Origin of the sequence: Mesorhizobium huakuii, assembly GCF_014189455.1 — a bacterium.
In the GTDB taxonomy this organism is placed as follows: domain Bacteria; phylum Pseudomonadota; class Alphaproteobacteria; order Rhizobiales; family Rhizobiaceae; genus Mesorhizobium; species Mesorhizobium huakuii_A.
In genome coordinates, this window is the sequence record NZ_CP050299.1 from 115,343 (window position 1) to 173,013 (window position 57,671).

General features: G+C 60.4%; 34 protein-coding genes and 24 pseudogenes (2 of these 58 running past the window's edge). 30 read left to right on the forward strand and 28 right to left on the reverse strand.

The window, feature by feature from the left end; genetic code table 11:
* Positions 1-1,559, reverse strand: partial view of a bifunctional diguanylate cyclase/phosphodiesterase gene (locus HB778_RS38355; protein WP_183465759.1) — the 5' portion only. Its footprint begins 862 nt before the window's first position; only the first 1,559 of its 2,421 coding nucleotides appear in the window; the start codon lies at positions 1,557-1,559; the stop codon falls past the left edge of the window.
* A 532-nt stretch (positions 1,560-2,091) separates the two neighbouring features.
* Between HB778_RS38355 and HB778_RS38360 the strand changes: the two are divergent.
* The 3 genes and pseudogenes from HB778_RS38360 (at position 2,092) to HB778_RS38370 (ending at position 4,461) form a co-directional block, all read left to right on the forward strand.
* Positions 2,092-3,742 (forward strand): annotated as a pseudogene (locus tag HB778_RS38360) (MFS transporter).
* Positions 3,743-3,781: 39 nt separating this feature from the next.
* The gene (locus tag HB778_RS38365; protein ID WP_183465760.1) at positions 3,782-4,030 is read left to right on the forward strand and encodes a DUF982 domain-containing protein; all 249 of its coding nucleotides are present in this window, start codon (positions 3,782-3,784) and stop codon (positions 4,028-4,030) included.
* Positions 4,027-4,461, forward strand: coding sequence for a bifunctional hydroxymethylpyrimidine kinase/phosphomethylpyrimidine kinase (locus HB778_RS38370; protein ID WP_244662176.1), 435 nt, complete (start codon positions 4,027-4,029; stop codon positions 4,459-4,461). Before HB778_RS38365 ends, HB778_RS38370 begins: the two co-directional genes overlap by 4 nt.
* Before the next feature lie 674 nt (positions 4,462-5,135).
* Here the strand turns inward: HB778_RS38370 and pmtA (HB778_RS38375) are convergent.
* The 6 genes and pseudogenes from pmtA (HB778_RS38375) to HB778_RS38400 all read right to left on the reverse strand — a co-directional run bounded on the left by pmtA (HB778_RS38375) (position 5,136) and on the right by HB778_RS38400 (position 9,883).
* Positions 5,136-5,732: pseudogene (pmtA, locus tag HB778_RS38375) on the reverse strand (phospholipid N-methyltransferase PmtA).
* A gap of 75 nt (positions 5,733-5,807) precedes the next feature.
* Positions 5,808-6,698: a pantoate--beta-alanine ligase gene (gene panC, locus HB778_RS38380; protein WP_183455316.1), complete on the reverse strand. Its 891-nt coding sequence runs from the start codon at positions 6,696-6,698 to the stop codon at positions 5,808-5,810.
* Positions 6,695-6,955, reverse strand: a pseudogene (locus HB778_RS38385) (3-methyl-2-oxobutanoate hydroxymethyltransferase); the annotation flags it as partial. The pseudogene HB778_RS38385 and the gene panC, both read right to left, overlap by 4 nt.
* A pseudogene (locus tag HB778_RS38390) lies at positions 6,956-7,193 on the reverse strand (transposase); the annotation flags it as partial. It abuts the pseudogene before it with no gap.
* Between the two features lie 132 nt (positions 7,194-7,325).
* Entirely contained in the window at positions 7,326-8,036 is a 711-nt protein-coding gene (locus HB778_RS38395) for a hypothetical protein (protein ID WP_183455317.1), read from the reverse strand.
* A 506-nt stretch (positions 8,037-8,542) separates the two neighbouring features.
* Complete coding sequence (locus HB778_RS38400) at positions 8,543-9,883, reverse strand: IS1380 family transposase (RefSeq protein WP_183465761.1); 1,341 nt, start codon at positions 9,881-9,883, stop codon at positions 8,543-8,545.
* A 298-nt stretch (positions 9,884-10,181) separates the two neighbouring features.
* Here HB778_RS38400 and HB778_RS38405 point away from each other — a divergent pair, with 298 nt between their 5' ends.
* From HB778_RS38405 to HB778_RS38425, 5 genes are all read left to right on the forward strand, one after another.
* Positions 10,182-10,427, forward strand: coding sequence for a CopG family ribbon-helix-helix protein (locus HB778_RS38405; protein WP_111545633.1), 246 nt, complete (start codon positions 10,182-10,184; stop codon positions 10,425-10,427).
* Positions 10,424-10,717, forward strand: coding sequence for a type II toxin-antitoxin system RelE/ParE family toxin (locus tag HB778_RS38410; RefSeq protein WP_183455318.1), 294 nt, complete (start codon positions 10,424-10,426; stop codon positions 10,715-10,717). The genes HB778_RS38405 and HB778_RS38410 overlap by 4 nt, the downstream gene beginning before the upstream one ends.
* A gap of 1,013 nt (positions 10,718-11,730) precedes the next feature.
* Positions 11,731-13,359, forward strand: coding sequence for an IS1634 family transposase (locus HB778_RS38415; protein WP_183455081.1), 1,629 nt, complete (start codon positions 11,731-11,733; stop codon positions 13,357-13,359).
* Positions 13,360-13,775: 416 nt separating this feature from the next.
* Positions 13,776-14,678, forward strand: coding sequence for a UvrD-helicase domain-containing protein (locus HB778_RS38420; RefSeq protein ID WP_348524820.1), 903 nt, complete (start codon positions 13,776-13,778; stop codon positions 14,676-14,678).
* Positions 14,679-14,823: 145 nt separating this feature from the next.
* Entirely contained in the window at positions 14,824-15,528 is a 705-nt protein-coding gene (locus HB778_RS38425) for an IS6 family transposase (RefSeq protein WP_183455304.1), read from the forward strand.
* Positions 15,529-15,618: 90 nt separating this feature from the next.
* On the opposite strand, the pseudogene HB778_RS43275 reads toward HB778_RS38425, so the two are convergent.
* The 4 genes and pseudogenes from HB778_RS43275 to HB778_RS38440 all read right to left on the reverse strand — a co-directional run.
* A pseudogene (locus tag HB778_RS43275) lies at positions 15,619-15,915 on the reverse strand (hypothetical protein); the annotation flags it as partial.
* A 250-nt stretch (positions 15,916-16,165) separates the two neighbouring features.
* Positions 16,166-16,507 carry a phasin family protein gene (locus HB778_RS38435; RefSeq protein ID WP_348524821.1) on the reverse strand — a complete coding sequence of 114 codons (342 nt, stop codon included), beginning with the start codon at positions 16,505-16,507 and terminating at the stop codon, positions 16,166-16,168.
* Positions 16,497-16,829, reverse strand: a pseudogene (locus HB778_RS42415) (group II intron reverse transcriptase/maturase); the annotation flags it as partial. The gene HB778_RS38435 and the pseudogene HB778_RS42415, both read right to left, overlap by 11 nt.
* 380 nt (positions 16,830-17,209) lie before the next feature.
* Positions 17,210-17,904: pseudogene (locus HB778_RS38440) on the reverse strand (IS6 family transposase).
* A 482-nt stretch (positions 17,905-18,386) separates the two neighbouring features.
* Here HB778_RS38440 and HB778_RS43735 point away from each other — a divergent pair.
* The 5 genes and pseudogenes from HB778_RS43735 to HB778_RS38460 form a co-directional block, all read left to right on the forward strand.
* Entirely contained in the window at positions 18,387-18,554 is a 168-nt protein-coding gene (locus HB778_RS43735; RefSeq protein WP_432421304.1) for a hypothetical protein, read from the forward strand.
* Between the two features lie 197 nt (positions 18,555-18,751).
* On the forward strand, positions 18,752-19,054 hold the full coding sequence (locus HB778_RS42420) for a DUF2285 domain-containing protein (RefSeq protein WP_244662196.1): 303 nt from the start codon (positions 18,752-18,754) through the stop codon (positions 19,052-19,054).
* A gap of 627 nt (positions 19,055-19,681) precedes the next feature.
* On the forward strand, positions 19,682-20,326 hold the full coding sequence (locus HB778_RS38450) for a hypothetical protein (RefSeq protein WP_183455348.1): 645 nt from the start codon (positions 19,682-19,684) through the stop codon (positions 20,324-20,326).
* Positions 20,327-20,880: 554 nt separating this feature from the next.
* A pseudogene (locus tag HB778_RS38455) lies at positions 20,881-21,360 on the forward strand (transposase); the annotation flags it as partial.
* Between the two features lie 48 nt (positions 21,361-21,408).
* Positions 21,409-21,522 (forward strand): annotated as a pseudogene (locus tag HB778_RS38460) (IS6 family transposase); the annotation flags it as partial.
* A 53-nt stretch (positions 21,523-21,575) separates the two neighbouring features.
* On the opposite strand, the gene HB778_RS38465 reads toward HB778_RS38460, so the two are convergent.
* Complete coding sequence (locus HB778_RS38465; RefSeq protein WP_183455349.1) at positions 21,576-22,292, reverse strand: IS6 family transposase; 717 nt, start codon at positions 22,290-22,292, stop codon at positions 21,576-21,578.
* Positions 22,293-22,334: 42 nt separating this feature from the next.
* On the opposite strand from HB778_RS38465, the pseudogene HB778_RS38470 reads away from it, so the two are divergent.
* The 3 genes and pseudogenes from HB778_RS38470 to HB778_RS38480 form a co-directional block, all read left to right on the forward strand.
* Positions 22,335-23,456 (forward strand): annotated as a pseudogene (locus HB778_RS38470) (ISKra4 family transposase); the annotation flags it as partial.
* A 55-nt stretch (positions 23,457-23,511) separates the two neighbouring features.
* A complete protein-coding gene (locus HB778_RS38475) occupies positions 23,512-24,981 on the forward strand; it encodes a hypothetical protein (protein ID WP_183455350.1) in 1,470 nt (489 codons plus the stop codon).
* Between the two features lie 200 nt (positions 24,982-25,181).
* On the forward strand, positions 25,182-25,898 hold the full coding sequence (locus HB778_RS38480; protein WP_183455351.1) for an IS6 family transposase: 717 nt from the start codon (positions 25,182-25,184) through the stop codon (positions 25,896-25,898).
* A 53-nt stretch (positions 25,899-25,951) separates the two neighbouring features.
* On the opposite strand, the pseudogene HB778_RS42425 reads toward HB778_RS38480, so the two are convergent.
* The 3 genes and pseudogenes from HB778_RS42425 to HB778_RS38490 form a co-directional block, all read right to left on the reverse strand.
* Positions 25,952-26,129, reverse strand: a pseudogene (locus tag HB778_RS42425) (transposase); the annotation flags it as partial.
* A 353-nt stretch (positions 26,130-26,482) separates the two neighbouring features.
* A complete protein-coding gene (locus HB778_RS38485) occupies positions 26,483-27,541 on the reverse strand; it encodes a class I SAM-dependent methyltransferase (protein ID WP_183455352.1) in 1,059 nt (352 codons plus the stop codon).
* 52 nt (positions 27,542-27,593) lie between these two features.
* A pseudogene (locus HB778_RS38490) lies at positions 27,594-27,813 on the reverse strand (insulinase family protein); the annotation flags it as partial.
* A gap of 483 nt (positions 27,814-28,296) precedes the next feature.
* Between HB778_RS38490 and HB778_RS38495 the strand changes: the two are divergent.
* Together HB778_RS38495 and tnpB are read left to right on the forward strand one after the other, a co-directional pair.
* Positions 28,297-28,683, forward strand: a complete 387-nt coding sequence (locus HB778_RS38495) for a transposase (RefSeq protein WP_183445375.1) — start codon at positions 28,297-28,299, stop codon at positions 28,681-28,683.
* Between the two features lie 68 nt (positions 28,684-28,751).
* A pseudogene (tnpB, locus tag HB778_RS42430) lies at positions 28,752-28,877 on the forward strand (IS66 family insertion sequence element accessory protein TnpB); the annotation flags it as partial.
* 63 nt (positions 28,878-28,940) lie between these two features.
* Here tnpB and HB778_RS38500 read toward each other — a convergent pair.
* The 5 genes and pseudogenes from HB778_RS38500 to HB778_RS38520 all read right to left on the reverse strand — a co-directional run.
* Positions 28,941-29,453, reverse strand: a pseudogene (locus tag HB778_RS38500) (IS6 family transposase); the annotation flags it as partial.
* 133 nt (positions 29,454-29,586) lie between these two features.
* A complete protein-coding gene (locus HB778_RS38505) occupies positions 29,587-30,288 on the reverse strand; it encodes an IS6 family transposase (RefSeq protein ID WP_183455353.1) in 702 nt (233 codons plus the stop codon).
* Between the two features lie 185 nt (positions 30,289-30,473).
* Positions 30,474-32,785, reverse strand: a pseudogene (locus tag HB778_RS43740) (autotransporter outer membrane beta-barrel domain-containing protein).
* Positions 32,768-33,931: pseudogene (locus HB778_RS43745) on the reverse strand (S8 family peptidase); the annotation flags it as partial. The pseudogenes HB778_RS43740 and HB778_RS43745, both read right to left, overlap by 18 nt.
* Before the next feature lie 489 nt (positions 33,932-34,420).
* On the reverse strand, positions 34,421-35,335 hold the full coding sequence (locus HB778_RS38520) for a phage integrase N-terminal SAM-like domain-containing protein (RefSeq protein WP_244662177.1): 915 nt from the start codon (positions 35,333-35,335) through the stop codon (positions 34,421-34,423).
* Between the two features lie 496 nt (positions 35,336-35,831).
* On the opposite strand from HB778_RS38520, the pseudogene HB778_RS42435 reads away from it, so the two are divergent.
* The 3 genes and pseudogenes from HB778_RS42435 to HB778_RS38535 all read left to right on the forward strand — a co-directional run.
* Positions 35,832-36,167, forward strand: a pseudogene (locus HB778_RS42435) (XopAG/AvrGf1 family type III secretion system effector); the annotation flags it as partial.
* A 41-nt stretch (positions 36,168-36,208) separates the two neighbouring features.
* The gene (locus tag HB778_RS38530; RefSeq protein ID WP_183465765.1) at positions 36,209-36,796 is read left to right on the forward strand and encodes a hypothetical protein; all 588 of its coding nucleotides are present in this window, start codon (positions 36,209-36,211) and stop codon (positions 36,794-36,796) included.
* Positions 36,769-36,951 (forward strand): annotated as a pseudogene (locus HB778_RS38535) (ATP-binding protein); the annotation flags it as partial. The gene HB778_RS38530 and the pseudogene HB778_RS38535, both read left to right, overlap by 28 nt.
* A gap of 31 nt (positions 36,952-36,982) precedes the next feature.
* On the opposite strand, the gene HB778_RS38540 reads toward HB778_RS38535, so the two are convergent.
* On the reverse strand, positions 36,983-39,055 hold the full coding sequence (locus HB778_RS38540) for a recombinase family protein (RefSeq protein ID WP_183465485.1): 2,073 nt from the start codon (positions 39,053-39,055) through the stop codon (positions 36,983-36,985).
* Positions 39,056-39,545: 490 nt separating this feature from the next.
* Here HB778_RS38540 and HB778_RS41105 point away from each other — a divergent pair.
* From HB778_RS41105 to HB778_RS38565, 5 genes and pseudogenes are all read left to right on the forward strand, one after another.
* A pseudogene (locus tag HB778_RS41105) lies at positions 39,546-39,683 on the forward strand (ATP-binding protein); the annotation flags it as partial.
* 728 nt (positions 39,684-40,411) lie between these two features.
* Positions 40,412-42,121, forward strand: a complete 1,710-nt coding sequence (locus HB778_RS38550; RefSeq protein WP_183455357.1) for a hypothetical protein — start codon at positions 40,412-40,414, stop codon at positions 42,119-42,121.
* 539 nt (positions 42,122-42,660) lie between these two features.
* Positions 42,661-44,019, forward strand: a complete 1,359-nt coding sequence (locus tag HB778_RS38555) for an ISKra4 family transposase (RefSeq protein WP_183455359.1) — start codon at positions 42,661-42,663, stop codon at positions 44,017-44,019.
* Positions 44,020-44,055: 36 nt separating this feature from the next.
* A pseudogene (locus tag HB778_RS38560) lies at positions 44,056-44,526 on the forward strand (Tn3 family transposase); the annotation flags it as partial.
* A gap of 115 nt (positions 44,527-44,641) precedes the next feature.
* A pseudogene (locus HB778_RS38565) lies at positions 44,642-45,735 on the forward strand (IS1595 family transposase).
* 153 nt (positions 45,736-45,888) lie between these two features.
* On the opposite strand, the gene HB778_RS38570 reads toward HB778_RS38565, so the two are convergent.
* From HB778_RS38570 to HB778_RS38580, 3 genes are all read right to left on the reverse strand, one after another.
* Positions 45,889-48,978, reverse strand: a complete 3,090-nt coding sequence (locus tag HB778_RS38570) for a hypothetical protein (protein ID WP_183465767.1) — start codon at positions 48,976-48,978, stop codon at positions 45,889-45,891.
* Positions 48,979-49,498: 520 nt separating this feature from the next.
* Positions 49,499-49,948 (reverse strand): hypothetical protein, encoded by a 450-nt coding sequence (locus HB778_RS38575; RefSeq protein WP_183455361.1) that lies wholly within the window; start codon positions 49,946-49,948, stop codon positions 49,499-49,501.
* Between the two features lie 732 nt (positions 49,949-50,680).
* Entirely contained in the window at positions 50,681-51,349 is a 669-nt protein-coding gene (locus tag HB778_RS38580) for a DUF2285 domain-containing protein (protein ID WP_244662178.1), read from the reverse strand.
* Positions 51,350-51,793: 444 nt separating this feature from the next.
* On the opposite strand from HB778_RS38580, the gene HB778_RS38585 reads away from it, so the two are divergent.
* Positions 51,794-52,495 carry an IS6 family transposase gene (locus tag HB778_RS38585; protein ID WP_183455459.1) on the forward strand — a complete coding sequence of 234 codons (702 nt, stop codon included), beginning with the start codon at positions 51,794-51,796 and terminating at the stop codon, positions 52,493-52,495.
* A gap of 16 nt (positions 52,496-52,511) precedes the next feature.
* On the opposite strand, the gene HB778_RS38590 is transcribed toward HB778_RS38585, so the two are convergent.
* The 3 genes and pseudogenes from HB778_RS38590 to HB778_RS38600 all read right to left on the reverse strand — a co-directional run bounded on the left by HB778_RS38590 (position 52,512) and on the right by HB778_RS38600 (position 55,534).
* Entirely contained in the window at positions 52,512-53,240 is a 729-nt protein-coding gene (locus HB778_RS38590) for an integrase (protein ID WP_183465768.1), read from the reverse strand.
* 107 nt (positions 53,241-53,347) lie between these two features.
* Positions 53,348-54,705, reverse strand: a pseudogene (locus HB778_RS38595) (ISKra4 family transposase).
* 113 nt (positions 54,706-54,818) lie between these two features.
* A pseudogene (locus HB778_RS38600) lies at positions 54,819-55,534 on the reverse strand (IS6 family transposase).
* On the opposite strand from HB778_RS38600, the gene HB778_RS38605 reads away from it, so the two are divergent.
* Genes HB778_RS38605 through HB778_RS43285 form a run of 3 tightly spaced genes read left to right on the forward strand, consistent with a single transcriptional unit; the run spans position 55,469 to position 56,842 of the window.
* Positions 55,469-56,089, forward strand: coding sequence for a thiamine phosphate synthase (locus HB778_RS38605; protein WP_183465769.1), 621 nt, complete (start codon positions 55,469-55,471; stop codon positions 56,087-56,089). The pseudogene HB778_RS38600 and the gene HB778_RS38605 overlap by 66 nt on opposite strands.
* Before the next feature lie 14 nt (positions 56,090-56,103).
* Positions 56,104-56,367, forward strand: coding sequence for a bifunctional hydroxymethylpyrimidine kinase/phosphomethylpyrimidine kinase (locus HB778_RS43280; protein WP_348524816.1), 264 nt, complete (start codon positions 56,104-56,106; stop codon positions 56,365-56,367).
* A 10-nt stretch (positions 56,368-56,377) separates the two neighbouring features.
* A complete protein-coding gene (locus tag HB778_RS43285; RefSeq protein ID WP_348524822.1) occupies positions 56,378-56,842 on the forward strand; it encodes a bifunctional hydroxymethylpyrimidine kinase/phosphomethylpyrimidine kinase in 465 nt (154 codons plus the stop codon).
* Positions 56,843-57,515: 673 nt separating this feature from the next.
* Here the strand turns inward: HB778_RS43285 and pmtA (HB778_RS38615) are convergent.
* Positions 57,516-57,671 (reverse strand): annotated as a pseudogene (gene pmtA, locus HB778_RS38615) (phospholipid N-methyltransferase PmtA); it runs 441 nt beyond the window's last position.

Sequence of the window (57,671 nt, forward strand, 5' to 3'; positions counted from 1 at the left end):
AGGCCACGGCCCTGCATCTTGGCCTCATAAAGCGCAGCGTCGGCATGGCTCAGAAGGGTCTCCCGATCGGGTGCATCGTTCGGGAATACAGCGATGCCTATGCTGGTGCCGATGGTGACACCGGCGGGCAGGTTAGCGCCTGTGTCGTTGAGTGCGTCCAGGATGGCTTCAGCAGTGCGCGTCGCATAGCCCGCGCTCGGCAGACCGGGAACAATCACAGCGAACTCGTCGCCGCCCAAGCGCGCAACCATCTGCCCTGGCTTAAGGACGCCCCTGATCTTCTCGGCCACACACTGCAGCACGGCGTCTCCGACGAGATGGCCGAAGAGGTCGTTGATCTCCTTGAAGCGGTCGAGGTCGAGGAAGAGGACGGCAAGGCACCGCTCAGCGCCGCGATGCGTCGTAAACTCGGCCTCCAGCTTTTCGTTAAAGCTCGTGCGGTTTGGAAGCTTGGTCAAGGGATCGTGGTGGGCAAGGAAATGAATCTCTTCCTCCGCCCGCTTGCGCCCGCGGATATCGCGCACGGCAAGAACCTGGTGTTGCTTGCCGGCATAGAGGATGCTGTGCCGGATCAGCTCAACCGGGACCGTGCTGCCGTCCGTCGCGCATAGTCCCACCTCCAGCGGCGTTTGCGTAGTGCCCGAGAGCTCGCCTTGGGAGACCGTGGGAAAGAAGGACGCGAGCGGGCGGCCGGCCGGCTGAGAGCCGTCGACGCAGGCAAGCGCGGCGAAACTGCGATTGGCTGCCACGATCTCGGTTTCGTTGCACACGATCAGCCCCTCGACGGCCGCGTCGGCCAGCTCCTGCATGCGCGCTGCTTCGCCGGCGCGACGGAGATCGCGCACATCGAGGGCGAGGCCGATGATGGCCAAAAGGATGATGACGATCGAAACGAGGGCTACGCCAGCGGCCATCCAGTCCGCGGGCAACGCCGTTGCGGAAATGACAATGCGCGGGTCTGGCATGATTGCGGCCGCGCCCATCGCCGTGAAATGGTGGCTGCAAATCGCTACCGTCAGCACGAGGGCGCCGAGCGCCTTCCACTTGACCGTGTTGGCGTGAAGGGCAACCGGCAATGCGGCCGCGCCGAACAGCCCACCAAGAATGATTGAGGCGGCGACGAGCGGCACATCCCAGACGACGCGGCCCGCGATCTCGAATGCGGCCATGCCAGTGTAGTGCATCACCGCGATGCCGCCTCCCACGATCGCACCGCCGATCCAGCGTCCATGTGGAACGCGTGGCGAGGTACTGATCGTGAGACCCGTCCCGGTCAAAGCGATCGCGGCCAGCAACGACATGATCGTCAAAGCGATGTTGTAGCCGCTCGGTACGGCGGGCTGGAAGGCCAACATGGCTATGAAATGCGTCGCCCAGATGCCGAAGCCGGTGGCGACCGCGGCGACGGCTAGCCAGATCCGTCGCATTTCGCTTTCACTGCGCCCGACATGGTGGAGGAGGTTCACGGCCGTGAAGGAGGCCAGGGCGCAGATCAAGGCCGCTAGCGCGACCAGACGCAGATCATGCTGCGTCGCAATGCAAGTGTAGACTTTCAACATGCTCTTCCCCCACGCAGGACGATCACCCGCTTGGGGAGAAATCTACGGCCAAAACTTGAATAAAGCGCTTAAGCGGAAAATCCGCTTTGATCATCGTTACCGAAGGTCGTGAAAGAACCCTATGGCCCTGGCTCGCTGCAGAATGGGGCGGGCCGGTCGCGCCATATATGGGAACGCCTGATTGTAGGCTTAGGGCCAAGACTCACGAGTAATTCCTCGACCGCAACAACGGTCACCGGGTCGCTTTGATAACTGTGACCCAAGGGGTCGCGAACCGGATGTGGATGTTTGCCAGGCAGGTATGCGTAGTCCGGGAAATTCTTTTCGCGAGGACGTGACATAGACCCAGCAATCATGAAAGCGCGTTGGTGGCAATTCCAGATGAAGTAATCGCTTGCGCCAGAGTGCCAGCGGTAAAGAAATATCTTGCGCTGCCCCGACAAAATGCGCTCATGGTGCCATTCCTCCATGGGCACGTGCGCCGGGAGGGCACCTCTAAAACGACCGATAGACCGAGGGAGGGCTCAACCCAATGAGCAGGGTGCCGCGCGCAGATGCGAGTCCAGCTTCGTCGGCGACATTTGCGCCGCTCGAGAATGCGACCTTTCGATCGATCTGGCTTGGCACCCAGGTCGCCAGCCTTGGCTGGCTAATTCAAACTGTCGCCATCAGTTGGCTGATGGCGACCATCTCGACTTCGGACGTGATGGTCGCCTTGGTTCAGGCTTCGACGACACTCCCCATATTCGTCCTGTCGATCATCGCCGGGGCCCTGGCGGACAATTACAGCCGCCGCAATCTCATGTTCGCTGGCTGGTGCATGATAGCGTTATCCTCGGCGATGCTGACTGTTCTTGCGGCCCTCGGGATTTTCATTCCATGGATGGTTCTCGCATTCAGCTGTTTGGCCGGAGCGGGTGCCGCTTTCACCGATCCTGCTTGGCACGCGTCGGTGGGCGATATCTTACGAAAACGCGAAGTCCCAGCCGCGGTCACGCTCATCTCGGTTGGATACAACGCCATTCGAAGCGTCGGCCCGGCGCTCGGTGGCATCGTCGTTGCCTCCTTTGGACCTCTGACAGCTTTCGCTGTGGCGACACTGACCTATGTAGCGCTGCTGTGGACCCTAGGGCGCCGCAAATGGGATGTTCGCACCTCACCTCTCCCGCGCGAGCCTTTGACCACCGCCATCCATGACGGAGCGCGCTTCACGGCCCTGTCGGCGGAGATCAAGGCGGCAATCGCGCGTGGAGCGCTTTTTGGCCTGACCAGCATCTCCATACTCGCGCTGCTGCCTCTCGTTGCCCGCGATCAACTAGGGGGGAGGACCAATCGTTTATGGTATCCTGATGGCCGGCTTCGGGACGGGCGCCTTGTGCGTCGGCATTTGCAACAATGTCTTGAGGCGGTCGCTATCCCAGGAGCGGCTTACAACACTGGCATGCATTGCCTGTGCGGCGTGCTGTCTATCTCTTGCTCTCACTACTTCAGTGGCGGTGGCGGCTATTGCGCTGGCGCTCGGCGGAGGGGGCTGGGTCGTCACCTGGACGGGGCTTGACGTGAGTGTCCAATTGGCAAGCCCAAGGTGGGTCGTTGGTCGCACGCTCTCGATCTACTATGCCCTTTCGTCGGGCGGTATCGCAGCCGGCAGTTGGCTGTGGGGCACAGTGGCTGAGAACTATTCGCTTACCTTAGCCCTCGAGGTTTCCGCTGGCGCGCTCGTAGTGGTCGCGGCCACCGGCTTCCTGATGCCTATCCGTCAATGGCAAGACTCTGATCAGGATCCTTTTGGCTTCGAAACGCCACAGCTCGCTCTCGACCTGAAGCCGAGAAGCGGGCCAATCGTCGTCAAGATCGAGTACTCAATACCGGAGGCGAACGTCGAAGCTTTCCTGGACCGGATGCAGGAACGACGGCGAGTGCAAAGCCGTGTAGGTGCTCGGCACTGGAATCTCCAACGCGATCTTCAAGATCCTTCGCTTTGGACAGAAACCTTCCGCACGCCGACCTGGATGGACTATCTGCGCCTGAACCATCGCCTCACGGCGGCGGACAAAGCGTTGGACCAACATCTGCTCGAATTGAACATGGCAAATCCGCCTCGTACCAAGCTCTCGATTGAACGACCGACCGTGGCAACCCGCAGGCGGGATCAGTCGACGCGATTTTTCTTCCGGCTGTGATCGCCGGCTTTGGGTTGGTAGAGCTTGGGGGACAGCGAGATGACCGGTTTGGTGAGATTTAAGAGGCAAGTCGTGGTCCAGATTGGCCGCCACAGCCCAGAACGTGCCGTATTCGATGTCAATGATGCGGCCGCCATCTTGCTGCAGGTTTCTGGTCGTCAGACGGAGAAGCGCAGGGCAGCGATGGACGCCTGTTTGAAGGCACTACGGGGTAAGGCTCATCCACCCGCCGCCCGAAGAGCCTTCGTCGCGGCCGCGCGCGAAGCAAATATCCTACGCGGCGATTGACAGGTCAAAAATCGTTCGACGCTGACCGAAGCGGCGAGAAAATATGTAAAGAGCCGCTTTGGCTGACAAGAATGCACCGGTCTACGTCTTCAGCAACGCCCGCAAGCAGCGTAAAGTCTTCGCCCGAAATCAGGTGGTATCCGATCTCCAGGGTGAACGCGCCGCTGGCCGCCGGGCCGCAGGCCCTGCTGATCAAGGGCGGCCACGCATCGGGACATCGATCAACCGATGTTCTGTTGCGCTTCGATCAAGAACCAATCCGCTTCGACACACCGCGCCTGATCTCATCGATGCGCGGGACGGGTTGCATGCTTGCCAGCGCGATTGCGGCGCATCTGGCCAATGCGAGATCGCTTCAAGATAGCGTGCGCGAAGGCAAGCTGTTCGTGTTCGAGAAGCTCCGGAAACATGCAGCCGAAAACAGCGAGTGACCGTTTTGCGGCGGTTTGCCGACCACCACATGGGAGCGTCTGACGAGCGATCTCCCTTCTCCAAAGAAAGCGAGTTCGAGGGGCCTCTGAAGGAGCGGAAGAACTCGCGTTTCCTTTTTTCACGGTCCGCTGAGAAGTCTTCAGCCTAAACATGACTATTGTGGTTCGCCTGTCGTATTTCCGAACGCCATTGCACGGTAGAGTGACCGAACCTCACTGGCGTGGCACGGAAGGCCGTGAGGCCATCGTACAAGCTGAGGCATAGGACGGCGCAGACCGTCCGCTCTTCAAAGAAGAATATTCTCCAGGGGGATCGTCATCATTGATCCGGCTGTCAGGAGGCCTGGGCAGCTGAAAGAGGGCGATGGCTATGATATGGTCAGGGACGGGATTGCATGGTTTGCGTCAGGCACCTGCACGGATCACCTCTCAAAAATGGCAGGCCGGTCCCGGCATCGAAGCGCCGTCGCGAGATTTTCGCGGCCGCGGTGGCTTCGCTGTCAATTGTCCGCAGGGCGAAATCCGCAGCAAATGAGTGTGCGCTAAAAGGCATAGCCGGCTCCGCAAGCGGAGGCGGCTACAAAAGCGCAATCGATGCGAATTTCGTGACGATCACCGTCGTGTCCTTCAGCAGGATTTTGCAGAATGCCGCCACTTTCCGCGCGTGCTGCGGCTCAGACTGCTCGTCGGTAAGTCCAGAGCTGTGCGGGCGGGATGTTGCGGACGACGAAATCATAGTGAGACACGACGTAGCGGTCGGGCATTTTGATCACCGGCGACAAAGGTCCGTAGGTGATCTGAATGACAGGTCTCCCGCGAGGAATTCGGGCAAGCAAATCCTCAAGCAATGCAATGCGCTGTTCCATCGGAAAACTCAGCAACGGCACCGCACTTATCACACAGTCGAATTGCTCCCCGCGCCGCTCGGCCAGCACTTCCTCCAGCGCGAACGCATCGCCCAATCGAAAATCCACCCCTGGAAAGCGTCGTGTGAGACGATGATAGAAATCCTTGGATTATTCGACCGAAACCAGCTGATGCGGCTTGATGCCCCTTTCCAGGATTGCCTTGGTGATGACGCCAGTTCCTGCGCCCAGCTCAAGAACCGGCAATCCGGATGCCGGATTGATAACGCTTGCCATACGACGCGCGGCATGAACGGACGTTGGCATCAGCGCGCCCACTCGTTTCCTGTCCTTCTGCCAGCCCTTGAAGAATTGCACTTCTTCTTCGAACTTCCTGGCGAGGAGCTCCTTCAATCGAAAGACCATATCTGCTCCCTGCTCCTGCTATTTGTCTGGGTCATTTTGACGACGCACGTTTGTCCAAGCCTTGCGGCTGCTCAATCATGCGGCATTAGCTGCCGCGAGCAGCTCGCCTTTGCGCTGCCCGGGCAGAACGCCGACGTTATCGATAAGCCGCGTCCCGCCGAGCCAGGCGGCGACGATCAGGCGGGCCGGTCGGTCCGCGGCGGAAAGCGGCGACAGGTCCTGGTCTGCTCTCAGCTCGAGATACTCGACTTCGTCGTAACCGGCAGCGCGGATCGCTTGCCTGGCCTCGGCAAGCACAAGCTCCGCCGGCGCTCCCGCCGACAATCGCCCGGCCGAGGTGGAGAGGACTTCGGCGAGCCTTGGCGCTGCCAAGCGCTGTTCGGCCGAGAGCCTGACATTGCGCGACGACATCGCCAAGCCGTCGGCTTCACGTACCGTTGGACATGCTACAATCTCGATCGGAATCTCGAGATCGCGGACGAGCCGGCGAACCACGTGCAGTTGCTGGAAATCCTTCTCGCCGAAGAAGGCGAGATCAGCACGCGTCTGGAGAAAGAGCTTGGCGACGACGGTTGCCACGCCGTCGAAATGGCCGGGACGGAACGCGCCGCACAGGCCCCTGCTCACCCCACTCACCGAGATCGTAGTGGCGAAACCTTCCGGATACACGTCCGCTGCATTTGGCGCGTAGAGCAGATGAGCGCCAAGCGGCGCAAGCTTGGCGGCATCGTCATGCTCAGTGCGCGGATAGGCCGCGAGATCGGCCGCGCTGTTAAACTGTTTCGGGTTGACGAAGAGCGTCACGATAACCCGGTCGGCCTTGGCGAGCGCGGTTCGCACCAAGCTCAGATGGCCTTCATGCAAGGCACCTATAGTCGGCACGACAGCGACCTTCAGGCCCTTCTGACGCCATCCGGCCACAGCCATGCGCAACTCGGCGACGGTTCGTGCGATCGGAATGATCATCCGGCTTCTTCTCCATTCACGGACCTTGGCGCATCGCCGAAGACATGGTCGGATCCCGGAAAGCGGCGGTCGCGCACTTCCTGCGCATAGGCCGCGATCGCCTCCCCGGCGATCTCACCGAGTTCGGCACAGCGCTTGACGAATTTGGGCCGGAAGTCGCCGAAGGTGCCCAACATGTCGTCGACGACGAGAATCTGTCCGTCACAGGCTGCCGAGGCGCCGATACCGATCGTCGGGATCGCCACCTCTGCGGTGATGGCGGCGATCATCTTCATGCGAAAGCCGATCATGTCCGCCAGGCTGTGGACGACCTGGTCCGGCCAGCGCGGATCATCGATGCAACGCGCCAGACGGTCGGCCACCCGCAGTCGTTTTTCCACCTCGGCCAGAGCCAGAACACCGCTGTTCGACGACAGCATGCCGCCGTCAAAACGAGCGATGACGGATTTGCCGCCCACTGATGACAAACCGCTCAGCGGCAGGTAGATCATTCATGGCGGGTGTCGTCTCCGGGAAATGATTCGGATCGGCTTTAGCAACCAAATCCTACGTCATTTCAACGGCTTGCGCCACATCCGCCAACCACCCTGAATTTTTCGGGCTAGGTCCCTCGGTATGGACCGAGCATCAATCAACCGATACTTGAGACGCTTTCCAATGCCAGTCAGGCAGCTGCCAGCTAGGAAATCCGTGCAGCATGCCGGCGACGGCCTCCGTCAGCGCCATCCGCTTTATGTGCCGGCCTCTGCCGAATCTGACCGGTGGCAAAACATCGGGGTAAGCGTCCTTTCCCGCGAGTTCTATTGCAAATGGCACTAACTCCTCGCAATCGCATAAGACCTCGCCAGTCTCCCGGCGGTACTGGCTATTTTTGTAACTGAGGGCCTTTGTCAGACGCCACGCGACGGGCCTCTCAGACATGATCCAACAACACGTGACACCAGAGCGCCGATAGCGCTCCGTCCTGGTTAGGAAATCGTCCAAGTGCTGGCTTGAGAGTTGAACCTCGAATGCGACCCGCCTGCCGTCAGCCAGAAACACCAGCACGTCTGCTATCCATTCGGCGCCTGCTCCGTCTGTCCCCCAGGCCTCAAGCTCCGCCCGAAAGCCCATTGCCCGCGCAGCCTTGACCACATCAATCTTCAGGCGGGTGTGTGCGTAGCTCTCCGGGCCAGGAAGCTGACCTGTAAATCCAGGTGCGTGCGCGAAGAATCGTAGACCCCGGATTGACGTTTTGGGCACCGCCGGCCAGGCCGTGCGCGGCATTCGCCATGTCCCGAGCGGCGCATTGCAAATACTCAGCCAAGCGGCATCCGAGGCCGAGAACGCTTCGGTCATGTCCCCTATCGCCGCGTTGTACGCGATCTGCCCCAATTACCCGAACCCTCTCACATAATCATATCGTTGAGTCTTTATACTACCACCACCAAAGCCCCTGCGGCGCGGTAGATCAACCGACTTTGGTAGACTGGCGTGTCTCGGCTACATGAAAGTTACATGAAAGAAATTTAACGAGATTGGATTGCGTAAATTATTGAAAAATATGGTGGGCGGTACAGGATTCGAACGACCCCTACCGTGTGAAAGCGTTTCGTCCCCCGAGAATCGTCTTGTTGCGCAGGGGCGCTTTTTTGTCTCAAGGCTCAAGCAGCTTGGAAATGCTGCTCGCTAACCGCCTTAATGCACGGCGATAAGCTTTTGACGGCCTGAAGCGACGCTGTGGTCGCCGTTGCGGTGCTTTTCCACGCGCCTCGTCAGGCGCCGGAATTGCTCCGTCGTGATGGCAGGCGGGGGTTTGCAGGTTGCGGTCGACGGGTTCGTTTCGGGGCGTCTGCGCCCCATCGTTATGTCGCGAGTTGGGGGATGCGATCGAGGACGATGCGCAGGATGCGCTGGTCGGGGCACGATGTCGGCAGGTGCAGGCGGATTTGCGATTTCATCTCGACCACCCGCGCTGCGATTTTGATGAGGCGCAATCGCAGCGTGTCGAATTGGGCGACGGCAAAGCTCGAGCGCCTCGGCATCGCGGCCCGCAAGCCCCACATCAACCAGTAAGCACCGGCATGCAGGAAGAGCCGGAACTGGTTGGCCGTCGCTCTTGTGCAGGATGTGCGGTCGGCGGCAAGATGCGTCTTCCACGACTTGATGTGGTTCTCGGCCGCGCCGCGCCGGCAGTAGACATCCTCGTAGAGCGCCTTGGCCTTCCCACCGGCAAGGTTGGTGACGACGAAGCGGGTATCGGCACCTTGGGCGCCGACCTCGACCCGCGCGATGATGCGCTCGACGCGGCTCCAACTAGCGGCGCCGTCAACGAACTCCTTGAACCTGCGGACCTTGCCTGTCTTGGCCGACGCTTCGAAGCGCGCCGTCGTGCTGGCCTCCAGATCCGCGACATGCTTGCGCAGGGTCGTGGTGGGCGCGAGGCCAAAGATGAAGTCGACGTCGTTGGCGCGGCACCAGTCGATGACCTGCGGGCTGCAATAATGGCTATCGCCGCGGAGCAGGATTCGAATGTTCGGCCAGTTGATCCGGATCGCCCGCACCAGACGGCGCAGGTGGGGGCGGATCTCAGCCCCACTCGGCCGCTTGGCCGGTCGCAGGATCGCGCTGACGAACCGTCCCGCACCATCGAACACTACGATCGGCTGGAAGCCGTACTCGTCATGGTGGGCATTGAACAGGCGAAGCTGTTGGCCTCCGTGCACAGCGTCGAACGTGTCGTCGATGTCGAGCACAATCCGCTTCGGCACCTGCCGGAAGGAGGCGCAGTAAAGGTCGATCATCGCTCGCCCCATGGCGACCAGCTCCCGCACGCCGGGCAGGTTCTCCAGCCGGCAGATCGTCGATTGCGAGGCCAGATCCCGACCCGACGGCAGCGCATCCTGGGCCATCTTGAAGACCGGATCGGAGCGCAGCCGGTTGGCGTCATTGCCATCCTCATAGCCGGCGGCGATCATCTTCATGCGAAAGCCGATCATGTCCGCCAGGCTGTGGACGACCTGGTCCGGGCAGCGCGGATCATCGATGCAACGCGCCAGACGGTCGGCCACCCGCAGTCGTTTTTCCACCTCGGCCAGCACCAGAACGCCACAGTTGGAGGACAACATGCCGCCGTTGAAACGGGCGACGACGGACTTGCCGCCCACTGATGACAAACCGCTCAGCGGCAGGGTAAGATCATTCATGGCGGGTGTGGTCTCCGGGAAATGGTTCGGATCGGCTTAAGCAACCAAATCCTAAGTCATTTCAACGGCTTGCGCCACATCCACCAACCCCCATGAATTTTTCAGGCTAAGTAGTCGACAAGCCGTCCCACGCCGAGGTGGTCCGGAAATCGACATGCGGGCAGTTTTCACGTCGATACCAAGGGCTCGATGCAGGCCAACGGAATTGATTATCGTTCGAGATTCAAGCTAATCACAGACTTGACGAACCAGCGTGGTTCAACAATAATCATAGTGAACCAACGAAAGTTATACCCCCATGACCGCCTTCACCGTCCGTGTGCCGGACGAAACCGCAGACAGGCTGGACCAACTCGCCGAAAAGCTTGACCGCTCACGCTCCTATGTGGCCGCACAGGCCATTGAGGACTTCGTGGCCCGGGAAGAGTGGCAGCTGGCTGAAATAGAGGCCGGGTTGGCCGAGGCCCAGCGCGGCGAATTCGCAAGTGACCATGATGTAGCTGCCGTGGTCGGAAAATACGTCAAGTCCGCCCGCCAATCATGAGCCGTAAAAGAATCCGCTGGACCCAGCGGGCGTTGCGGCGGCTTGACGAAATCGGCGCCCACATCGAGAAAGACAGCTCCGATGCCGCCGGCCGTGTCGTAGCGCGCATTGTGTCAGCGGCCGAGCACCTGGCCGAGCAACCGGCCATGGGTCGCATCGGACGCATCAAGACGACGCGGGAGCTCGTTTTGGCTGATATACCCTATATCATCCCCTATCACGTCAATGGCGAGACTGTCGAAATCCTGACTGTCATGCACGCCGCCCAACAGTGGCCGCAGGCCCTGTAAAGTCGCTGCACCAGCAAATTTCCGGCCGTCACGCCAGAATCGTATTGATGATTTTGGGGCGCTTCCGCCATTCTTGAATTACGCAACGATAAGCCCCTGGCGTGAACCGGGGGCTTATCGTAATCAGTCGCGGACGATCTGTCCGCCGACATCCAAGCCGTCGGGCAGAGCGATAAGGCCCGTGCCACCGAAGAGGTAGAGGTCGTCCCGACCTTCGGCCCGTCCGGCATGGCGGCGAGGTCCGTGCGGCCGGAGAGGTCGAGATTATCGGGGGTAGACGATTCTCCTGTGTCGGCCCTCCGTCACGCCGGAAGGCGGGTGCCGGGGGATCGCTACGAGGAGCGGAAACGGGACATTGGAAATGTCGCCGGTTCAGTATGGGCGAGGGAATGCCGTTTGCAAAGGGGACCAAAAATAGCAGATTCAGGCAATGCCATATCCCCTCCCCCGTTACGGCCGGCAGTAATACGAACGGCCGTTGCGGCTTCGCCGCTCCGGCGGCATCCTCTCAAGGCGGCGAACCGGTCGGCCAGCCGGAGTGGTGGCGTGTTCAGGTTCTCTTCGCCACCCTCGCCGCATGGGGTTCTGCTGCTGCCAGACCTGATTCTCTTAGTCTAGCCCAATAGCTTCTGCGACCGGGTCTGCCGCACTACACGCCGGGTGGGGGGAAATGGAATGAAGCGACCCTATAGTTCGTTGAGCATCGACCAGCTTGAGGCGATACTGGATAAAGCTACGGCAAGTGGTGATACCAAGGCTGTCAAAGTCATCGCGCGTGAAGCTGCAGTGAGGACCACAGCTCGGGCCGGGAGGCTTCTGGTCCGCGCCAAATCCGCATTGAACGTCAAGCCCGACTTGAACAGTTGGAGGTGAACGGATGGCGAACGCTGTCCGTTAAGCTATTGAATTCACTGGCCTTGAGTTTTCGGCGCGAAAATGTGTGGTAACAACATTTGATCTGCTAGCCGCATGTTGTATGGATTTGATGGCATTTATTCGCTAACAACGCTGGCATGTTTGTCGTTGAGAGAGTCGCGCGCGGCCACCGCTATCTTTACCTCGTGGAAAGTGTCCGCGACGGTAAAACCGTTCGCCAGCGCACGATAAAGGCGCTGGGCCGCAAGGATGCGCTGGTTGCCAGCGGCGAACTTGACAGATTGGCGGCCTCGATTGCGCGCCATGGCGAACGCAGCCTCATCCTGTCCGACATTGACGCGGGGCGAATTGCCTCTCGCCGCATCGGCGGTCCGCTGTTGTTCGGGCGGCTGTGGGAGCGGCTCGGGATCGGCGAGGTGCTGGAAGAGGTGCTGGAAGGGCGCCAGTTCGGCTTTGCGGTGGAACGGGCGGTGTTCGTTGGCACGCTGCATCGGCTGTTCGTCTCGGGCTCGGACCGCGACTGCGCGAACTGGATGGCCGATTATGGTATCGAGGGCGCCGAGGGTCTGGCGCTCCATCACTTTTACCGGGCCATGGCGTGGCTGGGCGAGGAACTCGGCGAAAAGGCGCAAGGCGCGCTGGTGGCGCGCTGCGTGAAAGACGCGATCGAGGAAAAGCTCTTCGCGCGCCGGCAGGACCTGTTCACCGACCTCAGCCTTGTGTTCATGGACACCACCTCGTTGTCCTTCCATGGCGCGGGCGGCGAGACGCTGGGCAAGCGCGGGCATTCCAAGGACTTCCGCCCCGATCTGGCGCAAATGATCCTGGCGCTGGTCGTTGATGCCGAGGGCCGGCCGATCTGCACCGAGATGGTGCCCGGCAACACCGCTGACGTGACCGTCCTGTTGCCGGTGGTCGATCGGCTGCGAACGCGCTTCGGCGTCACACGCGCCTGCGTTGTCGCCGATCGCGGCATGATCAGCGCCGATACCATCGCCGCGCTCGAAAAGCTGGGCATGGAATACATTCTGGGGGCCCGCGAACGCTCGAGCAGCGTGATCCACAACGTCGTGCTCAATGACGCGGCACCGATGGTTCCGCTCGTTCTCGAGCGCCAGCGCGGTGAAACTCAGTTGTGGGTCAAAGAGGTCAAGGTCGGTAAAGACCGCTATATTGTCAGCCGCAATGACGCCGAGGCCGAGAAGGACAAGGCCGACCGCCAGGCGATCATCGCCGGCCTCGAGGCACAGCTCAAGAAGGGCGACAAGGCACTGGTCGGCAACTCGGCCTACCGGCGTTACCTCAAGGCCAGCGGCAAGAACTTCAAGATCGATGTCGGCAAGCTTGCCGAGGAAGCCCGGTACGACGGCATCACCGTGGTGCGGACCAACGCGAAGGTGACCCCGCTCCAGGCCGTGCTGCGGTATCGCGATTTGCTCGAGGTCGAGAGCCTGTTCCGCGCCGCCAAGGCAACCTTCAATACCCGGCCGATCTTCCACCAATCCGATGCCGCCATCCGCGGGCATGTGTTTTGCTCGTTCCTGGGGCTCGTACTCAGCAAGGAACTGTACCGCCTCTGCCGGGCCAAAGGCCTGACGCCCGAATGGCAGCCGCTTCTACGCGATCTCGACCGCCTCCAGGAAGCCACCATCGAAAAGGATGGTCGCATCGTCACCACCAGAACCCACGTTACGGGCCAAGTGGGCAACGTCTTCAAGGCAGCTGGCATCGCTCTGCCACACAACCTCGACGAACAACTCGCCTGATATCATCCCCAAAATGTAGTGGTAACACGCGCCGGCGCGCGCCTAACGTGCTGATATAATAACATATTCTTACAGGCGGTGTTTAAGTGGGGTCAAGCAAGCGGACCTCTTCGACCGAAGCGCCCAGACGTCTAGGAAGCGGCCGCCGTGGTGCACAAGAAAGCGGCGGCGAAGCCCGTGGGTCGTAAACCCACGACGGAGCAGCAACAGGCAATTGACGCTTTCCTGTCCGGTGGCTCGCTCCGCATCAATGCTTATGCGGGCACCGGCAAGACCTCGACGCTGCAGTTCCTTGCCCACGGCACTCGCAGCCGCGCCAGTACATCGCCTTTAACAAGGCGATTGTCGGAGACGCCCGTGAGAAATTTCCTCCGACGGTAAATTGCTCCACCACCCACAGCCTAGCGCTGAAATCGCTGCACTCAGACTACAAAAAAACCAAGGACAAGTTCGCCGGCAAGGTCGGCACGAAGCAACTCGCTGAGATACTTGGATTCAAGAAGGCCTGGCGAGTTGACCGTGACCATTCTCTACAGCCAGTGTCACAAGCTTATTTGATCCAGCAAACAGTTAGACGGTTCGCTCAAAGCGGCGACGAGGAAATCTCTGACGCGCACGTGCCTCGGCACGGATCGCTGCTTACGGCCAGCGAAGATACTCTCAAGGCAGTGAAAGAGTTTGCGTGCAACAATGCCAGGCACGTATGGCACCGCATGTGCGACCCAAAGGATGCGATCCCGCTGGGTTTTGACGGGTTCTTGAAGCTTTGGGGGCTATCCAAGCCGCAGATCGCAGCCGACTACATCCTTCTAGATGAAGCGCAGGACACCAATCCCGTCGTACTCGAGGTGCTGCGGCGGCAAAACGCCCAGCTTGTCTACGTTGGCGACCGCTACCAGCAGATATACGAATGGCGTGGCGCGGTGAACGCGATGGATGCGATCAAGACTGATGCCATCGTTAGCCTGACCCAGTCGTTCCGGTTCGGTCCCGAGATCGCCGGCGAAGCATCCCGCATCCTGCAGCGGCTCGGTGAGAGCGTTCCGCTGACCGGCAATCCCGCTATGCGGAGCCGGGTCGGTAGCTGCAACCCCAATGCCATCCTTGCCAGGACCAATGCGAACGTCATGACGGCGCTAATCCAGTGCCTCGATGAGGGTCGCAAGCCGCATCTCGTTGGCGACAACAGGGACCTCAAGGAGCTGCTGTGGGGAGTGCGGGACTTGAAGGAGGGGCGTCCAACCGATGTCGCCGATTTCTTCGGTTTCACCAGTTGGGAGTCGGTGGTCGACTTCTCCAAGACCACCGAGGGCTGTTGATTGCCACTGAGAACTGACCCGGCAGCACAGGATATTTCCATCGAGAATTGACCCATGTTTGAACCACCCCTGCACGTTAGCGGGGGCTTTGGAGGGTGCTGTCACATTGATTGAGGGGTAAGGAAATTGAGGTAGCAGCGCGCCCATGACCGTGAGTGCACCGACCTACAAGAACCACCGCTATCCGATCGAAATCGTGGCCCGTGCTGTCTGGCTCTACTTCCGCTTCAATCTGAGCCTGCGCGATGTCGAGGAAATGCTGCTCGATCGCGGGATCGTCGTTTCCTACGAGACCATCCGCCGATGGTGCCGAAAGCACGGCCCTGATTATGCGCGCCGCATACGCCGCAAGGCACCAACGAAAGACGATGTCTGGCATCTGGATGAAGTCGTGGTGCGCATCAACGGTCAGAAGTGCTGGTTGTGGAGAGCGGTTGATCAGGACGGATATGTGCTCGACGAGATTGTCCAGACGCGTCGCAACACCAAGGCCGCCAGGCGCCTGCTGACGCGACTTCTGAAGAAGCAGGGTCTGCCGCCAAAGCGTATGATCACCGACAAACTGCGCTCCTACGGGGCGGCCAAACGCCAGCTCATGCCGAACGTGGAACACCGCTCGCATAAAGGCTTGAACAACCGGGCGGAGAATTCTCACCTGCCGTTCCGAAAACGGGAACGAACGCGACAGGGTTTCCGGTCGGTCGGCTCATTGCAGCATTTCGTGTCGATCTTCTCCGCCGTCCGAAATCTCTTCGTCCCATCCCAGACCAACCGCTCCGCAGCACAAATTCGAACCCATCGACGCCAGGCAATGGCCGCGTGGGAAGCCGTGAGTGCACGGCCTGCCTGAAAAGCGCGGTATCGGCCTCACGCGGCCACATTTCAAACAACGTGACAACGCCAATCCCATCTCTTCTTCGAGCCGGCGGTGAGGGGCAGCCAACGCGGCCTCACCTCGTCGGGGATGACCGCAGCACGTGTTGGACCAACAACCCGGCGAGTGATAATTCACCACGGCACGACCCTGCATTCGGATTTCACCCAAGGTGTTGACCACAAAAGTCGAGAACGCTCGGTGCAGAAGCCCTCTTTCATGCGCTTCCAGTTTAGGGGCCGTACCGATTACCTGGTATTCTTCACCCAGGAGCACGACGTGCTCCTGGCACTCGTAAGAGCCTATGGTGTCCATCGCCGATACAATCGGTTGCTTGAAGCCACCAGTAGGTCCAACTCTCATTATCTGTACCGTGCGATCGACAAACACGGCAACCCGGTTGATTTCCTGCTGCGAGCTTCCTGACGGTTATTGGACCGGCCGTTGGCTCCAGCGGTGCCGCCTGGAACCAAGCATATGGGGCGGTGAAGTCGGTCAGCATGTTTGCGATGTGATGTATGTTGCGTGGGCCGGTCCTGAAGATACCAAGCGCAAACTGGATGAAGCCCTCGGGCCAATGCCAAGGGGATCACCCATTTAGTTCCCGGGACGATCAGGCCGCCTTGGCGTCTGTCAGCGCCTTCTCCAAGGCGTCCTTGATCGGCTTGGTGACGTTGGCCACCCCCTTGGTGCTGAGTGCCTGGAATTCCTTGGTCTGCTCCACACACATTTCGAGCCCTTTGCGCAACAAGTTCGACTGCAGCGCGATAACTGCCGACGGCAACTTGGCGCCAACCAACGCCTGTAGATGCGAGAGGTCTGCCTCGGCGTTCGCCCGCAATGCAGCGATCGTCTTCAGCGACAGTTCGTTGCCGACCGCTTTTGTGTTTTCGAAGATGGATTCTGAGCATTTTCCGGGCGTCTTCGGCACCCGACGCGAATTCGACAAGAGCACGTTGGACAATGCGGTCTGTCAGGGTCGGAATACCCAGTGGTCGTAGCTTGCCGTTTGATTTCGGGATATAGATGCGCTTCACCGGCTTGGGGCAATAGGTGCCCTTCAGCAGGCTCATCCGCAGGGCGGCCAGATGCTGATCCAGTCCAGCCTGCATCCGTTGCTTATCTATTCCGTCTATGCCCGGTGTTCGTGCGCCACTTGACGCCAAAACAATGCGAGCGGCCTCGGCAAGCCATTCTCTATCGGCAATGAGCCGAAGAAGTCGATCGAACCTTCGGTTCGGATCGCACTCGGCCCATGTTGCGAGCTTGTGCTGCATTTCGCTGATTATCAAAGGTCTTCACCTCATTTGGTCAGGTAGTTTGCACTTCAAGCAGTTTGAACTGTTCCCCTTCGCCATGTGACAGGCTTTCCCTGCCGCGGACTACTACGAGTCCGCCAACATGATGGACATCAGGGTCAACTCCCTTGCTATGCAGAACATCGTTGTCATTCCATCATGCCTTCCCTCGTTCATATGCTGGACGTCTTCGTATTGGTGAGGCTGCCGGTCGCAGTCTTTTCCCTTGCTTTCTGCAAGTCGATGCCGATGCCATGGTCTGGCTGCGTTCTCTCCATGGTCCCCAATAAGCGCCTTACGTATGCGCGGCGATGTCACGTTGTCTGGCTATGAACGCGCTGAGAGCTGCGGCGCTGTTGTCAGCTGACCACGGTTACGGCTTTCCATTCCGCCATGGCCTGCAGGCGGTGAATATGTGTGGCAAGAGCGGAGCGTTTTGAGCGAGGTGGAACGAAGAGGTTACGCAGAGCCGAGAAGATCGAGACGAAACGCTGCAGGCTTTCTGGCGACCGGAAGCCCTGCATCACCCGCTCTCGTTTTCGCAGCGGCACATGGGAATTCTCGGCGCGGTTGTTCAATCCTTTGTGTGACCGGTGCTCGACGTCCGGCATCACCTGACGCTTGCCGCTCCATACGAGCGCAGCTTGTCAGTGATCATGCGCTTCGGTGCGACGCCCTGTTTCTTCAACAGGCGCGTCAGCAATCGCTTGCCCGCCTTGGTGTTGCGGCGGTTCTGGACGATCTCGTCGAGGACATAGCCGTCCTGATCGACGGCGCGCCATAGCCAGTGTTTTCGGCCAGCAATGGTGATGACGACTTCGTCCAGGTGCCAGATGTCATCGCGGCTCGGCTGCTTGCGGCGCAAGCGGCGAGCATAATCGGGCCCGAACTTCTTGCCCCAGCGGCGGATCGTTTCGTAGGAGACCACGATGGCGCGCTCCAGCAGCATTTCCTCGACCAGACGCAGGCTCAAGGGGAACCGGTAGTAGAGCCAGACCGCATGGGCGATGATCTGCGGCGGGAAACGATGGCGCTTGTAGCTGATGGCAGGCATTATCATGCCGCCGTCCCTATGCCACAAATGCTGACGCACGGTTTACGTGACAACACCCGCCCGACACCACACCAACCTGCCGACAATCGTGTGCAATCCATCGCCCGTTTATACTGCGCCTTCACGCGACGTCCGGCGCGGGCCGCCGGAGCCGACAACAGCTATGAAGACGATTCTGTTGACCCGCTCACACCGTACTGTTTGTTGCTGCGCGTCGACGGCCAGTTTGCTGATTGCCTGCGTCTTCTGTCCTCGACACCGTCAATCGCGTCCGATTCGACAAAACGGCGCCACCGACGGCAGGTCGCATGATGCTTCAACGTTTTCCGGGTGGGGAGGGGAGCGGCAGTCATGCCAGTTTTTTGACTGACGCTGATCAGGCCGACTGGTGGGATGAAAGAGCATACGATTACACCGCTGGTCTGACGCCGCCCGAGTGGGCCTGAGAGTTCTTGCGCCGCAACCCAGCATTCCAGCATGACGTGACCACTGCAAGCCAGCAGACCAACACACTGTCTCCCCAACCGTTTTTCGACGTGGTCGCGTCGGCCGGCGACCTGTCGCGCTGGGGTGTCCTGTTTCGCCGAGTCTTACGGGCGCAATTCGCTCGTTTTCTACGCTCTGGTGCGTCCATGTGCTGCCGGTCATAGCAGAACAACTGTGTGCATCGTCGGCGACATCGCCGTTCAAGCTCTCGGCATTGCCATGTCGTGCGACGGTCCTGCTGGCGCCCGACAAGGACCAGCATGTTCTTCTTCGCAATGCGGAGCATACGCTCCAGCTCGCCGTCTCTGGCGCGGATATCTTGCACCCTGTCTGCCTCCGTACAGAGGCGATCTGGCCGGCAATGCTTTCGAAGCCCCGCCTGAGGGCGCTCCAGCGCCTCAATGCTCTAAGTGTGGGTCAACATCTGCCTGCCCGCTTGTTTCCGCCGGAAAGACGCGGTCCCCGTCTAACCTTCGTTCTTCGTGCGCTCGACGGCTCACTTGCCGGGGCGTCACATCGCGAGCTCGCCGAAGCGCTGATTGGTCACCGGCGCGTCCATGCCGACTGGAGGGATCCTCGCGATCATATGCGCGACCGCATTCGCCGCGCCGTCCCGCATGGCCGCGCCCTCATGAACGGAGGGTACAAAGAGTTCCTCACTTGAAAAGTAGTCCGCCCTGTGCGTCAGCCGGCGAATAGTTCGGAGCCAAAACCCGGTCAATACCAGTTCGCCCGGTCAACATGGCAGCGAACGACATTGCCGGTGCGGTCTGGTTCAAGCGTCCGTCGAGCCGCGAGGCAGGGTCGGTATTGTCAGATAGCCGACAATGTCGAGTACGCAACGTAAAGGAAGCTGACTCTCGGGTGTTTTTGAACGCTTTTTGCCTTGGCACGGAACATGCACACTATTCAGCAAAACGCACCGACTGAGTGGTCATGAGAGTCTCTGACTTACGCCACCTCCCAAGGCGTACCCGGCCCGGCAGGAGCTCAGTCTCCTGCCGGGCATACATTTCAGACGCTCGTGTTCAGAACTTCAAATGCGGGTCATGCAAAGGCGAACCACCAGTCAGACGCCATGCACGCTATCGATTCAGGGAGGTTCGAAGTGGGATCGGATGACTCACCAGCGGCTGCAGGGGGCGGACGGTTTCTAGAAAAGGCCGATCAGGACCGTATTGGAGGAGTCCGCAAAGGCGTCGTCGCATCCGCGACCTATGTGGGCTGCTGCCATGAAGAACCTGGCCCATAGTGCATCCTTTGATTCGGAGGATAAACAGGAAATAACGTCATGATCCCAAAGAACGGTAACTTCAGTCCGGCGCCCCGGGCTTTCCCGCAGGCCCTGACGGGGCTCAATCCACCGCCCGCGGATCCGGTTAGCACGATCGGACTGGCCAGCTTTCCAGACAACGTGCCAGCGACGGATGGGCCCTCGCCGCAGAAGCCCTGGGGCATCCTCGGGGAGCAGTTGCCGGAGACAAGGTGGGAGTTGGCGGAGTCTTCGCTCGCCTTGGAGGAGGACTTTTCCGGACAGGCATGGCGGATCGTCGCGCAGTTCAGGGGAGACCTGCCGCCAGCGAGCCCGGACGAACACGATGCGCCCACTCGCGCCGGCAGCCTTGTTGTGCCGGCGGATGAGGACGCGGCCAGCGCGACATATCCGCAAACCAACGCGCATCCGCGGCAAGACCTCTCGTTGGACGCTATGGACGAGGCTCTGCCACGGGAGGGGGTACAGCAGCTTCTGGAGCTCTCCCCGCAGCCCCTTGCCGGCCCAAGCCACAGCACTGCAGGGTTTCCCGCCGTCGACGGGGGAGCACGTGAAAGAGCGGAAGACTACGAGCAGGCCCTGGGCATCCTCAGGAAGCACTTGCCGGAGACGTTTTTTGGGGTGGCGAAGTCTATGCTCGCCGAGGGGGGGGGACTGTTGTGAACAGGCATGGCGGATGGTCGAGCAGTTCCGGGAAGACCCGTCCTCAGCGAAGTTTGGAGAGGCGACAGGGTGGGAATGCGAGATGGCGCAGCAGAGGAACGGATATGACTGCGGTGTATCAGTGCCGGCGGCCACACACGAACTGGTGACCAGACTGGCGAACCGCCAATCGTCCGAGAGCGCATCGCTGGATCTTCGAGACGTCATCGCCGATCATACGGCGTTGCTGGCGCGGCACGGGGCGCAACCGGCAATCGCCTTGGAGGAGAGTCATACGGAGGCGCGGTCAAGCTCGAAAGGGAAACGCGGGGCTCGCAGGGCCGGCGGCGCCTGGGAAAACGCGGATGCGCTGGCGGAACTCAAGTTCGGCGGCGACACGTTCGGCAAGGGCGACATCGGTCGTGTCCCATCAGGTGGTGTAGCTCGGCGGTTACGAAGCCGCTCGCGAGCGCGCCGTTAGTAGCGCTGTAGCGAGTGAGCGGCGTGTCGGTGGTCATCGGCGCTTTCCGGTAGGGTTGGGTTGTTGACGCCAACCCGTTTCGGAAGGACCACCGATGACCGACGACATGATGAACCTGCGCACGCTCGTGGAGAAGACCCCCGACGCCGATATCTTGCGCGAGATGATCGGCTTTGCCGCCGAGCGGCTGATGGAGCTGGAGGTGGGCGCCGCCACCGGCGCCGGCTATGGCGAGAAGAATGCGCTTCGGCTGGCTCAGCGCAACGGCTACCGCGACAGAGACTGGGAGACGCGGGCCGGCACCGTCGAACTGCGCATCCCCAAGCTCAGGAAGGGCTCTTACTTTCCGGGCTTCCTCGAACCGCGTCGCATGGCGGAGAAGGCGCTGACCGCCGTCATCCAGGAGGCCTACGTCCAGGGTATCTCGACCCGCTCGGTCGACGACCTGGTCAAGGCCATGGGCATGAGCGGAATCTCCAAGAGCCAGGTCAGCCCGCTGTGCGAAGAGATCGACGGCAAGGTCAAAGCGTTCCTTGAAAGACCCATCGAGGGCGACTGGCCATACCTGTGGATGGCACCGTAACGTTAACCGGGCATCGATCAAAATGTGGGATCTGGCGGCATGACCAGATTTTCCCGTGACCCTCTTTATCGTCGCCACCGATTTCCGGCGCAGGTGATTGCCCATGCCGTTTGGCTCTATTTCCAGTTTCCGCTCAGCCTGCGGATGGTCGAGGGGCACTGTAAACTTAACGCTGTGAAAACAAGATCTGGGAGTGAGGCTTTGGTTCATTCGGCGTGAAGGCGCGCGATTTGGCGCCATGCTTGCATGGCAGTTGCTCGCAGTTCTCGATGGTGGGTGGATGGAATATCGTGGCGGGGAACGTTAAAGAGGTTGGCGATCGGGTCGTGGACGGAAACGAAACGCTGAAGATGTCGCGCTGACTTGAAGCGCTTCATGATCCTCTCCCGCCGTCGGACGGGTTGATGAGAGTTCTCCGCCCGATTGTTCAGGCCCTTGTGCGAGCGATGCTCGACGCCTGGCATGATCTCCCGCTTCGCCGCACCGTAGGATCGAAGCTTGTCGGTGATCATCACACGCGGCGAACGGCCTTGCCCTTTCAGAAGCTTTCGCATCAAGCGCTTTGCCGCCTTGGCATTGCGACGGCTTTGCACCAACACGTCGAGAACAAACCCGTCCTGATCAACGGCGCGCCAAAGCCAGTGTTTCTTTCCACCGATGGTGATGACAACCTCATCGAGATACCATTTGTCGCCGAGCTTGCCGGCCGATCGCTTCCGGATATCATTGGCAAAGTGTCTGCCAAATTTCTCAGCCCAAAGTCGCACGGTCTGGTGAGAGACGATGACGCCACGAGCTGCCAGCATATCCTCGACCATCCGCAGGCTGAGCGGAAACCGGAAATAGAGCCAAACGGCATGGGCAATCACCTGCGCCGGAAATCGGTGGCGACGATAAAGAGGATCACGGGAAAATCTGGTCATGCCGCCAGATCCCACATTTTGATCGATGCCCGGTTAACGTTACGGTGCCTCCATGACTACCGATCTCGCACGGTCGACTCGCTCTTTGGCGTTTGCCGTATGCGCGTACCTCGCTTTCGCGGCTGCGCGTGCGACGGATCGGCGAATCCTGGCGAAGGAAGAACAGAAGCCCTGTTGAACGGCAGAGCCACGCCGGAGTTGCAGCGCATTCAGGCTGAACTCGGCTCCCGATTGTCATTTCGTGAAGCGGCGCGTGTTCTCGACCTTTTTGTGCCGGCCATGCGGCCGCACAATCATCGCACTGTAAGCAACCGGCTGGCGAAGGTCGCCGATCAGATCGAGAAATGGGACCTTGCAAGTCCCTATAGACTGAGCCGTGCCGACGGGTCGCCCATTTCCGTGTTCATTGATGGCGCCTACATTCGCGCGGTCCCCGGATACCAGAGCCGCCATTTCGAAATTGCCATGGGGCGGGTTGTGACCAAAGGCCGACCACCGCGTCAGTTCGCGGCCTCACCGCATGTTACCACCGGCAAGCACGACGTTGTTCGTGCGGCGCTGCGGGCGCAAGGGTGGGTGCCAGGCAGCGACGTCACCGTTTTCAGCGACGGAGACGTCGGGCTGCAGGGTATCGTCATCGGCGCAACACGCCAGCCCATCACCCACATTCTCGACTGGTTCCATCTGTCGATGCGGCTCCGTCACATCGAACAGGCGTGGGAAGGGCTCAAGAGCGTTGGCAATCTGAGTATCTACCTTCGAGACACTGCGCTTCATGTGCCGCGGCTTCGTCATCTCCTCTGGAGCGGCTACGTCAGGGAGGCGACGAGAGCCGTGAGGGATATGCTTTGCCAGTTGGAGCAATATGCTCGGCTGCCGGATGCCAGCAACAAGCTCAAGCGCTTCTTCGAACTGGTCAGCAATCTTCAGACCTACCTGATCCAGAACAAAACCTCCCTGGTCGACTACTGCCAACGATATTGGGCGGATCACCCGATCTCGAGTGCCCCGGCCGAATCCGCCGCCAACAGCCTCGTCAATGCCCGCATGAACAAAAAACGTCAGATGCGCTGGTCTCCCGCAGGGGCTCACAGGGTACTTCAGGTCCGCGCGGCGGTTGCCGATGGTCGATTGAAGCAAGCCAAGTTTGCCCTTGCGGCTTGACCCCAGCTTTTTCCCGCTCCCGAGAGCGCAGGACTCTTCTGGACAGGCGCGGCAGATGGTCGAGCGGTTCGGCCGAGACGGTTTCCCAACGAGTCTGGACGAACACCATGCGCTCGCTCCCGCCGACCTCCCTCAAATCTCTGCCAGCGCGGCATTGGAGGCCTATTGGAAGGTTCCGGCGCCGCCGGCCGAGCAGCCTGCCACCCTGAACGAGACCGTGGGGGCGCGCGATCGGGCGGGTGCCAAGCGCCGAAGGCCGGCCACCGAGCATAAGGAAGACGACAGGGCGGCTCAACGGTGGCGAATTGGCCCGCAACCGGCACCCGCGCGGGAGGAGAGTCATTCGGGAACGGCTTCAAGCTCGAAACTGAAAAGCCGGCGTCGAAGGGAGTTCCCTGATAATCTGAGGAAGTTGGCGACTGAAGCCAAGGGGACGAGATTTCAGCTGTCAGGCGAGGAGTGCCAACGCGTTGCCGATCACGGTGGATTGCTTGCTTTGAAAGCCTTCGTGGACAATGCGGAGGCGCTGGCGAAGCTGGAGTTCGGCGGCCATAACTTCAGCAAGGACGATATCCTCAAGATCCTGAGCCACAAAGGCGCCGCCCAGGCGGTGCAGGCCCTGCTGAAGAACGCGGAGGCGCTGGCGAAGCTGGACTTCAGCGGCCAGAAGTTGAGCAAGGACGATATCCTCAAGTTCCTGGGCAATGATGGTGCCGCTCAGGCGGTGCAGGCCCTGCTGAAGAACGCGGAGGCGCTGAAAAAGCTGGACTTCGGCGGCCATAACTTCAGCAAGGACGATATCCTCAAGATCCTGAGCCACAAAGGCGCCGCCCAGGCCGTGCAGGCCCTGCTGAAGAACGCGGAGGCGCTGAAAAAGCTGGACTTCGGCGGCCATAACTTCAGTAAGGACGATATCCTCAAGATCCTGGGCAACAACGGCGCGGCTCAGGCGGTGCAGGCCCTGCTGAAGAACGTGGAGCCGCTGACAAAGCTGGAGTTCGACGGCCAGAAGTTCAGCAAGGACGATATCCTCAAGTTCCTGGGCAATGATGGTGCCGCTCAGGCGGTGCAGGCCCTGCTGAAGAACGCGGAGGCGCTGGCGAAGCTGGACTTCAGCGGCCAGAAGTTCAGCAAGGACGATATCCTCAAGATCCTGGGCAACAACGGCGCGGCTCAGGCGGTGCAGGCCCTGCTGAAGAACGTGGAGCCGCTGACAAAGCTGGAGTTCGACGGCCAGAAGTTCAGCAAGGACGATATCGTTCAGATCCTGCGCAACTACGGCGCGGCTCAGGCGGTGCAGGCCCTGCTGAAGAACGTAGAGCCGCTGACAAAGCTGGAGTTCGACGGCCAGAAGTTCAGCAAGGACGATATCGTCAAGATCCTGGGCAAGAGCGGCGCGGCGAGGGCGGTGCAGGCGATGCTGCAAAATGCGGACGAATTGAAGAATATGCCTAAACCGCAAGTGTTGGCAGCGGCGAGCAACCAGCGGGGTGCTGCTGCCGCAATTAGAAAATTAAATAAATGACCCTTATTGCAACAGCATATCGTCAATATGCGTATTTTAGTAGATCCCGGACACCTTTTCCGGTAAGTCCCGAAGCTGTGGAGTAAACCCCTGGACTGAGACAGAGAGAATAGCGGACAGTTTGCTCTGTAAGCTTATGCGGCCATTTTCAGGCACCGTAACGTTAACCGGGCATCGATCAAAATGTGGGATCTGGCGGCATGACCAGATTTTCCCGTGATCCTCTTTATCGTCGCCACCGATTTTCGGCGCAGGTGATTGCCCATGCCGTTTGGCTCTATTTCCGGTTTCCGCTCAGCCTGCGGATGGTCGAGGATATGCTGGCAGCTCGTGGCGTCATCGTCTCTCACCAGACCGTGCGACTTTGGGCTGAGAAATTTGGCAGACACTTTGCCAATGATATCCGGAAGCGATCGGCCGGCGAGCTCGGCGACAAATGGCATCTCGATGAGGTTGTCATCACCATCGGTGGAAAGAAACACTGGCTTTGGCGCGCCGTTGATCAGGACGGGTTTGTTCTCGACGTGTTGGTGCAAAGCCGTCGCAATGCCAAGGCGGCAAAGCGCTTGATGCGAAAGCTTCTGAAAGGGCAAGGCCGTTCGCCGCGTGTGATGATCACCGACAAGCTTCGATCCTACGGTGCGGCGAAGCGGGAGATCATGCCAGGCGTCGAGCATCGCTCGCACAAGGGCCTGAACAATCGGGCGGAGAACTCTCATCAACCCGTCCGACGGCGGGAGAGGATCATGAAGCGCTTCAAGTCAGCGCGACATCTTCAGCGTTTCGTTTCCGTCCACGACCCGATCGCCAACCTCTTTAACGTTCCCCGCCACGATATTCCATCCACCCACCATCGAGAACTGCGAGCAACTGCCATGCAAGCATGGCGCCAAATCGCGCGACTTCACGCCGAATGAACCAAAGCCTCACTCCCAGATCTTGTTTTCACAGCGTTAAGTTTACGGTGCCCGAGCTTGACGTTGTGAAGGCTGCGGCGGGTCACCTTCAAACTCCGTCCAGATCCGCTCGACCTCCGAGGTGCCGATCTCCATGCCCAGACTTCGCACCGGCGGTCCGCTTTGGCGCCAGCCGCCATGATGGCGGCGACCCGAGACAATCAGCCCACCGCGGCGGACCTTCAGGTAAGTGGGTCGAGAAAGCCCTGGGCGGGACGCCGCCTACAGCGTGGCTGCTGCCTTGTGGCCGCAGCGATGGAAAGAATCTGCCCCCGGACATCGACGTCAGTGGTTTAGAGAAGGCGGCTCGGCAGGGATCTCTGCATAAAATCCCGGAAGCCCGGTGCGTGTCATTCGGATATCGGATTCTTTGAGAGCACCTTAGGCGGCGAGCTTGGCTGCGTGTGCCTTCTACTGTCGACGTCTACCAACTCCCAATCTGATATACGGGGTGAGTGACGCCTTGAAAAATTTGCCCGATAGCGTGCGTCCGAATTTGGCGGCGATCTTCGCCAAATGCGATGAGCTGCAATTTCCGGCGACGGCTAGGGGCGAGCCTCCAGCACCAAGTTGAATGGCGTCTCCGCGGCGCGACGGAATCGCTTGAAGCCGCCGCCGGTCACCACCCTGCGCAGCCTCGCCTCGCCGGCCTGGGCGCCAAGCCCGAGCCCAACTTCCTGTGACACGGACGCAGGCGTGCACAGGAACGTGGACGCGGCATAGTAGACGCGTCCGACGGGATTGAGGTTCGCCGCCAGATGATCATGCGCGAACGGCTCGACGATCATCCACGTGCCATCCGGCTTGAGCGACCTGTGGACATGGGTGGCGGCGCCGGCTGGGTCGCCCATGTCGTGAAGGCAATCGAAGAAAGCGACGAGGTCATAGGTGCCGGGATAGGTCTTGGCGGCCGCGACCTCGAAGCGCGTGTTGGCGCCGACGCCGGCCTCCTCGGCGGCCTTGCGGGCGCGCTCGATGGAAGGGGCGTGATAGTCGAAGCCGACGAAGCGCGAATTGGGGAAAGCACGCGCCATGAGCACGGTTGATGCGCCATGACCGCACCCGACATCCGCGACCGCGGCGCCGCGTTCGAGCTTCTCGACCACGCCCTCCAGAGCCGGTAACCAGGATTCGATCAGATTGGCATTGTAGCCTGGCCGGAAAAACCGTTCCGTGCCGCGAAACAGACACGCGCTATGATCGTGCCACGCGACGCCCTTGCCGGACTGGAATGCCTGCCTCACCTTTTCTTCATCGAGCCACAGCGCGGACAGGAACTCGAATGCGCCAGCCATGAAGGCCGGGCTATCTTCATCGGCGAACACCAGCTCCTGCTCGGCGTTGAGATAGAACTCGTCGCTCGCTTCATCGTAGTCGACGTAGCCCGCCGCCGCCTGCCCGGAAAGCCATTCCCTTACAAGGCGTTCCTGGGTGCCGGTGCGTGTCGAAAGTTCGGCGGCCGTCATCTTGCCGCCTTCGCGCAATGCCTTGAACAGGCCGAGTCTGTCCCCCAGCACGACTCCCGCGCCAGTAGCGATCGCACCGAGATCGCCGACCATTTTCCCTAAGAATGCGTCCAACTTTTTCTGACTCGCTTCAGACATTGGAATCTCCCTTTGGGTTCAATCTCTCCAGGCGATGGAGCCCTGCTCGTCATGAGGCGTGATTGGCCGTCGCCTTGAGCATCAGATGCTCGAAGACATGCGCGATGCCGGATTTCCCCCGCGGCTCATCCGCGCTGCCGATCCTGAACCAGACCATATGAGTGGCGACCGGCGCGGTGGTCGGAAATGACAACCACCTCCATGCCCTTGAAAAGCAGGAAATCCGTCACTTTGCCCTCGTCGGTAACGGGCGGAGCCGGAGCGTTCGTCACCGGGCAAGCGCGGTCGCAGTAGGTATCCTGGGCAGCCCGTCAGACATCGATGGCTCCGGTTGTGGTGGCGGGACGGGCGATAAGCAAGTTCGGGGCAAAGTGATTGTTCCGCGGCGGCTGTATGTTTTGGTGAGGTGATCATGCGACTTCTTGTTGGTCGGTCACGTGTTTGCGGATGACGAGCATGTACTGTGCCAAAGGAGAAACCATTCAAACGCAATCCAGTAGATCTGACTGTATCCGACATTGTCGGAAATTGGACATCGCCGAACGCGAAGCGTTCGGGGCGGCTTGTGACGATACTTGCGCATGCTGCTTCGGAGGAGGGATGCGCCTCGAACCGGCCGCGAGGCCTTCCTGCCATTTAAGGCGCCAGATCAATTGAACGCCCATACCAGTCAGCCGTCCTGTCGCTTAGGCATCCCCACGTAGCGTGCAGGCGGTTGATCGCTCATTTTCAGCATGAATCATGCGGAGAATCCTATGAGCGACAGTATGAGCCATCATCGAACATTCGAGATTTTGACGGCGGAGCCTGTGCCGTCCCGACGCAAGCCGCGCCATCGGTCGGACGAAGAGAAGGCACGGCTTGTCGCCGAAGCGTTCTCGCCAGGGGGCAATGTCTCGGCGGTTGCGCGTTCCGAGGGGCTGGACCCCTCGCAGCTCTATGCGTGGCGCCGCAAGGCGCTTTCGTCGGGCATGGTTGCGCCACTGACGGAGGGAGCGAGCAAGCCGGCGAAGTTCACGCGCTTTGAAGCGGTGGGCAGCGACACGGTGGAAATCGTCATTGGCGACGCAGTGGTGCGCGCCGGCGGCGATGTCGATCCCGATCGCCTGGCGAGGATCATCCGCGCGGTTCGTAAGGCATGATCGCTTCCGGTGTGGTGGTTTACGTGTCGTGCCAGCCGGTCGACTTCCGCAAGGGCGCGGCATCTTTGATGGCGCTGGTCAGGGATGGCGGCCTGGACCCATTCTCGGGGGCACTTCACGTATTCCGTTCGAAGCGTGCGGACCGGGTTCGCATCGTGTGGTGGGACGGCAGCGGGGTTTGTCTTTATTCGAAGACTCTGGAAGATCACAGCTTCTGCTGGCCGGGGATATCGGCCGCGCGCATGCGTCTCGACCATGTTCTCCGCCCGATTGTTCAGGCCCTTGTGCGAGCGATGCTCGACGCCTGGCATGATCTCGCGCTTCGCCGCACCGTAGGATCGAAGCTTGTCGGTGATCATCACACGCGGCGAACGGCCTTGCCCTTTCAGAAGCTTTCGCATCAAGCGCTTTGCCGCCTTGGCATTGCGACGGCTTTGCACCAACACGTCGAGAACAAACCCGTCCTGATCAACGGCGCGCCAAAGCCAGTGTTTCTTTCCACCGATGGTGATGACAACCTCATCGAGATGCCATTTGTCGCCGAGCTTGCCGGCCGATCGCTTCCGGATATCATTGGCAAAGTGTCTGCCAAATTTCTCAGCCCAAAGTCGCACGGTCTGGTGAGAGACGATGACGCCACGAGCTGCCAGCATATCCTCGACCATCCGCAGGCTGAGCGGAAACCGGAAATAGAGCCAAACGGCATGGGCAATCACCTGCGCCGGAAATCGGTGGCGACGATAAAGAGGATCACGGGAAAATCTGGTCATGCCGCCAGATCCCACATTTTGATCGATGCCCGGTTAACGTTACGGTGCCGGTCAAACTGCCGCGATGACGAAGTCCTGCCGGCGATGTCACGTTGTCTGCATATACACGCGTTGAGACCTGCGGCCGCTGATGTCAGCTGACCATGGCCACGGCTGTCCATTCCGCCATGGCCTGCAGGCGGTGAATATGTGTAGCGAGAGCGGAGCGTTTTGAGCGGGGCGGGACGAAGAGATTGCGCAGAGCCGAGAAGATCGAAACGAAGCGTTGCAGTGCTCCTGGTGATCGGAAGCCTTGCATCATCCGCTCTCGTTTTCGCAGCGGCACATGTGCATTCTCCGCCCGGTTGTTCAATCCCTTGTGCGACCGATGCTCGACGTCCGGCATCACCTGTCGCCTGGCTGCTCCATAGGAGCGCAGCTTGTCGGTGATCATGCGCTTCGGCGCGACGCCTTGCTTCTTCAGCAGCCGCGTCAGCCAGCGCTTGGCCGCCTTGGTGTTGCGGCGGTTCTGGACGATCTCGTCGAGCACATAGCCATCCTGGTCGACGGCGCGCCACAACCAGTGTTTCCTGCCGGTGATGGTGATGACGACCTCGTCCAGGTGCCAGACATCGTTTCGGCTGGGCTGCTTACGGCGCAAGCGGCGAGTGTAATGCGGACCGAACTTGATGCCCCACCGGCGGATTGTCTCATACGAAACCACGATCCCGCGCTCCAGCAGCATTTCCTCGACCAGACGCAGGCTCATGGGGAACCTGTAGTAGAGCCATACTGCATGGGCGATGATCTGCGGCGGGAAACGATGGCGCTTGTAGCTGACGATCGCGGTGTTCATGACATCGATCTATGCCGCAAATCCCTAAGTTAAGTTGATAACGCCACCTCGTTAACTGCAAAGCGACACCTCAAGCCGGCCACATCTGTCGATCCTTGACGGCAAGGTCGCTGCCGTCCGAGCGCAATGCCGCCGCTGCTGCCGATCCTTCACAAGGCTTTGGCGATGTTTCGCCTCCTCTTCTGTCAGAACCGCACGCCAAGCTTTGCGGTGACGCCATGCTCTTGCACGGAGGACGCAATCTGACCCTCATAAGAGACCGCGAGACTGGCATTGGCCGCCAGACGGAAGTCCAGCCCGACCTCGAGGATGGCAGCGTCCTTGGCGACCGGCGTGCCGCTGATCGCAAAGTTCTGGCCGCCGGCGAAGCCATGCGCGGCCCGCGGCACCACATCGCCAAAGGCATGCCGCCAGCCAAGCGTCCCATATGACTTGACGGCCATGCCGCCAACGACGAAGTCGCTACCGGCATGAAGCCCCAGCGTGGTGTACGTCACGTCGCTGCTGCTGCTGCTGCTCGTTAACCCGGCGCCGTTCGTGTCCTTCTCGCGGTAGCCGTCCGTCTTGAGATGCACATGCGCCAGATTGGCGAAGGGCTCGAAGCGGGCAAACTCGTAGCTCAGCTCATAGCCTGCCTCGCCGAAGGCCTGCGCCGAACGGGCATCGTAGGAGGCTGTCGCCTTATCGGCAAAGCTTTGAAACACGACCCCCGGCCGGTGTCGATCGAATGCCAGCTATGCGCCGCCCCAAAATTCAAAGATAACGCCTCGATTCGGGTACCGGCATAAAGGGCAAGCGTGTAATTGTCCGCTTCGGCCGATGCGGCGCGCGCATCGACCTCGTAGGAGGAATGACCATAACCGCCCGCAAGGCCTAGCCGCCAATCGCCAAGTAAGACATCCCCGCCCGCCAAGAAGCCGCGCGCCGAGCGGTGATAACCGGCCGCATTGCCATCGCCGTCGGCAGTTCCCCAGGCGCCGTAGGCCTGGCTCCAAACAGCAAACCGTTGCGTATCGGCGCAAACCGGCTCCACCCCGTCCGGCCCATAGGCCATCACAGGCACGGATGAGGCCCCCACCCCGTCAAACGCCGCACGCAAACGCTCCATCACGGCATCGCGCGCATAAGAACTCTCCCCTATCAGCGCACCCTTAACCGTCGCATGAATCTCACCGGACAGCGGCGCCCAGGCGTGGCCGGCCGAGGCCTTGCTCAAATTGAGAACAGCAAGCAGCAGCGGATCGAGCGGGGTCGCCGGCAGAGCCTGTACAGTGGGCGATGGCGGCGCCAGCGCCAGTTCTGGCGTGGCGTCCGCCCGAGGCTCTCCCGCCGGCGTCGCTTGGCCGGGTGATGTCGGCGACGGCGTCAGGGGAAAGGCATTTTCCAGCGCCGCCGCAACCGCCATCTCGTTCGCCGTTGCCGCCGTCGAGGCCAGCGCCACCTGGTTGCGCGACAATGTCAGCCCGACATCATGGGTCCGGTGATCAAGCGACGGATCCAGAAACGCAAGGTCCGAGGTCGTTTTGTCGAATTGACCATTCATCCCCCCGGCCGCAGTCAGGATCTGATAGCGGGTCTCCGGCTTATAAAGCCATCCCGCCGGCACCTTGACCGTGCCGCCATTGACCGTGACCGTGCCGGTGGTCTCGATCCGGTCGCTTGCGCCGAGGGAATTGACCTCAACCGCATAGGTCGAGCCTTTCTCAAAGCGAACACCCACATCGCCAACCTTAAGCGTGCCGATCGGCTGCGTCACACTGCCCGGCTCAACCGTCCCGCCCGCTTTTGCAATCAATCCACCGATCGTGCCGGTGCCGCCAATCGTCCCGCCGGTCGTGCCCTGTTCGGTCTGCTTGTCGCCGTTCGGCGTATAGTATTCAACCTCTTTGCCAATGCCGCTGCCATCCACCGTCACCGTCGAGGTGATCGAACCATCCACCGACAGCTTGCCGCCGCGTACCCAAGTGCTGCCCGCATAGGTGTTCTTCCCAGTCAAAATGAGATGCCCGTCGCCAAGCTTCTCCAGACTGTCAACATAGGTCTTGCCCGTCACCGGATCCTTGCCGCGTGTCTGCATCGCTTTCTCGCGAGTGACGATGAGATTCATCAGGTTTTTTTTGTCATCCTCGGTGAATGCTTTACCATTCTCCCCCTGGCCGCTTTGTAGAAGTTGGCGCAGAGTTGCTTGTTCTTTTAGATCGTCATCCTTGCGCGCTCTGATCGCTTCATCGGAAATGTCGTTCGCCCAGGTGTCGGACATTCCCTTCGGCAAGCCCGCCGCAAAATGCCCGAATAACTGGCCGGGACCGGCCATTGCCTTCTTCAGGTCGGGAAGCCCCCAGCCGCCAAGTTCATTCGGAATCCGACTGTCGCCATTCTTCACCGCGGTAAGAAAATCAAAGGTCTTATCACCACGTTTGGGTACTTCGCGATCCGGATCGGCAATCTTGTTTTGAGCTGTCGTGAGCAGTGTTGTGACAGCCTCTTCGTTGCTCATATAGCGATATCGGCTCATGACAAGGGCAAGAGCCCCTGAAATGTGGGGGGAAGCTGCCGATGTGCCGTTGGCATTGTCCATGTAGTTGCCATCTGTCTTGGTCGAGCTCATGCCAGAGGGGCCCATGATACACCACCACTTTGCCACGCCGCATTTATTATAGACTTGGCTCCCTGTTTCGTCGTAGCCGGTAACAGCCAACCACTTCCTTTCTACATCCGGATTTAAAAACGGCTGACTGGCAAACAAGTCAGGATTAGCAGACTTGCTATTGTTGCCGTTGGAGACCACCTGAACAAAACCATGCTGCCTGGACCCATCGACCGCTGCATCAAGCCAGGTTTTGGTTCCTCCCGTCCGGAGCTTCCAGAAATTCCTGGAGGCAAAAACCAAGTCGGAAATGCTACCTGTACGTCTCTCCGAAAGAATAGCTGAATCGCTTCCCCAACTCTCATTGACCACTCTTACATTTTTTTTGCCGAGCGCATCGAACGTCGATTTGAAGAAGTTGAAGTCGAGGGCCGGATTGTTGGAGCCCTGCTGTAGATCGTCACGCCCGCCCGTATTGGCAACATAGAAGGGCGAACCGAAAGCGACGCCGTGCATTTTTTTGTTGTCGCGGCTCGCGACGATCAGCCCTGTCATTCCAGTTCCGTGATCATCATTGATTTCCGGATTGTACTCGCCGCTCATCCCAAATGGTTTGCCCTCCGTGGAAAACCCCTCGACGTAAATGAGATTAAGCCGACCACCCACGAACTCCTGGTGACTAGACAGAATACCGGAATCGAACACTCCAATTCTGACCCCATTTCCGGTAATGCCCAAAGCATAGGCACCGTCGGCGTTCATTGCCTTCAGTCCCCAATTGCCCTGGAATTCTGGGTCATCGCGCCAGCTTTGCATGGCGGCCTGTAGATCGTAGGTGCCGGTTCCGTCAGCATTGACATACGGCGGCGTTTCCTGCGCCAACGCCCCGGACGAAGCGGTCGCGACCAACAGCACCGCGGCGCTGCGCAAGGAGCGAAGCCTGGCCAGACGAGCACGGCATGGCGCGGCTCTGACCTGCATAGCTCCGGCGGACGCCAGCCTAGATTGCCGTGATCCTTTGCTTCCCCATACAACTCGACCCGTCTGCATCGTCATTCCCTATGTCCTCTGTTGTTCTTGACCGGCGGCACCAAACCCTCAAAGCCGAGCGCGGCGGCGGGCGGTGAGGAGGCCGCCGCCTTTCGGACGTCGTCACGTGCGCTCAAGAGATCGGACAGGCGATTTGGGAGGTTGAACGTGGGTTTTGCGCCGTTCACATCAAACCCGGCCAATTCTGTCTCTCTCATCAACTTTAGGGTCGGCCGCCAAACAGTAACCACGTGCTGAATCGGCCATCGTGCAGTCACCCTCACTCAGTGTTGCCGCACTTGTATGTGCAAAGCCTGTGCCAACGCGCTCAGCGCGCAGTAAGCGCCTGTTCGCTTTGAAAAACCTCCACAGTGCACAGATTGCCGGTGGTAATGAACCTGACACCAATGTTTGTTTTGAACCTGAGATTTTGTCTGCCGCTGTCGGATTGTGGACATGCATCGGTTCTGTCGCAAAACGGAATGACAAACGTAACCGGGGCAGATTACCGGGCAGTCAGGCTTGAGCGGCTTGCCTAACGAGATCCGGGAGCGGCGGAATCGACTCTTGTGTTGGTATGCCGAGGCGGTCGCCGAGATAGCGGAAGAATGAGACGTCGAGCTTGATGCAGGTCTTCATCAGGCCGAGCAGGACGTCGCGGGCGTTCTTGCCTGCCTCGCTGACGGTTCCGCCGGAGATCTTGCGCTTGGTGACGAAGGTGCGGATGTCGTTTTCCGAACCATTGGTGTGGAGTGGGATCTCGGGACGATCGAGAACGCGCAGGAGTTCATGCTTGCGGCGATGCAGCCTGGCAAGAAGCCGGTCGAGCATGACGTAGCCGGTTCGTCGTTTGAACAGGCGCTCGAAGCGGGCGCGCAGGGCCGCCGCGTGGCGCGGACAAGGAGCACGCTGGTAGCTCTTGAGGTCGCGATAGAACCACCAGATCAACTGGCGCATGATGTCGACGGCCTGACGTTGATCCGGGGTCACGGGTATCAATTTGTGGACGAGCCGCTCGGCGTGGACCCAGCACAGAGCATGGTCGCCGATGCGGAACTGGCCGGCATCATCGGACACGACCACGGTATCGCCAAGAAAGCCGTGGTGGCGGATCGCTCCCCACATCGCCCCTTCGGTGGCGATCCTGACTGGGTTGGGCCCCGCCCGGTCCAGCGTCACGCCGTAGAAGAAACGCAACGCACAGACCGTCTGGTTCAGCGCCGGCCAGGAAATGCCCTGCGACACCAGATAAACCTGGAACGCACGGACGTCCTCCAGCCCCAGCCGATCCGGCGACCGGCCGAAATAACGGCTGAACTTCGCCACCGCATGCAGATAGGATCGTTGCGTCGCGGGCGACAGGTTGCGCAAGCTCATGTCGTCGATCATGCGACGGCGCAGCGGGCTTACCGCTGTCGTGGCTTCAGCCATGGGATGGTCTCCTGGTCAGGGGTTGGTCTCAGCAACCAAACCTTCCCATCAGGAGACCATTCCAGCCAATGCACACGCCAATCCCGCGTCAGCGGGTTCGTTCAATCCTAAGAGTCCACACCGCCTAAGCCTCAAGCGTCAAGCGTTTCCTCCTCTCGCCGCATGCGGCACACCAGTGTCCTTGATTTGCAGCAGGAGCTATTCGGTCGGATTGCTGAGCGGCTCAGCCCGACCGATCTTCTGAGCATGTCGCAGACACATCCACAGATGAGCGAGGCCATTACGGGAATCGCGACGCTTCGAGAAAGGCGTAAAAGGGCTAGCCGGGTTCAGGCTATCTGGAACAGGTTGACGCAAGACCGCCCTGGCGTCGAGAATCGCCTTGCCCCGCTTCTGCATGGCGACGTGATCCAATCACTCGCGCCCAACTTCAATTACCTCACCTGGGCGCAGCAGGAGAACCTCGTCGCGCTAGCCGGGGAATCGCGGGGAAATCGAAGACATGACAAACCTGCCCATCGCTCACTTCAAATTGAATGATAAAGGCAACGGATTCGAGGCGCCGTAGCCTGCATCAATCATGCGCTTAATGAGCGGACAGCAATGTCTGTCAAGGGAAGAGGTCATTGTAATTATAGCGTGGCTCAACGCAGTCTACGACGACACGAGCTCGATCCGGCATACGCTCCATGAGATAGCGCGTGGCTGTTTCGCGGGGGCTGGGTGCACGATCGAGGATGCGGATAAGTTCTACTCGGATGTCTGTCAAAAGGCGGCGGAAAAGTTTTATGGTGGCAGGAATGTCCGGAGGCCGGATACCAGACGCTACTAGCTTCGGAGACTAGGAAAAGTCCACGTTCAAAGGAGAGTGGTTTGAAACTCAATTCGATCGACCAATTCAGCATGGCTGCTTCGATGCAGGAGTACGCTGCCGTTCAAGAACAGCACCCAGGCACCTTGCCACTCATTCCGCCTGATGCGACGCCCGCAGATGACCATGGAGGGCACCCTGACATCGGCGGGTCGATGCGGATGCCGCCGCGATCCGGCCTGCGTAGCAGAGACGGTTCACTGTGGTCGCGCGTTAAGTCAGCAGTTAGGAAAGCGGTTGGAGAATGTTGCGTCGGAAAGCCTTCTAGCGGATCGGCGCAGGCGTCTGGCAAGGCGTCCTCGTCAGTTCTCCGCTCAGATGACATCGGATATCTCGTTGGCCCGTTATGGGACCACCACCACTGGGACAATGGCGGCCAATTAATGCCGCGTGAAATCATTCGTGAATTGGGAAAACTCGGGTTCCTACCGGGCCAGCGCAACCAAGAGCAGCCGGCACACTTCGAGATTAACGGTGAGCACTACACGGCCGAGGTGAAGCTAACACCGAATTCCAACGTGGTGTTTGGCCAATCCAGAGAAGTTTATCTTATCCATCACCCGCCGCGGACCGCGACGCCAAGCGCCTGATCGCTCGGCTGAAGTTCGCAGCCCTCCGGCAGTCGGCCTGCGTCGAGGATCTCGATTTGCGCACCGCGCGCGGCATTGACCGCGCCGTTATGGCCCATCTGATCGACGGCAGCTGGATCCAGCGCCACGAGAACCTGCTCATCACCGGTCCGACCGAGCCTGCTTCATAATGCTCACCTTTCCATGTCATTGAAGTTCAAGGGTTTTTTGCCGAGGATTGCTGGACGGCGGCCGTCTCAGACGACGAGCAGTCGCTGCACCCTTCACGTCGCTTCGGTCCAAATCGAGGGCGCGGATGATCCAGGGTGCTCCCTTACAGAGCTGGTTCGCCGAAAGTTGACCATCTTTGATCAGACGGCGCACGGTCGATGGGCTGACAGACAGAGCCGTCGCAGCCTCGTCGAGCGTGACCTCACCGCGCTCCTGACGCTCGCCTTCCCGATAGGCTGGAATCTCATTGTGATTACGCAGGCTGCACACCCGTGATTGCGTCCAGCCGTTGCCGCGTCCCGTCGTTTTGCCGGCCCGGTTGAGTACGGAGGCGATCGCCCTGTCCGGCATCTGTCGAGCCAGCACACGCACCAAATCGATGGTCTCGCCTTCGGCGCTCCAGCGGTGCTGGCCGGAGCGGTTTTTCTTGACCTTGAGGGCCGAATGGGCTCCGCCGTGCCAGCGAATGACGAGATCCAGCTTGCTGTCCTCGATGCGGACGACAATCTCGTCGATCAGCGTGCGCACGATGCGTTTCTTTGCCTCTGATGTCACGCCGGCGCTGGTCCATGCCCTTTGCAGATCGGCACCGAGCAGCATCAGTCGCTCGTGATCGACAGGCATCGGCTCGGTAGCGGATGATGTCGTCAATTCCTCCAGGTCCGTCTCCAGATCGCGGACGACGGTCAGTCGTTCATTCCATCGCGTCTCCAACTCCGCAGCGACGAGGCGGTTGTCGGGATCGACGGCATCATACTGGCGACGGGCGCGGCCGACTTCGTAGCGGGCCTGCTCCAGTGCCAGCTCGACCTGTCGTCGCTTGTCCTCGCTCGCCCGGCTGCGGACAGTCTGTGCTGCGAGCGCGGCCTCGATACCAAGCGGTTGCAGGCGCACGATGACCTCGGCGCCGATATCGCGGTCAACACGCATGCCTCCAAACGAGATGCAGCGATCGCCGCCGTGATTGAGGAAGCCACCCCTGCAGTGATAGCGGCCTGTGTTGCCGTCGGTGCCGGAGTAAGCAACGTGCAGCTTGCGTCCGCAATGACCACACCGCAGCAGGCCGGCGAGCAGCGCCTCACCCCGACGCAGGGCACCACGGCTCATAGGGTTCTTGCCATTGGCGTTGTCCGCGATCAGGCCCAGGTTCCTCTCGTAGGCTGCCCAGCTCAGATAACCCTCGTGGTGGTTCGGAATCAACACCTCCCAGTCCTTGCGCTCCTTCTTGAAGCCACGCACCACCTTTTTGCGGCCGGCGTCAATGCTGACGCGGCTGCCGGTGCGCCCAAAAGCATAGGCACCGGCGTAGATCGGGTTGGTCAGGATGTGCAGGATCGTGTTGTACACCGGTAACTTCCACTCAATCAGGCGACCCTCGGCACCGTAGATGACAGCGGGCAATGGGATGCGCTCGTGCCTGAACCAGAGATGCACCTGACGCACCGACTGCATCTCGGCGAACTTGGCGAAGATGAGCGCGATCGCCTCCACAATGCGCCGATCAGGATCCTTCTCGATGCGGTTGTTGCCGATCCGCACGTAACCGATGGCAACCGTCATGAACAGCTCGCCGCGGCGCGCCTTCTGCTTCAGGGCCTCAAGCGAGCGTTGGCGCAGTACCGACAGCTCCATCTCGCTCATGGTTCCCTTCATGCCGAGCAACAGTCGGTCGTTGGGGTGGCGAGCATCGTAGATGCCGTCCTCGTCGAGGATGAGCGTGCCGACGAGACCACAGAACTCCAGCAACGTGTGCCAGTCGCGGCCGTTGCGAGCCAGTCTCGACGCCTCGATCGAGACCACGGCACCAACGCGTCCTTCGCAGATGGCTGCCAACAGCTTCTCGAAGCCGGGCCGCGCGACACCGCCGCCGGAGCGGCCGAGGTCGTCATCAATGACGGCGACATCGCTCCAGCCGAGCTGTCGCGCCCGATCCGCAAGGCCGTATTGGCGGCGCTGGCTCTCCAGGTTGTTGGCAACCTGATCGGCGGTCGACTGACGAATGTAGACGATGGCCTGACGGCCCAGGTGCTCATGCGTGATCTTGCTCATGCGCAGCCTCCTTCGTCTCGGGGCCGTCGGATGGCACGTTTGCCTCGCAAGCGGCAACTGCCTCGATCAGAAGGCACTCGATCAGGCGGACAAGCTCGCGCCTCTGCGCAACTGGAAACTCCGTCAGCGTTCGATCCACCTCGAACAAGTCTCTCTGCTGGTCGTATCGTGGTCGCATGATCACATCCTCCTCGCGAGGCCGATTCCCCGCCGCAAGAGGCTAGAAGCGTATCGAGGCGCGCGCGCAATTCGATGAGCCGGCCGATCGACAACGCAGGGCACGTAGTGAGAGTGGCAGAGCCAGCCGCTGCCTCCGCCATCCAGGACGGGACCAGAGCGAGCGTGCCGTCAGGCTGAACCACGACCAGGTGATCCTCGCCTGCAAACCGCCGCCGAAGTGTGATCGAAACCATCTGGCCGCATCGAGGATGAAACGGATAGTAAATCCGGACCTCAAACGCCGGACACCCGGCATTGTGGCGCTGTCTTGACCGGCCTCGGCAAAAGCTGGATCGCCTGCGCGCTCGGCCACAAGGCCTGCCGCGATGGCCGCTCCGCCGCCTACCATCGCATGCCGCGCCTGTTCGAGGCGCTCGCCATCGCCAGGGGCGACGGGCGGCATGCCCGCAACGGGCGCCTCTTGCTTGGCCTGAAGCAGGCCGGCAACGAACGGCTGCGGCAAAGCGAGCTCGCCCTGGACCAGGCCCGCTATGAGGCGGCGCATGCACGCCGCCAATACGACGCCGTTGATCCAGATAACCGCCTTGTCGCCGGCGAGCTCGAACGGCGATGGAATGACTGTCTGGCGGCGGTCGTCCGGCTTGAGGATCAGGTCCGGAGCTTGCGCAGCGAGCAGCCGAGCGCCCTAAGCGAGGACGAACGCACGATGCTTATAGCGCTCGCAGACGACATGCCTGCGCTGTGGAACCATCCCGCCGCGTCCGTCGAGACGCGCAAGCGGATTTTGCGCACCGTGCTGAAGGAGATCATTGTTACAGCCGAGACCGATCGGCTCCACCTCGTGCTACACTGGCACGGCGGCGATCACACGCGGCTCGACGTGGTGAAGAACCGGTCTGGCCAAAACCGCTACAAGACTGATGTGGCGACCGGCCGCGTCAGCGGGTTCGCTCAATCCGGCTTCAATGAGGTCGCGCGCCGCGCCAAGCCGTACCATCACCGCCGCGCGACCTCACAGAACCCTCCAGATTCGAAACATCAGGCATGGAAAATGCACGTTGTTTCCAGGGGTTTGAAATTGGCCGCAATGGTGCACCGCCGACAGATCACCGGTGGCCGCTGCGGGACAATCACGGATGATGATCTCATTCAGTTTGTCGCTCCATAGGAGGTGAAATGATAAGGAACATTGACGAGCCTGGCAAGGCCCCCATCTCGATGGTTAGCGCCATCGAAGGCAATATCACGGACGATTCTCCCGCCAGACCGGTTGTTGGCGTCGAAGAATCTCGACAATCGACTTGTTCTATGGTGAAGCAGGCGCGCTCTGAGCATCAAGCGTCAAGCGGTTCCTCCACTCTCAGGATGCAGCACACCAGTGTCCGTGATCTGGATCCGGGGCTACTCGGTGAGATTGCCGAGCGGCTCAGACCGACCGATCTGCTGAGCATGTTGTCGACAAATCGCCGGCTGCGTTTCGACACCTGGCTATCGCCGGCGTCTCGAGAAAGGTGTCAAAGGGCTATTCGGGTTCAGGCCATCTGGGCGAGGTTGCGGGGTCACGAGCCCGGCGCGGATCGCTTTGCCGCGCGCATGGTGCCCAACATGATCCAATCACTCGCGCCCAACTTCAATTACCTCACCCGGGCGGACCAGAAGGGTCTCGTCGCGCTAGTCCAGAGGCTTCGCGACCTCGATGACCGCAACTCGATCTTGATCGATATCGGACCGGGCTTGGCAGGACTCGAGCCAGATCTCCAGGAGGATCTCGTCCGCTTCGCCGAGGGACTTGACCAGCCCGGGGAATGCGCCTCCGCCGTCGGAGCCCTCGGAAAAGGCGTCGCAGGGCTTGCCCCTAACCTCCAGGAGCGTCTCGTTAGCCTGGCAGAGGGGCTCGACGAGCCCGAACATTGCGCCTCGGCCCTGGTGGGCGTCGGGGCGGGTGTGGCAGGGCTTGATCGCGGTCTCCAGGAGCGTCTCGTCACCCTTGCCGAGGGGATCGACGAGCCCGAATATTGCGCCTTGGCCCTATGGGGCTTCGGAGAGGGCTTGGCAGGGCTTAAGCGCGATCTCCAGGAGCGTCTTGTCAGACTCGCCGAGAGGCTTGAGGACCAGGAGCATTGCGCCGCGGCCGTGGAGGGTCTCGCAGCGGGCGTGGCGGGGCTTGATCGCGAGCTCCAGCAGTGTCTCGTTAGCCTCGCCGAGGGGCTCGAGGACCAAGAGGACCGCGCCTCGGCCGTGCAGGGTCTCGCAGCGGGCGTGGCCGGGCTTGAGCGGGATCTCCAGGAGCGTCTTGTCAAGCTCGCCGAAGGGCTTAACCAAGTGCATGGCGCCTTCGCCCTCCAAGGCTTCGGCACAGGGCTGGGAGGGCTTGCGCTGGATCTCCAGGAGCGTCTTGTCAAGCTCGCCGAAGGGCTTGACCAAGTGCATGGCGCCTTCGCCCTCGGAGACCTCGGCACAGGTGTGGGAGGGCTTGCGCGGGAGCTCCAGGAGCGTCTTGTCAAGCTCGCCGAGGGTCTTGAGGACCAAAAGCATCGCGGCACGGCTTTAATTGGCCTTGGAGCCGGCGTGGCGGGGCTTGCGCGGGATCTCCAGCGCCGTCTCGTCCGCCTCGCGGAGGAACTCGACCAGCCCGGAGATCGCGTAGCGGCGCTACAGGGCTTCGGAGAGGGGCTGGCAGGGCTTGAGGTTGACCTCCAACGGCGTCTCGTAGTCCTCGCCGATCGCATCCAGGGCCCCCATCGCGCCAACGCTCTCCAAGCCCTGGGGAGAGGTGTGGCAGAGCTTAAGGGCGAGCTACAAGGGCGCATCGCTGCCCTTGCCGACGGCCTCGCCCAGCCGGACCATCGGGCTAGCGCCTTGGCAGCATTGTTGCCTAGGCGGTAAGCCAGATTACGGCTTACACACCGTCTTCAACGGGTGCGTGGAATGAGTTGAAGCCGATCGCAGCTGGATCAGACCTACGGGCGACAACGTGGACCCCTATGGATATTTGTTGCAGGGTTTTTTCGGGTGTCCCTTTCGTCCCGTTGGCTCAACGGCCGCCAGAAGTCGTCTCGCTTGTGTCAGCCTCGACATGGCCCCTCTCGACGTCCGTTAGGATGGCGCAGCCGAGAACCGACCAAAATCGCTTTCCGGGATCCGCGCAATCGCGGTCAGTGAATTCTGACAACGAATGGCCGCTCCACATCGGATGCAGGTTCACCGACACATTATCGTCTTGCTCCCTGCCTAAACGAGTCTGCCTCTGGGCGAAATCCTCCGATTCCAAATCCGCTGAGCGCTCTTCCTCGAGGGTGGCGTCGGAGCGCAGGGCTCGAACGAGACTCTCGAATTTGCTAACCTCGCGCCCTGCCTGGGAGCGGGAAAAAGCTGGGGGTAAGAATTTTAGCGTAACCGGAGCTTTTTGTCGGAAGGGGCATTCGGTGGCAGCGCAATTGAGGATGAAGGTCTGGGTCGAATTGGTTGGCGCCGATGGCCTGCCGCTACGTCGAGAGATCGCAATTGTCGCACGCAACGTCGAAGGGGCGCGGCTCGGCGACTTCGGCCTCTCTCTGGATGAAAGCAAGGGCATACAGCGCCGCCTGCAGGGGGAATTCACGCAGTTCCAGGCAGATCAGGCGGCACAGCTCGATAGGAATTGTTTGGAATGCGGTCGCGTTAGGAGCATCCATGACTACCGATCTCGCACGGTCGACTCGCTCTTTGGCGTTTGCCGTATGCGCGTACCTCGCTTTCGCGGCTGCGCGTGCGACGGATCGGCGAATCCTGGCGAAGGAAGAACAGAAGCCCTGTTGAACGGCAGAGCCACGCCGGAGTTGCAGCGCATTCAGGCTGAACTCGGCTCCCGATTGTCATTTCGTGAAGCGGCGCGTGTTCTCGACCTTTTTGTGCCGGCCATGCGGCCGCACAATCATCGCACTGTAAGCAACCGGCTGGCGAAGGTCGCCGATCAGATCGAGAAATGGGACCTTGCAAGTCCCTATAGACTGAGCCGTGCCGACGGGTCGCCCATTTCCGTGTTCATTGATGGCGCCTACATTCGCGCGGTCCCCGGATACCAGAGCCGCCATTTCGAAATTGCCATGGGGCGGGTTGTGACCAAAGGCCGACCACCGCGTCAGTTCGCGGCCTCACCGCATGTTACCACCGGCAAGCACGACGTTGTTCGTGCGGCGCTGCGGGCGCAAGGGTGGGTGCCAGGCAGCGACGTCACCGTTTTCAGCGACGGAGACGTCGGGCTGCAGGGTATCGTCATCGGCGCAACACGCCAGCCCATCACCCACATTCTCGACTGGTTCCATCTGTCGATGCGGCTCCGTCACATCGAACAGGCGTGGGAAGGGCTCAAGAGCGTTGGCAATCTGAGTATCTACCTTCGAGACACTGCGCTTCATGTGCCGCGGCTTCGTCATCTCCTCTGGAGCGGCTACGTCAGGGAGGCGACGAGAGCCGTGAGGGATATGCTTTGCCAGTTGGAGCAATATGCTCGGCTGCCGGATGCCAGCAACAAGCTCAAGCGCTTCTTCGAACTGGTCAGCAATCTTCAGACCTACCTGATCCAGAACAAAACCTCCCTGGTCGACTACTGCCAACGATATTGGGCGGATCACCCGATCTCGAGTGCCCCGGCCGAATCCGCCGCCAACAGCCTCGTCAATGCCCGCATGAACAAAAAACGTCAGATGCGCTGGTCTCCCGCAGGGGCTCACAGGGTACTTCAGGTCCGCGCGGCGGTTGCCGATGGTCGATTGAAGCAAGCCAAGTTTGCCCTTGCGGCTTGACCCCAGCTTTTTCCCGCTCCCTTAAGTTTACGGTGCCAGCTGTCCGCATCTCCGAAGGAAAGCCAGCTCGCAAGGGCGCTACGGGAACTCGGTCGGATCGAGCGATCGCTGTTCATGATCGAATGGTACTCAAGTCCGATATTGCGTCGGCGCTGCCAAGCCGGCCTCAACAAGGGCGAAGCTGCGCATAAACTGAAGCGCGCTGTCTTCTTCCACGAGCGCGGCGAAATCCGCGACCGATCATTCGAAAGCCAGGCGTTCCGCGCCTCCGGCCTCAATCTCGTCGTTAGCGCGATCGTGCATTGGAATACGGTCTATATCGAACGGGCCGTCACCCACTTGCGCAAAATGCACCGCGAGATTCCGGATCATCTGCTCAAGCACGTCTCGCCGCTTAGCTGGGAACACATCAATCTGACCGGCATCTACACCTGGGATGCAGAACATCAGATGCCTGAAGGCTTCCGGTCGCTCAGACTTCCGACTCGGTTACGCCACGCCGCATGATGTTCATGCTCCGTTCGACCTTAGCGTGTCGGGCCTTTATCAACCAAAGACCGCAATATCCTTGTGACCTATGGCTTTTCATGCGATTCTTCGGGCTGGTCTGAAGGAGGTGAGAATGCCTGAAATGCTTGCAGCGCTTTCCAGCATTCGGACTGTTGAAGAAATGATCGCGGCCTTCCGGGATGAGCAGCATTGCCGTCGGTTGCTGGAAAGCATGGTGTGGCCGGATGGCCGGATCTGCCCCGCCTGCGGATACAAACGCTCGATTGCGCTTGCCGATCGCGATACCGGCAAGCGGCGCGCCCGACCGGGTCTTTATCAATGTTCCAGCGGCGTTTGCCGGTTCCAGTTCACGGTGACGACACACACGCCTCTGCACTCCACGAAGCTTTCCTTGCGTGTTTGGCTGAAGGCAATGTGGCTGTTACTGCAATCCGACAAGGGCTTGTCGTCGGTGCGCCTGGCCGAGGCGCTCGGGGTGAGCCAGCCAACGGCCTGGCGGATGGGACATGCACTGCGTCTCATGGTGGCGCGGGAGAACATGCTCGCCGGCACGGTGGAGATCGACCATTTCCATCTCGGTGGAAGGCCAGAAAGAATCCCGACGACCCGCCTCCGGGCCGCGGCCGGAAAGGCCAGACGAATACGGACAAAACGCCAGTCATGGCAATGGTGCAGCGACCGACCGATGTAATGCCTGGCACTCTGGCCGGTGACGCGCGTGCCGCGGTCGTGACCGGTCTCTCGGCGCGAGCAAGCGAACGCGTCATTGAAGCGCAGATCGAATCGGGAGCTCATTTGATGAGCGACGAGTGGAAGGCATTCATGGCCATTGGTGAGAGCTTTGCCAAGCACGAGACCGTGAAGCATTCCAACGGTGAGTATGTTCGCGACGCCGTCCACGTCAATTCAGTGGAGGGCTTCAACTCCCGCGTCCGCCGTACCATCGCCGGTGTCTTTCATCATATCAGCCCGCAGCATGCCGACCTGTATTTCCACGAGATCGGCTTCCGATGGTCGCAGCGCGTCGTCACAGGAAACGTCATTCGCAAAACCCGGCATGGCCGGGAGAGCGTGCGAACCTTGTGGTCGCGCGTGCCGCCTGCGCTGCAATTGACGAATGTTTTTCGCACCGCCACGGGTCGTCAGATGCGCCGAAGCCCGGATGGCGGCATCATCATCAAATCAGCCGTAGCTGTCTTTGGTTGATAAAGGCCGCGTACGATTTCGCACTGCTCTTGTTCCGACCCCAATCCGCTTGCAGAAATCGTTCATCGGCGTCTGAAGCTTGTCGAGTAAGCGTGTCTGGCGCCTGGCCGGGAGTCGCCTATCGTAAAAATGGATGAGAGTCCCGAGTGCCATCTACTTCAGTTTTCTGATTGCGACGGAAGCGTTTCGTGGTTTGCTCGCCGCTGCCAAAACTTCCGATTTAGGCATATTCTTAAAGTGGTCAGTGCTCTCCAGCAGGGCCTGCACCGCCTGGGCGCCACCAACATTGCCCAGGATCTTGACGATATCGTCCTTGCTGAGCTTCTGGCCGCCGCTGAAGTCCAGCTTGGCCAGCGCCTCCGCCTTGCTCAGCAGGGCCGGCACCGCCTGCGCCGCGCCGACATTGCCCATGATCTTGAGGATATCATCCTTGCTGAGCTTGTGCCCGCAGCTGAACTCCAGCTTGGCCAGCGCCTCCGCGTTGCCCAGCAGGGCCGGCACCGCCTGGGCGCCACCAACATTGCCCAGGATCTTGACGATATCGTCCTTGCTGAGCTTCTGGCCGCCGCTGAAGTCCAGCTTGGCCAGCGCCTCCGCCTTGCTCAGCAGGGCCGGCACCGCCTGCGCCGCGCCGACATTGCCCATGATCTTGAGGATATCATCCTTGCTGAGCTTGTGCCCGCAGCTGAACTCCAGCTTGGCCAGCGCCTCCGCGTTGCCCAGCAGGGCCGGCACCGCCTGGGCGCCACCAACATTGCCCAGGATCTTGACGATATCGTCCTTGCTGAGCTTCTGGCCGCCGCTGAAGTCCAGCTTGGCCAGCGCCTCCGCCTTGCTCAGCAGGGCCGGCACCGCCTGCGCCGCGCCGACATTGCCCATGATCTTGAGGATATCATCCTTGCTGAGCTTGTGCCCGCAGCTGAACTCCAGCTTGGCCAGCGCCTCCGCGTTGCCCAGCAGGGCCGGCACCGCCTGGGCGCCACCAACATTGCCCAGGATCTTGACGATATCATCCTTGCTGAGCTTCTGGCCGCCGCTGAACTCTAGCTTGGCCAGCGCCTTCTCGTTTTTCAGCAGGGCCGACACTGCCTGCGCCGCGCCGTCATTGCCCATGATCTTGAGGATGTCGTCCTTGCCGAACGTGTCGTCGCCGAACTTGAGTTCGCCCAGCGCTCCCGCGTTCTCCAGCAGGGCCGGCACCGCCTTCGCCGCGCCAGCCTGACCCACGATCTTGACGATATCATCCTTGCTGAGCTTCTGGCCGCCGCTGAACTCCAACTTAGCCAACTCCTCCGCCTTCTCCAGCAGGGCCTGCACCGCCTGGGCGCCACCAACATTGCCCAGGATTTTGACGATATCGTCCTTGCTGAGCTTCTGGCCACTGACGTCCAACTTCGCAAGTGCCTCCGCCTTGTCCAGCAGGGCCGGCACCGCCTTCGCCGCGCCAGCCTGACCCACGATCTTGAGGATATCATCCTTGCTGAGCTTCTGGCCGCCGCTGAACTCCAACTTAGCCAACTCCTCCGCCTTCTCCAGCAGGGCCTGCACCGCCTGGGCGCCACCAACATTGCCCAGGATTTTGACGATATCGTCCTTGCTGAGCTTCTGGCCGCCGCTGAACTCTAGCTTGGCCAGCGCCTTCTCGTTTTTCAGCAGGGCCGACACTGCCTGCGCCGCGCCGTCATTGCCCATGATCTTGAGGATGTCGTCCTTGCCGAACGTGTCGTCGCCGAACTTGAGTTCGCCCAGCGCTCCCGCGTTCTCCAGCAGGGCCGGCACCGCCTTCGCCGCGCCAGCCTGACCCACGATCTTGACGATATCATCCTTGCTGAGCTTCTGGCCGCCGCTGAACTCTAGCTTGGCCAGCGCCTCCGCCTTCTCCAGCAGGGCCGGCAGCGCCGGAGCGGCACCCTTCTTGCCCAAGATTTTGACGATATCGTCCTTGCTGAGCTTCTGGCCACTGACGTCCAACTTCGCCAGTGCCTCCGCCTTGTCCAGCAGGGCATGCACCACCTTCGCCGCGCCAACGGTGCCCACTATCTTGAGGATATCGGCCTTGCCGAACTTCCGGCCGCCGAACTCTAGCTTCGCCAGCGCCACCGCGTTTTTCATGAGAGCCGCCACCACCCGCGGCCCGCCCTTGTGGCGCAGGTTCAGGATGTCGTCCTTGCCGACCTTCTTGCCGCCGAACTCCAGCTTCGCCAGGGCATCCGCGTCGTCCGTAAAGGGTTCCAAGCGTTCGCCAACTGGTTGGCGCTCCTTGAATGACACCAAAGAACTCGCCCCCCTGGCTTTACTCGCCAACTCACTAAAGTCTTTCTCGAACTCCGTTCCACTCCGGCGTTTCCGTTTCGAGCTTGGCGGCGCCTCCCGATGACTCTCCCCCAAGGCGATTGCCGGTTGCGCCCCGTCCCGCGCCAGCAACGCCGTACGATCGGCGACGACGGCTTGAAAATCCAGGGATGCGCTGTCGAGCCATTGGCGGTTGGGCAGTCTGGTCAACGGTGCGTGCGTGGCCGCCAGCACCGAAACACTGCAGTCGTATCCGTTCTTCTGCTGGGCCATCTCGCCTACCCGCCTTGTCGCCCCTCCAAAATTCGCTGGGAGCGGGTCTCCCCGGAACCGCTTGACCCTCTGCCATGCCTGTCCACAATAGTCCTCCACTCTCCCACTCGCTCCCCCGTCGACCGCTGGAAACGCTGGAGTGCTGTCGGGCCCGACAGCGGGCTGAGACGAGTGCTCCAGAAGCTGCTGCAGCTCCGCCCATGGCAGATCCTCGTCCATAGCCTCCGACGAGAGGTCTTGCCGCGGATGCGCGTCGGTTTGCGGATATATCCCGCTGGCCACGTCCTCATCCGCCGCTGCAAGACTGCCGGCGCGAGTGGGCGCATCGTATTCGTCCGGGCTCGCTGGCGGCCGGTCTCCCCCGAACTGCTCGATCATCCGCAATGCCTGTCCAGAAGAGTCCTTCTCCAAGGCGAGCCAATACTCCGTCACGTCGCTCATCGTCTGCGACAACTGCTCCCTGAGGATGCCCAGGGCCTGATCGTAGTCCTCCCCTCTCTCACTCGCTTCCCCGTCGGCGGAAAACCTTGCAGTGCTGTGGCTTGACCCGGCAAGGGACTGCGGCGAGAGCCCCAGAAACTGCTGCACCTCCTCCCATCGCAGAGCCTCGTCCCTCTCGTCCGACGAGAGGTCTTGCCGCGGATGCGCGTCGGTTTGCGGATATGTTCCGCTGGCCACGTCCTCATCCGCCGGCAGAACAAGGCTGCCGGCGCGAGTGGGCGCATCGTGTTCGTCCGGGCTCGCTGGGGGCCGGTCTCCCCGAACTGCTCGACCATCCGCCATGCCTGTCCGAAAAAGTCCTCCTGCAAGGAGAGCGAAGACTCCGCCATCTCCCATGGCGTCTGCGGCAACGGCTTTCTGTGGATGCCTAGGGCCTGATCGTAGTCCTCCCCTCTCTCACTCGCTTCCCCGTCGGCGGAAAACCCTGCAGTGCTGCGGCTTGACCCGGCAAGGGACTGCGGCGAGAGCCCCAGAAACTGCAGCACCTCCTCCCGTCGCAGAGCCTCGCCCCTAGCGTCCAACGAGAGGTCTTGCCGCGGATGCGCGTCGATTTGCGGATATGTCCCGCTGACCACGTCCTCATCCGTCGCTGGAAGATTGTCTGGAAGGCTGACCAGACTGACCGTGCTATCCGGATCCGCGGGCGGGGTCTGCAGGAAACGCCAGGTCACCGGACTGAAGTCACGATTCTTTGGGATCATGACGCCATTTCCTGTTTCTTCGGTGATCCCTGTCGCACCTCAAATCGATCGCGACGGCAGCGGGCAGGGTTGTAGAACAGCGCCATCAAGGGTCCAAAGGTCGTCGAATCGTGCAGCGATGTGACTGTAGGACGGTGGAACAGGAATCCGGCGCGAATACTGGGGCAGGTCATGCCCGTACTTTCTAGAGAGAAGCCATTGGAATGACGAGGATGTGGTGATGAACCAAACATGTCGGGCGCGTGTTCGGCTCGGGCCAGCAAATACCTCGCCGCCTGTCGGGTGAAGGGCTGGGCATTCGGGACGAAAAGGCTTATCGCCGGCCAGCGGCAGATGGCGCCGAACTCGTCGGCGCTATATGCTCCTAGACCGACAGGCCGCTCTTCAAATTGGGGAGATCCAGATCTGCGCGTTTTCCAGGTCCACTTGGTCACAATGCGGTTCAATCGCCTTGCTGACGCGCAAGCCGTGACCAAGCTGTGACAAGGCATCATAAGCAGCAGCAGCACATAGCTCGCAGATGCGACGACGCCTTTGCAGACTCCTCCAATATGGCCCTGATCTCGGCCTTCCCTGGAAACCGTGCGCTCCCTGCTACCGTTGGTAAGTCATCCGATCCCATTTCGAACCTCGCTGTTCGATAGCGTGCATGACGCCTGATTGGTGGTTCGCGTTTGCATGACCCGTAATGCCGCCGCGCAATGACCCTCGCCCTTGCCTGCTCGCTCGGTGTCACACTAGCGGTGATGTCATATCCAGTGCATATGGAATACGGACATTGCGCGCGGGCCTAATTTGAAGTTCTGAACGCGAGTACGTCTGAAAGGCATGCCCGGCAGAAGACTGAGCTCGCTGCCGGGCCGGGTACGCCTTGGGAGGTGGCGTAAGTCAGCGGCTCTCGTGGCGGTGCGACCACTCAGTCCGCGCGTATTGCTGAATAGCGTGCATGTAGCGTGCCAAGCCAAAAAGCATTTAAAAACACTCGAGAGCCAGCTTCCTCTATGTCGCGTACTCGACATTGTCGGCTATCGGACAATGCCGAACGTGCCTCTCGGCATCGACCGGCACTTGAACCAGAGCGCACCGCCGTTCGCTGCCATGTCGACTGGGCGAACAAGTGGTGACCGGTTTAGCTCTGAACTGTTCGCCGGCTGAGGCACAGGGCGGACTGTCACTTTTCAAGTGAGGAAATCTCTGTACCCTCCGTTCATGAGGGCGCGGCCACGAGAGACGGCACGGCGAATACGGTCGCGCAGATGATCGCGAGGATCTCTCCAGTCGGCATTGACGCGCCGGTGACCAATCAGCGCTTCGGCGAGCTCGCGATGTGACGCCCCAGCAAGTGAGCCGTCGAGCGCACGAAGAACGAAGGTTAGACGGGGACCGCGTTTTTCTGGCGGAAACAAGCGGGCAGGCAGATGTTGACCCACACTTAGAGCATTGAGGCACTCGAGCGCCCTCAGGCGGTGCTTCGAAAGCATCGCGGGCCAGATCGCCTCGGTATGGAGGCAGACAGGTTGCAAGATATCCGCGCCAGAGACGGCGAGCTGGAGCGTATGCTCGGCGTTGCGAAGAAGAACATGCTGGCCCGTGTCGGGCGCCAGCAGGACCGTCGCGCGAAATGGTAATGCCGAGAGTTCGAACGGCGCTGTCGCCGACGATGCTGACAGATGTTCTGCAATGACTGGCAACACATGAACGCACCAGAGCGGAGACCAGAAAACGAGCGAATTGCGCCCGTAAGACTCGGCGAAACAGGACACCCCATCGTGACAGGTCACCGGCCGACGCGACCACGTCGAGAAATGCTGGATTGCGGCGTAAGTCATCGCGCCAATCAGCCTCATCCGCGCCAGTCATGAGAACTGCAGGCACGACTGTGCTCGCCTGCCCGCCCTCACGGAGGTCGAAACATCATGCCAACTGCCAAAGCACCGGCGCCGAAGGCACCAGAGGTCGTTGGCGGCATTTCGTCGAAGCGTGCGCCATTGGCACTGTCGAGGGCAGAAGACGCGCGCAAATAGCGCCAGGCCGTCGAACCCGCGCAGCGACAGCCTGCACGGGCGGAGCACCCCAAGTGAACCGGTTTGATTGCGGTGATCGGCTCCTGCGTCGCGTTCGAGACTTTGCCCAAAGGCACAGTAGCGCAGCGGTGGATTGCAGGCCGGTTGTGGGCAGGTTGTCGTAGCGCGAGCGCTATAGGCTCAGTCATCGCAGGTCGGTTCCGTTGCAAACTTTTCGCTTACGGCCGGCGTGTCATAGGTGACCGGCATTTTGCCGGAGAGTTGTTCATGTTCAAGGGCCGCCATTTCGACCAGTCCGTAATCCTGCTGTGCGTGCGCTGGTATCTGGCCTATGGCCTGAGCCTGCGCGACCTGAAGGAAATGATGGCGGAGCGCGGCATCGGCGTCGACCATTCGACGATCCACCGCTGGGTCGTTCACTTCTCGCCTCGGCTGCTGGAGCGTTTCAATCGACGCAAGCGCGCGGTGACCAGAAAATGGCATGTCGACGAGACCTATATCAAGGTTCGCGGAAAGTGGATGTATCTCTATCGCGCGATCGACAGCGCCGGCGACACCGTCGAGTTCTGGTTCAGCGAACACCGGGACCTGCTGGCGGCCAAACGGTTTTTCCGAAAAGCGCTTGAACGCCATGGGCGGCCCGCGCGGGTGGTCATCGACGGCAGCCAGACCAACCGCGAGGCGCTCGTCTCGTGCGATGCCGAAAACCGACTGCGCCGTCCCTCCCGGCGCGCTCCCAAACGGATTGGCATCCGCCAGAGCCGATATCTCAACAACCGCATCGAGCAGGACCATCGGCGTATCAAGCGCCGGGTGCGGCCGATGCTCGGTTTCAAGTCATTCGCAAGCGCGACGGCAACACTGGCTGGAGTCGAGATGATCCACATGATGCGCAAACGGCAGGCGAGGTACGCCTACAATCCAAATCCGTCGATTGCTGAACAGTTTGAAATCATCGCCGCAGCGTGAAGCTATTGCCGCCCCCTCAGTTTCTGTGCCGGTATGAAAATTTGCAACGGAACCGATCGAGATTAAGCGGCTCGCTGCCGCCAATACCGTAGCAGATGCGCCCGTCTTCGCCGACGATACGCGTGACCATCGCGCTCATACCGATGAGAAACCGGCTCGAAAAACGATGATTGTAGGCGTTACGGAAGTCCCCGGTAGCCCGCTTGAACGCGCCGCCGGCGATAGGCTCGACGCGGCGCTTGAAAGTCCGGAAGCGTCGCCACCCCCTGCAAATCGGGTCTATATCGTCCAGATAGAGCGCTCGCTCATTCGGGAACTCGTCACGCCACCCTTGCAGATCTTTTGTCCTATTGGCTTGGTGGCACAGATGTCCCGCCGCGAAGGCGAAGCGCGACTTGATCGCATAGGGCCTCCCGAGAGCGACCGTCCCCAGCGTGTTTATGAACTCATGTGAGACTGCGAGCTTCTCTTTATCGGAGAGTGCGGCCGCGACGCGCGCCCATGCGCGCAGCCGACGCACGTCATGAGTCAGGTCGTTGATGATGTTCGCGAGCTCCGAGGCATATTCCGACAACATGCTGGAATACGGCATCCATATCACGGTGAGCGGGTTGGGGAGCGTCCACCAGCGATAGGGCATAAACCGACCGCCGATCTCGCTATGATCAAGCTCGTGTCGATAGACGGTGTAGAGGCGAATTGCCTCTACAGATTGTTTCTGCGTGAATTCGTCCGGTTCAGGCATTGCGGCGGGCCCAATTGACGACCGACCAGATCAGCTTGTCGCGCTGCATTTAAAGGTGAGACTTCTCGCCTAATGATATCAAGCCCGGGAGCGGGAAAAAGCTGGGGTCAAGCCGCAAGGGCAAACTTGGCTTGCTTCAATCGACCATCGGCAACCGCCGCGCGGACCTGAAGTACCCTGTGAGCCCCTGCGGGAGACCAGCGCATCTGACGTTTTTTGTTCATGCGGGCATTGACGAGGCTGTTGGCGGCGGATTCGGCCGGGGCACTCGAGATCGGGTGATCCGCCCAATATCGTTGGCAGTAGTCGACCAGGGAGGTTTTGTTCTGGATCAGGTAGGTCTGAAGATTGCTGACCAGTTCGAAGAAGCGCTTGAGCTTGTTGCTGGCATCCGGCAGCCGAGCATATTGCTCCAACTGGCAAAGCATATCCCTCACGGCTCTCGTCGCCTCCCTGACGTAGCCGCTCCAGAGGAGATGACGAAGCCGCGGCACATGAAGCGCAGTGTCTCGAAGGTAGATACTCAGATTGCCAACGCTCTTGAGCCCTTCCCACGCCTGTTCGATGTGACGGAGCCGCATCGACAGATGGAACCAGTCGAGAATGTGGGTGATGGGCTGGCGTGTTGCGCCGATGACGATACCCTGCAGCCCGACGTCTCCGTCGCTGAAAACGGTGACGTCGCTGCCTGGCACCCACCCTTGCGCCCGCAGCGCCGCACGAACAACGTCGTGCTTGCCGGTGGTAACATGCGGTGAGGCCGCGAACTGACGCGGTGGTCGGCCTTTGGTCACAACCCGCCCCATGGCAATTTCGAAATGGCGGCTCTGGTATCCGGGGACCGCGCGAATGTAGGCGCCATCAATGAACACGGAAATGGGCGACCCGTCGGCACGGCTCAGTCTATAGGGACTTGCAAGGTCCCATTTCTCGATCTGATCGGCGACCTTCGCCAGCCGGTTGCTTACAGTGCGATGATTGTGCGGCCGCATGGCCGGCACAAAAAGGTCGAGAACACGCGCCGCTTCACGAAATGACAATCGGGAGCCGAGTTCAGCCTGAATGCGCTGCAACTCCGGCGTGGCTCTGCCGTTCAACAGGGCTTCTGTTCTTCCTTCGCCAGGATTCGCCGATCCGTCGCACGCGCAGCCGCGAAAGCGAGGTACGCGCATACGGCAAACGCCAAAGAGCGAGTCGACCGTGCGAGATCGGTAGTCATGGATGCTCCTAACGCGACCGCATTCCAAACAATTCCTATCGAGCTGTGCCGCCTGATCTGCCTGGAACTGCGTGAATTCCCCTGCAGGCGGCGCTGTATGCCCTTGCTTTCATCCAGAGAGAGGCCGAAGTCGCCGAGCCGCGCCCCTTCGACGTTGCGTGCGACAATTGCGATCTCTCGACGTAGCGGCAGGCCATCGGCGCCAACCAATTCGACCCAGACCTTCATCCTCAATTGCGCTGCCACCGAATGCCCCTTCCGACAAAAAGCTCCGGTTACGCTAAAATTCTTACCCCCAGCTTTTTCCCGCTCCCTAAACTTAACGCTGTGAAAACAAGATCTGGGAGTGAGGCTTTGGTTCATTCGGCGTGAAGTCGCGCGATTTGGCGCCATGCTTGCATGGCAGTTGCTCGCAGTTCTCGATGGTGGGTGGATGGAATATCGTGGCGGGGAACGTTAAAGAGGTTGGCGATCGGGTCGTGGACGGAAACGAAACGCTGAAGATGTCGCGCTGACTTGAAGCGCTTCATGATCCTCTCCCGCCGTCGGACGGGTTGATGAGAGTTCTCCGCCCGATTGTTCAGGCCCTTGTGCGAGCGATGCTCGACGCCTGGCATGATCTCCCGCTTCGCCGCACCGTAGGATCGAAGCTTGTCGGTGATCATCACACGCGGCGAACGGCCTTGCCCTTTCAGAAGCTTTCGCATCAAGCGCTTTGCCGCCTTGGCATTGCGACGGCTTTGCACCAACACGTCGAGAACAAACCCGTCCTGATCAACGGCGCGCCAAAGCCAGTGTTTCTTTCCACCGATGGTGATGACAACCTCATCGAGATGCCATTTGTCGCCGAGCTTGCCGGCCGATCGCTTCCGGTATCATTGGCAAAGTGTCTGCCAAATTTCTCAGCCCAAAGTCGCACGGTCTGGTGAGAGACGATGACGCCACGAGCTGCCAGCATATCCTCGACCATCCGCAGGCTGAGCGGAAACCGGAAATAGAGCCAAACGGCATGGGCAATCACCTGCGCCGGAAATCGGTGGCGACGATAAAGAGGATCACGGGAAAATCTGGTCATGCCGCCAGATCCCACATTTTGATCGATGCCCGGTTAACGTTACGGTGCCGCGACGAGGCCACTCTGCGGACGGAAATCCGCCGCGCCAACGACGTCTGCGCGGTCCATCGCTGCCAACTGATCGTCAACGACTATTGGCGGCTCGCCATTGAAAAAGGCTGCGACTTCGTCCATCTCGACCACGAGGATTTGGCCGCGGCCGACCTGCTGGCGATCAAGTACGCCGGATTGAAGCTCGGACTTTCGACCCACGATCACGCCGAACTGGAAACAGCCCTCGCAGCCGAACCGGACTATATCGCGCTCGGCCCCATTTACCCGACCATCCTGAAGAAGATGAAATGGCGCCCGCAAGGGGTCGAACGGATCGGCGAATGGAAGCGCCGGGTCGCGCCGATCCCATTGGTTGCCATTGGTGGCCTCAACCCTGACCGTCTCGACGGTGTCTTCGCAGCTGGTGCCGACAGCGCGGCGGTGGTCACCGACATCACATTCAATGCGGATCCCGAACTGCGCACGCGGGAATGGATCGAAAAGACGGATCCATCGCGCTGAAGCGAGAACCCCATGTGCTTGTCGTTGGTGGGTCGGACTCCAGCGGTGGGGCTGGAATTGCGCGCGACATCGAGACGATCGCTTCCATTGGCGTGCGCACCTGCCTTGCCGTCTCTGCGCTGACGGTGCAGACGCACAAAGCCGTCATGGAAATCAGTCATTCGTCACCGGGTCTGGTGGCCGATCAGATGCGGGCGGCGCTGCAGGCCAACAAGGTGGCGGCCATCAAGATCGGCAACGGCCGAGATCATCGTGGCCGTTGTCACAGTGCTGCGTGAAAATCCGCACGTGCCGGCAATACTGGACCCGGTGCTGGCGTCGACATCAGGCCGGACGCTTCTGGAAGCCGGCGCCATCGCCGTCATGAAGCGCGATCTGATGCCACTTTGCTGTATTGTCGCATCCAATCTCATCGAGTTGGCGCTCCTTGTTGGCTCGGAACTGGCGGTGGATGAGGGCGGCGCAGTGTTGCAAGGCCAGGAATTGCTGAACGCTGCAGCGCAGGCCCTGCTGATCAAGGGCGGCCACGCATCGGGACATCGATCAACCGATGTTCTGTTGCGCTTCGATCAAGAACCAATCCGCTTCGACACACCGCGCCTGATCTCATCGATGCGCGGGACGGGTTGCATGCTTGCCAGCGCGATTGCGGCGCATCTGGCCAATGCGAGATCGCTTCAAGATAGCGTGCGCGAAGGCAAGCTGTTCGTGTTCGAGAAGCTCCGGAAACATGCAGCCGAAAACAGCGAGTGACCGTTTTGCGGCGGTTTGCCGACCACCACATGGGAGCGTCTGACGAGCGATCTCCCTACTCCAAAGAAAGCGAGTTCGAGGGGCCTCTGAAGGAGCGGAAGAACTCGCGTTTCCTTTTTTCACGGTCCGCTGAAAAGTCTTCAGCCTAAACATGACTATTGTGGTTCGCCTGTCGTATTTCCGAACGCCATTGCACGGTAGAGTGACCGAACCTCACTGGCGTGGCACGGAAGGCCAGGAGGCCATCGTACAAGCTGAGGCATAGGACGGCGCAGACCGTCCGCTCTTCAAAGAAGAATATTCTCCAGGGGGATCGTCATCATTGATCCGGCTGTCAGGAGGCCTGGGCAGCTGAAAGAGGGCGATGGCTATGATATGGTCAGGGACGGGATTGCATGGTTTGCGTCAGGCACCTGCACGGATCACCTCTCAAAAATGGCAGGCCGGTCCCGGCATCGAAGCGCCGTCGCGAGATTTTCGCGGCCGCGGTGGCTTCGCTGTCAATTGTCCGCAGGGCGAAATCCGCAGCAAATGAGTGTGCGCTAAAGGCATAGCCGCCTCCGCAAGCGGAGGCGGCTACAAAAGCGCAATCGATGCTAATTTCGTGACGATCACCGTCGTGTCCTTCAGCAGGATTTTGCAGAATGCCGCCACTTTCCGCGCGTGCTGCGGCTCAGACTGCTCGTCGGTAAGTCCAGAGCTGTGCGGGCGGGATGTTGCGGACGACGAAATCATAGTGAGACACGACGTAGCGGTCGGGCATTTTGATCACCGGCGACAAAGGTCCGTAGGTGATCTGAATGACAGGTCTCCCGCGAGGAATTCGGGC

Excerpts from the sequence above, each read along its gene's own strand:
- HB778_RS38580 (WP_244662178.1), bottom strand. The coding sequence starts at position 51,349 with ATGAGGCTGATTGGCGCGATGACTTACGCCGCAATCCAGCATTTCTCG.
- HB778_RS38540 (WP_183465485.1), bottom strand. The coding sequence starts at position 39,055 with ATGAGCAAGATCACGCATGAGCACCTGGGCCGTCAGGCCATCGTCTAC.
- HB778_RS38465 (WP_183455349.1), bottom strand. The coding sequence starts at position 22,292 with ATGACCAGATTTTCCCGTGATCCTCTTTATCGTCGCCACCGATTTCCG.
- panC (WP_183455316.1), bottom strand. The coding sequence starts at position 6,698 with ATGATCATTCCGATCGCACGAACCGTCGCCGAGTTGCGCATGGCTGTG.
- HB778_RS38550 (WP_183455357.1), top strand. The coding sequence starts at position 40,412 with ATGATAAGGAACATTGACGAGCCTGGCAAGGCCCCCATCTCGATGGTT.
- HB778_RS38415 (WP_183455081.1), top strand. The coding sequence starts at position 11,731 with ATGTTTGTCGTTGAGAGAGTCGCGCGCGGCCACCGCTATCTTTACCTC.
- HB778_RS38485 (WP_183455352.1), bottom strand. The coding sequence starts at position 27,541 with ATGTCTGAAGCGAGTCAGAAAAAGTTGGACGCATTCTTAGGGAAAATG.
- HB778_RS38365 (WP_183465760.1), top strand. The coding sequence starts at position 3,782 with ATGACCGGTTTGGTGAGATTTAAGAGGCAAGTCGTGGTCCAGATTGGC.
- HB778_RS38605 (WP_183465769.1), top strand. The coding sequence starts at position 55,469 with ATGGGCAATCACCTGCGCCGGAAATCGGTGGCGACGATAAAGAGGATC.
- HB778_RS38450 (WP_183455348.1), top strand. The coding sequence starts at position 19,682 with ATGATCCCAAAGAACGGTAACTTCAGTCCGGCGCCCCGGGCTTTCCCG.
- HB778_RS38405 (WP_111545633.1), top strand. The coding sequence starts at position 10,182 with ATGACCGCCTTCACCGTCCGTGTGCCGGACGAAACCGCAGACAGGCTG.
- HB778_RS38410 (WP_183455318.1), top strand. The coding sequence starts at position 10,424 with ATGAGCCGTAAAAGAATCCGCTGGACCCAGCGGGCGTTGCGGCGGCTT.
- HB778_RS38400 (WP_183465761.1), bottom strand. The coding sequence starts at position 9,883 with ATGAATGATCTTACCCTGCCGCTGAGCGGTTTGTCATCAGTGGGCGGC.
- HB778_RS38585 (WP_183455459.1), top strand. The coding sequence starts at position 51,794 with ATGTTCAAGGGCCGCCATTTCGACCAGTCCGTAATCCTGCTGTGCGTG.
- HB778_RS38590 (WP_183465768.1), bottom strand. The coding sequence starts at position 53,240 with ATGCCTGAACCGGACGAATTCACGCAGAAACAATCTGTAGAGGCAATT.
- HB778_RS38425 (WP_183455304.1), top strand. The coding sequence starts at position 14,824 with ATGACCGTGAGTGCACCGACCTACAAGAACCACCGCTATCCGATCGAA.
- HB778_RS38480 (WP_183455351.1), top strand. The coding sequence starts at position 25,182 with ATGACCAGATTTTCCCGTGATCCTCTTTATCGTCGCCACCGATTTTCG.
- HB778_RS38520 (WP_244662177.1), bottom strand. The coding sequence starts at position 35,335 with ATGGCTGAAGCCACGACAGCGGTAAGCCCGCTGCGCCGTCGCATGATC.
- HB778_RS42420 (WP_244662196.1), top strand. The coding sequence starts at position 18,752 with ATGCTTTCGAAGCCCCGCCTGAGGGCGCTCCAGCGCCTCAATGCTCTA.
- HB778_RS38475 (WP_183455350.1), top strand. The coding sequence starts at position 23,512 with ATGGTCGAGCGGTTCGGCCGAGACGGTTTCCCAACGAGTCTGGACGAA.
- HB778_RS38495 (WP_183445375.1), top strand. The coding sequence starts at position 28,297 with ATGAGCGACAGTATGAGCCATCATCGAACATTCGAGATTTTGACGGCG.
- HB778_RS38395 (WP_183455317.1), bottom strand. The coding sequence starts at position 8,036 with ATGACCGAAGCGTTCTCGGCCTCGGATGCCGCTTGGCTGAGTATTTGC.
- HB778_RS38505 (WP_183455353.1), bottom strand. The coding sequence starts at position 30,288 with ATGAACACCGCGATCGTCAGCTACAAGCGCCATCGTTTCCCGCCGCAG.